The organism is Vibrio rhodolitus (assembly GCF_003350325.1).
GTDB classification, from domain to species: Bacteria; Pseudomonadota; Gammaproteobacteria; order Enterobacterales; family Vibrionaceae; genus Vibrio; species Vibrio rhodolitus.
Window position 1 is genome coordinate 57,672 of sequence record NZ_QLYZ01000009.1, and the last position, 57,671, is coordinate 115,342.

General features: G+C 46.2%; 46 protein-coding genes and 1 other annotated feature (1 of these 47 only partly in view). Of the genes, 30 read left to right on the plus strand and 16 right to left on the minus strand.

The genetic code is table 11. The features are described 5' to 3' along the window. Positions 1 to 84: 84 nt before the first annotated feature. The gene (gene glnE, locus DPF93_RS10480) at positions 85 to 2,925 is read left to right on the plus strand and encodes a bifunctional [glutamate--ammonia ligase]-adenylyl-L-tyrosine phosphorylase/[glutamate--ammonia-ligase] adenylyltransferase (protein WP_114766124.1); all 2,841 of its coding nucleotides are present in this window, start codon (positions 85 to 87) and stop codon (positions 2,923 to 2,925) included. A gap of 81 nt (positions 2,926 to 3,006) precedes the next feature. Then, positions 3,007 to 4,437, plus strand: coding sequence for a bifunctional D-glycero-beta-D-manno-heptose-7-phosphate kinase/D-glycero-beta-D-manno-heptose 1-phosphate adenylyltransferase HldE (hldE, locus tag DPF93_RS10485; protein ID WP_114766125.1), 1,431 nt, complete (start codon positions 3,007 to 3,009; stop codon positions 4,435 to 4,437). 127 nt (positions 4,438 to 4,564) lie between these two features. Here hldE and arcA read toward each other — a convergent pair whose 3' ends face one another. Next, positions 4,565 to 5,281, minus strand: coding sequence for a two-component system response regulator ArcA (gene arcA, locus DPF93_RS10490; protein WP_075651371.1), 717 nt, complete (start codon positions 5,279 to 5,281; stop codon positions 4,565 to 4,567). Positions 5,282 to 5,571: 290 nt separating this feature from the next. Between arcA and DPF93_RS10495 the strand changes: the two genes are divergently transcribed. Then, the gene (locus DPF93_RS10495; protein WP_244204708.1) at positions 5,572 to 5,994 is read left to right on the plus strand and encodes a DUF3293 domain-containing protein; all 423 of its coding nucleotides are present in this window, start codon (positions 5,572 to 5,574) and stop codon (positions 5,992 to 5,994) included. A 30-nt stretch (positions 5,995 to 6,024) separates the two neighbouring features. Continuing rightward, on the plus strand, positions 6,025 to 6,510 hold the full coding sequence (locus DPF93_RS10500; RefSeq protein WP_114766126.1) for a putative 4-hydroxy-4-methyl-2-oxoglutarate aldolase: 486 nt from the start codon (positions 6,025 to 6,027) through the stop codon (positions 6,508 to 6,510). 5 nt (positions 6,511 to 6,515) lie between these two features. Here the strand turns inward: DPF93_RS10500 and DPF93_RS10505 are convergent, their stop codons facing one another. Beyond that, the gene (locus DPF93_RS10505) at positions 6,516 to 6,968 is read right to left on the minus strand and encodes a ribonuclease regulator (protein ID WP_114766127.1); all 453 of its coding nucleotides are present in this window, start codon (positions 6,966 to 6,968) and stop codon (positions 6,516 to 6,518) included. 268 nt (positions 6,969 to 7,236) lie between these two features. Further along, positions 7,237 to 7,355 (plus strand) — a sequence feature (Thr leader region). Positions 7,356 to 7,385: 30 nt separating this feature from the next. On the opposite strand from DPF93_RS10505, the gene thrA reads away from it, so the two are divergent. From thrA to thrC, 3 genes are read left to right on the plus strand one after another with little or no spacing between them, the layout of a single operon-like run. Further along, the gene (gene thrA, locus DPF93_RS10510) at positions 7,386 to 9,845 is read left to right on the plus strand and encodes a bifunctional aspartate kinase/homoserine dehydrogenase I (RefSeq protein ID WP_114766128.1); all 2,460 of its coding nucleotides are present in this window, start codon (positions 7,386 to 7,388) and stop codon (positions 9,843 to 9,845) included. Between the two features lie 14 nt (positions 9,846 to 9,859). Continuing rightward, positions 9,860 to 10,816: a homoserine kinase gene (gene thrB, locus DPF93_RS10515; protein WP_114766202.1), complete on the plus strand. Its 957-nt coding sequence runs from the start codon at positions 9,860 to 9,862 to the stop codon at positions 10,814 to 10,816. After that, positions 10,813 to 12,096 (plus strand): threonine synthase, encoded by a 1,284-nt coding sequence (gene thrC, locus DPF93_RS10520; RefSeq protein WP_114766129.1) that lies wholly within the window; start codon positions 10,813 to 10,815, stop codon positions 12,094 to 12,096. Before thrB ends, thrC begins: the two co-directional genes overlap by 4 nt. A gap of 467 nt (positions 12,097 to 12,563) precedes the next feature. On the opposite strand, the gene DPF93_RS10525 is transcribed toward thrC, so the two are convergent. The 4 genes from DPF93_RS10525 to mtnN form a co-directional block, all read right to left on the minus strand. After that, positions 12,564 to 13,184: a TRIC cation channel family protein gene (locus DPF93_RS10525; protein WP_114766130.1), complete on the minus strand. Its 621-nt coding sequence runs from the start codon at positions 13,182 to 13,184 to the stop codon at positions 12,564 to 12,566. 100 nt (positions 13,185 to 13,284) lie between these two features. Further along, positions 13,285 to 14,103, minus strand: a complete 819-nt coding sequence (btuF, locus tag DPF93_RS10530) for a vitamin B12 ABC transporter substrate-binding protein BtuF (protein ID WP_114766131.1) — start codon at positions 14,101 to 14,103, stop codon at positions 13,285 to 13,287. Beyond that, entirely contained in the window at positions 14,103 to 15,056 is a 954-nt protein-coding gene (locus DPF93_RS10535; RefSeq protein WP_114766132.1) for a cobalamin biosynthesis family protein, read from the minus strand. The genes btuF and DPF93_RS10535 overlap by 1 nt, the downstream gene beginning before the upstream one ends. A gap of 13 nt (positions 15,057 to 15,069) precedes the next feature. Next, positions 15,070 to 15,768: a 5'-methylthioadenosine/S-adenosylhomocysteine nucleosidase gene (mtnN, locus tag DPF93_RS10540; RefSeq protein WP_114766133.1), complete on the minus strand. Its 699-nt coding sequence runs from the start codon at positions 15,766 to 15,768 to the stop codon at positions 15,070 to 15,072. 708 nt (positions 15,769 to 16,476) lie between these two features. Here mtnN and rpsO point away from each other — a divergent pair. The 5 genes from rpsO (at position 16,477) to DPF93_RS10565 (ending at position 22,198) form a co-directional block, all read left to right on the plus strand. Then, entirely contained in the window at positions 16,477 to 16,746 is a 270-nt protein-coding gene (gene rpsO, locus DPF93_RS10545) for a 30S ribosomal protein S15 (RefSeq protein ID WP_075651391.1), read from the plus strand. Positions 16,747 to 17,042: 296 nt separating this feature from the next. Beyond that, complete coding sequence (pnp, locus tag DPF93_RS10550; protein WP_114766134.1) at positions 17,043 to 19,172, plus strand: polyribonucleotide nucleotidyltransferase; 2,130 nt, start codon at positions 17,043 to 17,045, stop codon at positions 19,170 to 19,172. A 164-nt stretch (positions 19,173 to 19,336) separates the two neighbouring features. Then, a complete protein-coding gene (gene nlpI, locus DPF93_RS10555) occupies positions 19,337 to 20,260 on the plus strand; it encodes a lipoprotein NlpI (protein ID WP_114766135.1) in 924 nt (307 codons plus the stop codon). A gap of 114 nt (positions 20,261 to 20,374) precedes the next feature. Beyond that, on the plus strand, positions 20,375 to 20,788 hold the full coding sequence (locus DPF93_RS10560) for a MarR family winged helix-turn-helix transcriptional regulator (RefSeq protein ID WP_114766136.1): 414 nt from the start codon (positions 20,375 to 20,377) through the stop codon (positions 20,786 to 20,788). Between the two features lie 63 nt (positions 20,789 to 20,851). Further along, entirely contained in the window at positions 20,852 to 22,198 is a 1,347-nt protein-coding gene (locus DPF93_RS10565) for an MATE family efflux transporter (RefSeq protein WP_114766137.1), read from the plus strand. A gap of 79 nt (positions 22,199 to 22,277) precedes the next feature. Here the strand turns inward: DPF93_RS10565 and DPF93_RS10570 are convergent, their stop codons facing one another. From DPF93_RS10570 to DPF93_RS10580, 3 genes are all read right to left on the minus strand, one after another. Beyond that, positions 22,278 to 23,153: a U32 family peptidase gene (locus DPF93_RS10570; protein WP_114766138.1), complete on the minus strand. Its 876-nt coding sequence runs from the start codon at positions 23,151 to 23,153 to the stop codon at positions 22,278 to 22,280. Between the two features lie 18 nt (positions 23,154 to 23,171). Continuing rightward, on the minus strand, positions 23,172 to 24,185 hold the full coding sequence (gene ubiU / locus DPF93_RS10575; protein ID WP_114766139.1) for a ubiquinone anaerobic biosynthesis protein UbiU: 1,014 nt from the start codon (positions 24,183 to 24,185) through the stop codon (positions 23,172 to 23,174). 133 nt (positions 24,186 to 24,318) lie between these two features. Then, a complete protein-coding gene (locus DPF93_RS10580) occupies positions 24,319 to 26,358 on the minus strand; it encodes a sensor domain-containing protein (protein ID WP_114766140.1) in 2,040 nt (679 codons plus the stop codon). A 192-nt stretch (positions 26,359 to 26,550) separates the two neighbouring features. Between DPF93_RS10580 and ubiT the strand changes: the two genes are divergently transcribed. The 5 genes from ubiT (at position 26,551) to prfC (ending at position 30,206) form a co-directional block, all read left to right on the plus strand. Next, a complete protein-coding gene (gene ubiT, locus DPF93_RS10585) occupies positions 26,551 to 27,078 on the plus strand; it encodes a ubiquinone anaerobic biosynthesis accessory factor UbiT (protein WP_114766141.1) in 528 nt (175 codons plus the stop codon). Further along, a complete protein-coding gene (locus DPF93_RS10590) occupies positions 27,062 to 27,565 on the plus strand; it encodes a GNAT family N-acetyltransferase (RefSeq protein ID WP_114766142.1) in 504 nt (167 codons plus the stop codon). Before ubiT ends, DPF93_RS10590 begins: the two co-directional genes overlap by 17 nt. A 97-nt stretch (positions 27,566 to 27,662) precedes the next feature. Beyond that, entirely contained in the window at positions 27,663 to 28,055 is a 393-nt protein-coding gene (locus DPF93_RS10595; RefSeq protein WP_114766143.1) for a DNA polymerase III subunit psi, read from the plus strand. A gap of 6 nt (positions 28,056 to 28,061) precedes the next feature. Then, positions 28,062 to 28,511 carry a ribosomal protein S18-alanine N-acetyltransferase gene (gene rimI, locus DPF93_RS10600; protein ID WP_114766144.1) on the plus strand — a complete coding sequence of 150 codons (450 nt, stop codon included), beginning with the start codon at positions 28,062 to 28,064 and terminating at the stop codon, positions 28,509 to 28,511. A gap of 105 nt (positions 28,512 to 28,616) precedes the next feature. Next, positions 28,617 to 30,206 carry a peptide chain release factor 3 gene (prfC, locus tag DPF93_RS10605; RefSeq protein WP_075651419.1) on the plus strand — a complete coding sequence of 530 codons (1,590 nt, stop codon included), beginning with the start codon at positions 28,617 to 28,619 and terminating at the stop codon, positions 30,204 to 30,206. 504 nt (positions 30,207 to 30,710) lie between these two features. On the opposite strand, the gene srmB is transcribed toward prfC, so the two are convergent. After that, positions 30,711 to 31,946: an ATP-dependent RNA helicase SrmB gene (gene srmB / locus DPF93_RS10610; RefSeq protein ID WP_075711077.1), complete on the minus strand. Its 1,236-nt coding sequence runs from the start codon at positions 31,944 to 31,946 to the stop codon at positions 30,711 to 30,713. A 135-nt stretch (positions 31,947 to 32,081) separates the two neighbouring features. Beyond that, a complete protein-coding gene (locus tag DPF93_RS10615) occupies positions 32,082 to 32,801 on the minus strand; it encodes a tRNA1(Val) (adenine(37)-N6)-methyltransferase (RefSeq protein ID WP_114766145.1) in 720 nt (239 codons plus the stop codon). A gap of 308 nt (positions 32,802 to 33,109) precedes the next feature. On the opposite strand from DPF93_RS10615, the gene brnQ reads away from it, so the two are divergent. The 4 genes from brnQ (at position 33,110) to vpsR (ending at position 38,921) form a co-directional block, all read left to right on the plus strand. Then, positions 33,110 to 34,423: a branched-chain amino acid transport system II carrier protein gene (gene brnQ / locus DPF93_RS10620; RefSeq protein WP_114766146.1), complete on the plus strand. Its 1,314-nt coding sequence runs from the start codon at positions 33,110 to 33,112 to the stop codon at positions 34,421 to 34,423. A 162-nt stretch (positions 34,424 to 34,585) separates the two neighbouring features. Then, positions 34,586 to 35,684, plus strand: a protein-coding gene (gene prfB / locus DPF93_RS10625) for a peptide chain release factor 2 (RefSeq protein ID WP_114766147.1) whose coding sequence is annotated in 2 segments (ribosomal slippage) — positions 34,586 to 34,660 and positions 34,662 to 35,684 — 1,098 coding nt in all. Because the reading frame shifts where the segments join, the coding sequence is not laid out codon by codon here. A 33-nt stretch (positions 35,685 to 35,717) separates the two neighbouring features. Further along, positions 35,718 to 37,253, plus strand: coding sequence for a lysine--tRNA ligase (lysS, locus tag DPF93_RS10630; RefSeq protein WP_114766148.1), 1,536 nt, complete (start codon positions 35,718 to 35,720; stop codon positions 37,251 to 37,253). Positions 37,254 to 37,586: 333 nt separating this feature from the next. Beyond that, positions 37,587 to 38,921 (plus strand): cyclic-di-GMP-binding transcriptional regulator VpsR, encoded by a 1,335-nt coding sequence (gene vpsR, locus DPF93_RS10635; protein WP_114766149.1) that lies wholly within the window; start codon positions 37,587 to 37,589, stop codon positions 38,919 to 38,921. 56 nt (positions 38,922 to 38,977) lie between these two features. On the opposite strand, the gene DPF93_RS10640 is transcribed toward vpsR, so the two are convergent. The 3 genes from DPF93_RS10640 to gltB all read right to left on the minus strand — a co-directional run bounded on the left by DPF93_RS10640 (position 38,978) and on the right by gltB (position 45,616). Next, positions 38,978 to 39,409 (minus strand): DUF1499 domain-containing protein, encoded by a 432-nt coding sequence (locus DPF93_RS10640; protein ID WP_114766150.1) that lies wholly within the window; start codon positions 39,407 to 39,409, stop codon positions 38,978 to 38,980. A 199-nt stretch (positions 39,410 to 39,608) separates the two neighbouring features. Further along, positions 39,609 to 41,078 carry a glutamate synthase subunit beta gene (locus tag DPF93_RS10645; RefSeq protein ID WP_114766151.1) on the minus strand — a complete coding sequence of 490 codons (1,470 nt, stop codon included), beginning with the start codon at positions 41,076 to 41,078 and terminating at the stop codon, positions 39,609 to 39,611. Next, positions 41,078 to 45,616, minus strand: coding sequence for a glutamate synthase large subunit (gene gltB / locus DPF93_RS10650; protein ID WP_114766152.1), 4,539 nt, complete (start codon positions 45,614 to 45,616; stop codon positions 41,078 to 41,080). Before gltB ends, DPF93_RS10645 begins: the two co-directional genes overlap by 1 nt. Before the next feature lie 535 nt (positions 45,617 to 46,151). Between gltB and mnmL the strand changes: the two genes are divergently transcribed. The 6 genes from mnmL (at position 46,152) to DPF93_RS10675 (ending at position 52,592) form a co-directional block, all read left to right on the plus strand. Next, complete coding sequence (mnmL, locus tag DPF93_RS10655; protein ID WP_114766153.1) at positions 46,152 to 47,081, plus strand: tRNA modification radical SAM protein MnmL/YtqA; 930 nt, start codon at positions 46,152 to 46,154, stop codon at positions 47,079 to 47,081. 69 nt (positions 47,082 to 47,150) lie between these two features. Further along, entirely contained in the window at positions 47,151 to 48,902 is a 1,752-nt protein-coding gene (locus DPF93_RS10660) for a GGDEF domain-containing protein (protein WP_208638781.1), read from the plus strand. Positions 48,903 to 49,041: 139 nt separating this feature from the next. Further along, positions 49,042 to 51,387: an aerobic respiration two-component sensor histidine kinase ArcB gene (arcB, locus tag DPF93_RS10665; protein ID WP_114766154.1), complete on the plus strand. Its 2,346-nt coding sequence runs from the start codon at positions 49,042 to 49,044 to the stop codon at positions 51,385 to 51,387. 4 nt (positions 51,388 to 51,391) lie between these two features. After that, a complete protein-coding gene (locus tag DPF93_RS10670) occupies positions 51,392 to 51,838 on the plus strand; it encodes a hypothetical protein (protein ID WP_114766155.1) in 447 nt (148 codons plus the stop codon). Positions 51,839 to 52,096: 258 nt separating this feature from the next. Then, on the plus strand, positions 52,097 to 52,231 hold the full coding sequence (locus DPF93_RS21520; RefSeq protein ID WP_279628066.1) for a hypothetical protein: 135 nt from the start codon (positions 52,097 to 52,099) through the stop codon (positions 52,229 to 52,231). A gap of 109 nt (positions 52,232 to 52,340) precedes the next feature. Beyond that, the gene (locus tag DPF93_RS10675; protein WP_114766156.1) at positions 52,341 to 52,592 is read left to right on the plus strand and encodes a DUF1127 domain-containing protein; all 252 of its coding nucleotides are present in this window, start codon (positions 52,341 to 52,343) and stop codon (positions 52,590 to 52,592) included. Between the two features lie 38 nt (positions 52,593 to 52,630). Here the strand turns inward: DPF93_RS10675 and DPF93_RS10680 are convergent, their stop codons facing one another. Continuing rightward, the gene (locus DPF93_RS10680; RefSeq protein WP_114766157.1) at positions 52,631 to 53,413 is read right to left on the minus strand and encodes an aldo/keto reductase; all 783 of its coding nucleotides are present in this window, start codon (positions 53,411 to 53,413) and stop codon (positions 52,631 to 52,633) included. A 177-nt stretch (positions 53,414 to 53,590) separates the two neighbouring features. Here DPF93_RS10680 and DPF93_RS10685 point away from each other — a divergent pair, with 177 nt between their 5' ends. Beyond that, complete coding sequence (locus DPF93_RS10685) at positions 53,591 to 53,902, plus strand: DUF6482 family protein (RefSeq protein WP_114766158.1); 312 nt, start codon at positions 53,591 to 53,593, stop codon at positions 53,900 to 53,902. On the opposite strand, the gene mutH is transcribed toward DPF93_RS10685, so the two are convergent. Continuing rightward, the gene (mutH, locus tag DPF93_RS10690) at positions 53,899 to 54,564 is read right to left on the minus strand and encodes a DNA mismatch repair endonuclease MutH (RefSeq protein ID WP_114766159.1); all 666 of its coding nucleotides are present in this window, start codon (positions 54,562 to 54,564) and stop codon (positions 53,899 to 53,901) included. The genes DPF93_RS10685 and mutH overlap by 4 nt on opposite strands. 619 nt (positions 54,565 to 55,183) lie before the next feature. Here mutH and rppH point away from each other — a divergent pair. Continuing rightward, the gene (gene rppH / locus DPF93_RS10695) at positions 55,184 to 55,702 is read left to right on the plus strand and encodes an RNA pyrophosphohydrolase (RefSeq protein WP_114766160.1); all 519 of its coding nucleotides are present in this window, start codon (positions 55,184 to 55,186) and stop codon (positions 55,700 to 55,702) included. A 2-nt stretch (positions 55,703 to 55,704) separates the two neighbouring features. Continuing rightward, a protein-coding gene (ptsP, locus tag DPF93_RS10700; RefSeq protein WP_114766161.1) for a phosphoenolpyruvate--protein phosphotransferase crosses the window boundary here: on the plus strand, positions 55,705 to 57,671 show its 5' portion. It continues 280 nt past the right edge of the window; 1,967 of the gene's 2,247 nt are visible here — the first part of the coding sequence; the start codon lies at positions 55,705 to 55,707; the stop codon falls past the right edge of the window.

Here is a 57,671-nt window from a genome sequence, read left to right on the forward strand (position 1 = left end):
AGCGTTACTTTGCGGGTATTGTGTTGTTTTAAAATGATTTGCTTCTGCGGGCAAATTAATCGCTTGATTTAACAAGGACGAACCATGCCGCTGCCTTTACCTCTCTCCCCTGTTTTGCAATCCGCTCTGGCGAACTTAGAACCATTCCAGTTACAGCAACATTGGCCTGAAGATATTTATCAGCAACTTGAGCGTGTAGCTGGGCTGAGTCAATTTGTGGTTGAGGTGCTAGCAAAAGACGAGCGACTGCGTAACGAATTACCAGAAATGCTCGCGCAGCAGCAGCGTTATTCAGGCTATCGAGCGGAATTGGCAACTCAGTTAACGAAGTGCCTTGATGAGACGAGTGGTCAGCGAGTATTGAGACAGTTTCGTAACCGCGAAATGGCTTACATAGCTTGGCGCGATTTTTGTGGCAGTTGGACGCTGGAAGAAAGCTTAGAGCATGTTTCTCAGCTAGCCGAAGCGATGATTTTTGAAACTTATCAATGGCAATACAAAGCATGTTGTGAGCTGTGGGGCACACCTTGTAATGAACAAGGTGAAGCTCAGCCAATGCTGATCATCGGGATGGGCAAATTGGGCGGTGGTGAACTCAATTTCTCATCGGATATCGATCTTATATTTACCTACCCAGAGAACGGCGAAACACAAGGTGCACGCCGTAGCATTGCCAACGCGCAATTCTTTACTCGACTGGGACAGCGCATTATCAAAGCGCTCGATCAGCAAACCTTTGATGGTTTCTGTTATCGCGTCGATATGCGTATTCGTCCGTTTGGCGACAGTGGTCCGTTGGTAATGAGTTACGCGGCACTGGAAGATTACTACCAAGAGCAGGGGCGTGATTGGGAGCGCTACGCGATGATCAAAGCGCGCGTGATGGGGCGTGAGATGTACCCGGAATACCAAGAGCTACGCCAAATGCTGCGTCCATTTGTTTTCCGTCGTTATATCGATTTCAGTGCCATTCAATCACTGCGTCGTATGAAATCGATGATCAGTAGTGAAGTGCGTCGTCGTGGGTTGAGTAACAATATTAAGCTGGGTGCAGGCGGGATCCGTGAAGTTGAATTTATCGCGCAAGTGTTCCAGCTTATCCGTGGAGGACGCGAGCCAAGTCTGCGTCAACGTGGCTTGCTGGTCACTTTAGCGGCGATAGAAGAGCTTGAGTTATTAAGTTCGCAAGAAGTGACACATTTACGCGATGCATACAAGTTCTTACGCCGCCTAGAAAACTTATTGCAAGCCATGGCAGATAAACAAACCCAAACGTTACCTGATGGTGAAATAGAGCAATTACAACTTGCTGTGGCGATGGGTTACCAAGATTGGCCACAGTTGCTTGAGCAAGTGCAGTTCAATATGGCAAACGTGCATGCGGTGTTTACCAATTTGATTGGTGATGATGAAGAAGAGCAAAGCGAAGTAGCCAAACATTTTAACGAGCTCTGGGATATGGCGCAGCACAGTGATGTGATTGAGAGCATTTTAACCAATGATATCCAAGCGGCTGAACCGGAGAAGATGGCGCAAACCATCATCACCTTCAAACAAGATTTGGCAAAGAAAACGCTCGGACCACGCGGTCGAGAAGTGCTAAACCGTTTGATGCCGAAAATGTTCCAAGCCATTTTTGCTCATAAAGATGCTGAATTTGGTTTGCCGCGTGTACTGCATCTGCTGCATCGAATTGTGACTCGTACTACCTATTTAGAGCTTCTGGATGAGCACGGTGCCGCGTTGACTCAACTGGTACGCCTTTGTACGGCAAGCCCGATGATTTCTGAGCAGCTAGGTCGTTACCCAATTCTGCTTGATGAGCTGATTGACCCACAGCATCTGTACAACCCAATTCCGCTTGAGTCATATCGTACCGAGTTGCGTGATTATCTTGCTCGTATCCCAGAAGACGATATGGAGCAGCAGATGGAAGCGCTACGCCAATTTAAGCAAATCTGCATCTTGCGTATTGCCGCTGCGGATATCGCGGGCGTGTTGCCAGTGATGAAAGTGAGTGATCACTTAACTTATCTGTCTGAGGCGATTGTTGAGTGTGTCGTCAATCAAGCGTGGCTACAAATGGTGGCAAAATATGGTCAGCCTAATCACCTTAAAGATCGCGAAGGTAAAGGGTTTGCTGTCGTTGGCTACGGCAAAGTCGGTGGTTGGGAGCTTGGCTACAATTCCGATTTAGACATCGTATTTATGCATGACTGCCCAGTAAGTGCCTACACAGACGGTAAGAAAGATATTGATGGTCGCCAGTTCTACTTGCGACTTGCCCAGCGCATTATTCATATTTTCTCCACCCGCACCGCATCAGGGATTTTGTACGAAGTGGACACTCGCTTACGTCCATCGGGCGCATCAGGTTTATTGGTTAGCCCAACTGATGCATTTGATGAGTATCAACGTACCGAAGCGTGGACATGGGAGCATCAAGCCTTAGTTCGCGCGCGTATGATCTATGGCGATGAGCCGCTCCAGCGAGCCTTCCATGAGATCCGCCATGCGATCTTGTGTCTGCCGCGTGAAACTGCAGAATTGAAAAAACAAGTGGTTGATATGCGCATTAAAATGCGCGATCACTTAGGTGGCAAGAAAGCGGGACGCTTTATGCTCAAACAAGACCTCGGAGGCATTACTGATATTGAGTTTCTTGCCCAGTATTTGGTGCTGAACTATAGCCATGATAAACCGAAACTTACCCGCTGGTCTGACAATGTGCGAATCTTCGAATCTCTTATTGCACAAGGGATCATGGATGAGCAGCAAGCTTTGGCGGTGACCAATGCTTACACATCCATGCGCGATCAGATTCATCATCGTAATTTGTTGAACCTAGATGCCGATGTTGCTGACGATAAATTTACTCAGCAGCGAGAAATGGTGGTCGAGGTTTGGAATCAATGGCTAAGCTAGTGGTATAGAGTAAAGGTAAAGGTTTTGACGGCTGAAACGCTATGATAAACTTTGCCGAGAATTAAATAGTGGAGTTCAATGATGAAACCAATCCTACCTGACTACAGTCAAGCAGGTGTACTGATTATTGGTGACGTAATGCTAGACCGTTACTGGTCCGGTCCAACTGGTCGTATTTCGCCAGAAGCACCAGTACCAGTAGTGAAAGTAGAAAACAACGAAGAGCGTCCTGGCGGTGCGGCGAACGTAGCAATGAACATTGCTTCGCTAGGTGGACATGCGCATATCGTTGGTTTAACAGGGATTGATGAACCGGCTAAAGTGCTGAATGAGACACTATCAGCACTGAAAGTGAAATGTGATTTTGTTTCACTGCCTAACCTACCAACTATTACTAAGCTACGTGTGTTAAGCCGTGGTCAGCAACTGATTCGTTTGGATTTTGAAGAACCATTTGAAGGGGTTGATCCTGAACCGATTTTAGATCGCATGGACCAAGCGCTGCCAAAAGTGCAAGCTGTGGTGCTGTCTGATTACGCAAAAGGCGCGCTTGAACACGTACAGATGTTTATTCAAAAAGCACGTGCGGCAAATGTACCTGTGTTTATTGATCCAAAAGGCGCTGACTTTGAGCGTTACCGTGGTGCGACATTGCTAACTCCAAACATGGCTGAATTTGAACATGTGGTTGGTAAGGTTAAATCTGAACAAGATCTGATTGAGAAAGCGCTTGGCTTGATTGAGCAGTTCGACTTTGAAGCGCTACTTGTTACTCGCAGTGAAAACGGTATGACGCTGATTCGCCGTGGTCAGGAACCATTCCACCTACCAACGCAAGCGAAGGAAGTCTTCGATGTAACAGGTGCGGGTGATACGGTAATTTCTGTCTTGGCAGCATCGGTTTCAGCTGGTAAACCGCTTGACCAAGCTTGTGCGCTAGCCAACGCAGCTGCAGGTGTGGTTGTTGGTAAGCTGGGTACCTCAACGCTGTCTACCATTGAGTTGGCGGAAGCGATTCACGGCAGTCACGATACAGACTTTGGTGTGATTTCAGAAGCGGCTCTGATTGAAGCGGTGAAAAAAGCGCAATCACGTGGTGAGAAAGTTGTGATGACCAATGGCTGCTTTGATATTTTGCATGCCGGTCACGTGTCATATCTAAACCATGCTGCAGAGCTTGGCGATCGCCTTATTGTGGCGGTAAACACAGATGAGTCGGTTAAACGCCTTAAAGGTCCTGGTCGTCCAGTTAACCCAACTGATCGCCGTATGGCGGTGTTAGCGGGTCTTGGCGTGGTGGATTGGGTGGTGCCATTTGGTGAAGATACTCCACAACGCTTGATCGCAGAAGTGTTGCCAGACTTATTGGTTAAAGGTGGTGATTACAAACCAGAAGAGATTGCTGGTGGTAAAGAAGTGATTGCCAATGGCGGCGAAGTGAAAGTACTTAACTTTGAAGATGGCTGCTCAACCAGTGAGATCATCAACGCGATTAAAGGCGGCAAAGGTTAATTTGACCACGCCAAGCTAATCAGCAATATAAACGCTCATCTTTGATGGGCGTTTTTTTGTGCGCGATGCTTACAGAAAAAGAAAAAGGAGCCGATTGGCTCCTTTTACTATTTAATTGGCAGAAGAATTAGTCTTCTAGCTCACCACAGAAGCGGTAACCTTCACCGTGAATCGTTGCGATGATTTCAGGTGTACCAGACACTGACTCGAAGTGCTTACGGATGCGACGAATCGTTACGTCAACAGTACGGTCATGTGGCTTAAGCTCGCGACCTGTCATTTTCTTCAGAAGATCCGCACGAGTTTGGATCTTACCTGGGTTCTCACAGAAGTGCAGTAGGGCACGGAACTCTGAACGAGGTAGCTTGTAGCTATCACCATCAGGGCTCACTAGAGAGCGGCTGTTGATGTCTAGAACCCAACCGTTGAACTGGTATTTCTCAACGCTACGTTTTTCCTCTTGAACTGAGCTAGAGTTCATAGAGCGGTTTAGTAGGTTGCGTGCACGAATAGTCAGTTCACGTGGGTTAAATGGCTTAGTGATGTAGTCATCAGCGCCAATTTCCAGGCCAAGGATTTTATCGACTTCGTTGTCGCGACCTGTTAGGAACATAAGTGCCACGTTAGCTTGTTCACGTAGTTCACGAGCTAGCAATAAACCATTCTTGCCTGGTAGGTTGATATCCATGATCACCAAGTTGATTTGACTTTCAGTCAAAATCTGGTGCATCTCTTCACCGTCACTGGCTTCGAATACAGCGTATCCCTCTGCTTCAAAAATACTCTTTAGAGTGTTACGAGTTACTTGCTCATCTTCAACAATAAGAATCTGCGGGGTTTGCATTGGCGTTACCTAAACTTGTGAAAAAAATGTGCTAATAGAATAAATACTAGGCAAAAACATTACTTACAGGTAATTGATTTTGACAATAAACCAAAGACTATAAAAAAACTTTCTTTACATGCCCGCCATCCTTGGTGTTACTTTCTTTCAGAAGAGGTTCCTTATCCTCATTCATACTATTAGGCGTTTGATTCGGATTTTATAGAGTTAACAGCATGCTAACAATGCTCAAATGTTAATTCCATTCACTTTGTTGATTTATATCAAGAGATTCTTTGTAACAGATATTAATGGTAAATGACAGTTGTAAAATTATTGGTAATATGATGATTGATGCTCATTTTTGGCAAGCTTACTGTGATCCATACTTCAAATTTGAAAATACAATTCCAACTGGCGATTTTGTGATTGTTACGGCGAATAATCCGGCTAGCCAGAGGTTATCAGATCACGAAAACCTTTTAAGAAATAGTCGCTTGCAGTGTGATCTCGCGCTTTATAAATATTCTCAAGTGCTGGTTGGAAATGGCGATTTTTCATGGTCTGAAATCAGCTTTGCAAGTGTGATCTCCGTGACACTAGCTATTGAGCTTGGGCGAAAATATCAGCAGAATGCTATCTACTTTGTTCAAGATGAACAGATCAATTTGTTATCTTGCCTGCCGGATAGAACAAAAATCAACCTAGGGGAATGGCGTTATAGGATCAGATAAGGAATTCAATTTAAGTTCATGGAGGAAGACATGAGAGACATAACACCTGATATTTGTGACAAATTTGAACGTCACGTTAATTACGTAAATTTACCACTAAGTAACTTTGGTCAAAGAACGGCATTTTGGGGAGAAATTGTGACGGTACGCTGTTACCACGATAACTCTAAAGTGCGTGAAGTACTCGGACAAGATGGACGAGGCAAAGTGCTGTTTGTGGATGGTAATGGCTCGTGTCAACGAGCGCTGCTTGGTGATCAACTTGCAATTTTGGCGATCGAGAATCATTGGGAAGGGATCATTATTAATGGTGCCATTCGTGATGCTGCAATGATCGCGCAAATGGATATCGGTGTTCAAGCACTCGGGACTTGCCCTTTGAAAACGGAAAAGCGCGGGGTTGGAGAAGTGAATGTGATGCTGACCATTCACAATCAGATGATTCAACCGGGGCATTATGTTTACGCTGACTGGAATGGCGTGCTGACTTCGAGCGAACTTCTTAACTGGGATTAGATTGGCTAAAAGCGAAAGCCAATTCCAACTTCGAACCCTTGTTGCCACTCTTGATAATCGAGAGTGGCATGCAAATCGAGCTGTTCAGTCAGATGAACTCGGCTAGAGACTTCAGCGGCAATACCACTTTCTTGACCTTTAGGTGCGTCTTGATCGGTATATGAGTGCAACGAGCTTTTGACTGAGAGGCGCGGGGAAACCTGATAGCTTAGCCCACTTAGAAACCCACTTTCTTTTTTATCATCAAGGCGTGTCCCTACATAAACATCCACTTTATCAAATAAGTTGTAGGCGTATCCGCTATCGATGGTCCAAGAATCAAAGCTATGCTGATTACTGTCAGTCGAGAGAAATAATTTGTGTGGCGAGTCTTTTTCTGCGAATTGCAGTTTAGGCAGATCGGCAGCGGTCACCCCGCAACTTAGGAGGGTGAGAACTAGGCTAATTATTTTTTTCATAAGCCACCTCAATCCATTGGGTAAGATCAATCTTTCCACTGCATGGACAATTAAAGCATAAAACTCAATGCCTATCCGCGTTTTTTAACTAAATGAGATCAAAACTGCTATATGTGTATTGTTTTTATTCGCTCTCGGCTTGTTAAAGTCGCGAATGCGCCTGAATTGTCGCCTTAAAAAACAAACTTTTCGTTGACTAAATGTTGGGAAATAGGTTAAACGTAGAGGTAAGCAAACACATTGAAGTATTTATTGATGCAACTTAACAGCCAAAATGTAATGACCACCACCATTATTATTACCGACACTACGCGCGTTGGGGCAGGCTGCTAAGCGTAAAAAATTCAAAAAAAGGCCTGTATCCCAAACGGTACAGGCCTTTTTTTATACCAATTTATCGAGAATTCGGAGGAAGGGATGCGAGTTTTAAAATTTGGCGGATCGTCACTGGCAGATGCAGATCGCTTTTTAAGAGCGGCAGATATTATTGCCAACAATGCACAGCAAGAAGAAGTTGCGGTTGTACTATCAGCACCGGGTAAGACAACCAATAAACTGGTTGCAGTGATTGATGCGGCTTTAAAAGGCAGTGACGCCGAATTGCAAATTGCCGAAATCGAAGATCTATTTCGTGGTCTACTAGCGGAAGTTCAACAGTCAGTGCCGAACTTAGACGCGAGCGGCTACAACCATCAAGTGAAAAGCTCACTGACTCAGCTCCGTCAGTTCGTCAATGGCATCAGCTTGTTGGGTATGTGCCCAGATAACGTGAACGCACGCATTATCAGTAAGGGGGAGCGCGTGTCGATTCAATTAATGAAGGCAGTACTAGAAGCCAAAGGTCAGCCAGCAAGCTTGATTGACCCGGTTGAATACTTGCTTGCGCGCGGTGATCACCTTGAAGCTATGGTCGATGTTGAAATTTCGACAGACAACTTCCGCGCCAAGCCGCTACCACAAGGTCACGTTAATATCATGCCGGGCTTTACTGCCGGTAATGCAAAAGGTGAACTTGTAACCTTGGGTCGCAATGGCTCTGACTATTCAGCCGCTGTTCTGGCTGCGTGTCTGCGCGCTGAGTGCTGCGAAATTTGGACTGACGTAGATGGCGTCTACAACTGCGATCCACGTTTAGTGGATGATGCTCGTCTACTTAAATCACTAAGCTACCAAGAGGCGATGGAGCTGTCTTACTTCGGCGCTTCAGTATTGCATCCAAAAACCATCGCGCCGATTGCTCAATTTCATATCCCATGTCTGATCAAAAACAGCTTTAACCCACAGGGCGCGGGGACGTTGATCGGTCAAGATACTGGTGAAGATAAGCTGGCGATCAAAGGCATTACGACCTTAAGCGATCTCACTATGGTTAACGTTTCTGGTCCGGGCATGAAAGGCATGGTTGGCATGGCAAGCCGCGTATTTGGCGCGATGTCATCTGCAGGCGTTTCAATTGTTCTTATCACCCAATCGTCTTCTGAATACAGCATCAGTTTCTGTATCGAAGCGGCAGATAAAGCGCTGGCTGAGCAAGCTCTGAAAGATGCGTTTGAGCTAGAACTCAAAGACGGTCTACTTGAGCCGGTTGAGTACATTGATGATGTCGCTATCGTCACGCTGGTTGGTGATGGTATGCGCACTTCTCGCGGCGTTGCTTCTCAGTTCTTTGCTTCGTTGGCGGAAGTGAACGTCAATATTGTCGCTATCGCTCAGGGCTCATCAGAGCGTGCAATCTCAGCGGTTATTCCAGAAGATAAAATTTCAGAAGCTATCAAAGCATGTCACGAGAACTTGTTTAACTCTAAGCATTTTCTTGATGTGTTTGTAGTTGGTGTTGGTGGTGTTGGTGGCGAACTGGTTGATCAGATCCAACGTCAGCAGGCTAAGTTGGCTGAGAAAGGCATTGTGCTACGAGTATGTGGCTTAGCAAACAGTAAAGGTGTGCTGCTTGATGGACACGGCTTACCGTTAGAACATTGGCGCGATCGTCTAAACGGTGCGTCAGAAGCCTTTAGTTTGGCAAGCCTTAAGTCTTTGGTTCAGCGCAATCATATCATTAACCCTGTCTTGGTTGATTGTACGTCAAGTGAAGCTATTGCTGAGCAATATGCCGATTTTCTCGCGGCTGGTTTCCATGTTGTTACTCCAAACAAAAAAGCCAATACCGCGAGCATGGCTTACTACCATCAGTTACGTAACGTAGCTCGTAGCTCGCGTCGTAAATTGATGTATGAAACAACGGTAGGTGCGGGTCTGCCTGTGATTGAAAACCTGCAAAACCTTATCTCAGCCGGTGATGAACTTGAGCGTTTTACAGGTATTTTGTCAGGTTCACTTTCTTACATCTTTGGTAAGTTAGATGAAGGCATGACGCTTAGCCAAGCGACTAATATCGCCAAAGATAATGGCTTTACCGAGCCAGACCCTCGTGATGATCTATCGGGTATGGACGTGGCTCGTAAGCTGCTTATTCTTGCTCGTGAAGCAGGCATGTCGCTGGAATTAGAAGACGTTGTGGTCGATCAAGCATTGCCACCAGGTTTTGATGATTCAGGCAGCATTGATGAATTTATGCAGCGTCTCCCAGAAGCCGATGCTTATTTCCAAGAGCAAGTTGCTAAGGCGCGTGAGCAGGGTAAAGTGCTGCGCTATGTCGGTGAAATCGTCGATGGTCAATGCCGCGTAAGCATTGCTGCTGTCGATGAAAATGACCCAATGTTCAAGATCAAAGATGGCGAAAATGCGCTCGCATTCTACAGCCGTTACTACAATCCAATTCCATTGGTATTACGTGGTTACGGCGCGGGTACTGAAGTAACAGCAGCAGGTGTTTTTGCTGATGTGATGCGTACTCTTGGCTGGAAATTGGGGGTATAACCATGGCTCGTGGTATGGATGTAGTGGTTTATGCTCCGGCATCAATTGGTAACGTGAGTGTTGGTTTTGATGTGTTAGGTGCCGCGGTGTCTCCTATTGATGGCACCTTGCTCGGTGACCGCGTGTTAGTAAGCCAAGGTGATGACGCGTTTACGCTTAGCACTGCGGGCAATTTTGTTTCTAAACTGCCGACAGACCCGAAAGAGAACATTGTTTACGATTGTTGGAGAGTGTTTGCTCGTGAACTCGATCGTAAAGGAGAGGCGTTATTGCCGGTGGCAATGACGCTTGAGAAAAACATGCCGATTGGTTCCGGACTAGGTTCCAGTGCCTGTTCAATTGTTGCTGCGTTGGATGCGTTAAACCGGTTTCATGGTCAGCCGTTAAGTGAGATGGAATTGCTCGCGTTGATGGGTGAGATGGAAGGGCAGATCTCTGGTGGCATTCATTATGATAACGTTGCCCCGTGCTACCTAGGTGGTTTGCAATTAATGCTGGAAGAGCTCGGTATTATTAGCCAAGAAGTGCCATGTTTTGATGAGTGGTACTGGGTGATGGCTTATCCGGGTATTAAGGTCTCAACTGCTGAAGCACGCTCGATTTTGCCATCGCAATATCGCCGTCAAGATGTGATTGCCCATGGACGCAACTTAGCGGGCTTTGTTCATGCGTGTCATTCTAATCAACCTGAACTTGCTGCAAAAATGATCAAAGACGTGATCGCAGAACCATATCGTGAGAAACTACTGCCTGGTTTTGCTGATGCGCGCAAGTATGCGACGTCAGCTGGAGCACTGGCAACGGGTATTTCAGGTAGTGGTCCAACACTATTTAGTATCTGTAAAGAGAAAGACATAGCTGAGCGTGTAGCTCGATGGCTCGAACAAAACTACGTACAAAATGAAGAGGGATTCGTTCATGTTTGTCGTCTAGATAAACAAGGTTCGAAAGTGACAGGAAGTGAGCTATGAAGCTGTACAACATAAAAGAAAATGATGAACAAGTATCCTTTGGTCAAGCTGTTCGCCAAGGGTTAGGACGCAACCAAGGTCTGTTTTTTCCATCGCAGTTACCAAAATTTGATGATGTAGATGCGCTGTTAGATGAAGATTTCATCGCGCGTAGTACCAAGATCCTATCCGCCTTGATTGGTGATGAGTTGGCGGGTGAGCAAGTCAACGCTATGGTTGACGCGGCATTTCAATTTCCAGCACCGATAAAATCAGTTAAGCCGGGGGTTTATGCCCTAGAGCTGTTCCATGGTCCAACGCTTGCGTTTAAAGACTTTGGTGGTCGCTTTATGGCGCAATCTTTAGCTGCGGTATCTAATGGCGGCAAAATCACCATTCTAACTGCGACTTCCGGTGATACTGGCGCGGCCGTGGCGCATGCTTTTTATGGCATGGAAGACATCAACGTAGTGATCCTTTACCCGAAAGGTAAAATTAGTCCGCTGCAAGAAAAGCTGTTCTGTACCCTAGGCAAGAATATCCATACTGTGGCGATTGATGGCGATTTTGATGCTTGTCAGGCGTTGGTAAAACAAGCTTTTGATGATGCTGCACTGCGTGAAGAAATTGGTCTTAACTCGGCGAACTCAATCAACATCAGCCGTTTAATGGCGCAGATTTGTTACTACTTTGAAGCGGCATCGCAGTTGACTAAGCAGCAACGTGAAAACCTCGTCGTTTCTGTCCCAAGCGGTAACTTCGGTAATCTAACCGCGGGTCTACTGGCGAAAGCGATGGGCTTACCGATTAAGCGCTTTATTGCCGCAACCAATGCTAACGATACAGTGCCTCGTTACCTAGAAACTGGTCAATGGGATCCTAAACCGACGGTGGCAACCACGTCTAACGCGATGGATGTCAGCCAGCCAAATAACTGGCCACGTATTGAAGAGCTTTGCCAATTAAAAGGTTGGGGTTTAGATACCTTGGGCAAAGGTGCGGTCACTGACGAGCAAAGCGCAGCATCAGTGCAGGAACTGCATCAGTTAGGCTATCTATGTGAGCCACACGGCGCGATTGCTTACCGAGTGTTAGAAGATCAACTCGCAGAAGGTGAAACAGGACTATTCCTATGTACCGCTCACCCAGCGAAATTCAAAGAAGTGGTGGATGATATTCTTGGTAGTGATATTGAACTACCGGGACCACTGGCAAAACACGCGGTGATGGAGCTTCTATCAGAAGATCTCGCCAATGATTTTGAAGCCTTGAAGCAAGTGCTGAGAAAAGTGCAGAAATAGCAAAAAGGTCGCGAAAGCGACCTTTTTTAATGGATGCGGGAATTGGGAACGCCAATAAATGGCCTACGGAGTATTCCGTAGTGAAGTTTTGCTAAGCTTTCCCGTAACTCCGCTAGGCTGAGCATTCCCGAAACGAGGCATTAGCCGTGTGTTCCCGCATCTCGAAGCACTGCGTTTTACGTATTGAAGCTATATTGCAAAAGAACTCGGTCTGAATTAGCTCTCTCTCGAGGCTCAACTAGGCTGAGCTTTCCCGAAACGAATCATTAGCCGAGTTTTTCCACTTCCAGAAGCACTGCGTTTTACGTATTGAAGCTATATTGCAAAAGAACTCGGTCTGAATTAGCTCTTTCTCGAAGCTCAGCTAGGCTGAGCATTCTCGAAACGAGGCATTAGCCGAGTGTTCTCGCTTCCCGAAGCACTGCGTTTACGCAGTGCGTTCTCTTAATCTCTTCAAGATTCAAAGATTAACGATTCAAGGCAAAAATTGGCAGGGACAAATGCCAACGAATTGCGCCTAAACGGATGACTAAGGTAGAAATGACCCCAATCAAAAAGGCGGTGTCGTTACTGCATCCCATCGCCAGCGCACTGGTGTGGAATGCGCCGCCGATAATACATGCGGTAGCGTAAACTTCGCTTCTCAATACCATAGGGACTTCTCGGGCAAGGACATCACGGATAATACCGCCGCCACAGCCAGTGATGACGCCCATGATAATTGCCACTAACGCTGAGTCTTGAAACATCATCGCCTTTTCAACCCCGATGCCGACAAACACGGCTAACCCTACTGCGTCACAAACGGGCAAGATCCACCATGCGAGGCGTTTAGGTCTGCGAACAATCAGCATTGTTAGTAGACAAGTGACAAAGATAACCCAAAGATAGTTGGTGTCGGTTATCCAAAATACTGGTGTTGCACCAAGCGACATGTCACGAATCGTGCCGCCACCAATGGCGGTTACGCTGCCGAGTACGACAACCCCAAACGGGTCCATTTTCAGGCGCCCGGCCAGTAAAACCCCAGATATTGCAAAAATGGCAGTGCCAAAAAGGTCAATTATATAAATTAACAAGGAATCCATATTGTTCGGATCTCGATACTGATAAAAACTGTATTAGCTAGCAAATAAATATCACCGATAAAAATCGGCGCCGCATAGTACGAGATAACGGGCAAGACCGTTAACGCTTTTGTCTCACTGTTTCGAAGAGCTCACAAACTTGTTCAATCGCATGCAGCGTTCGTGGTGTTGGGCGATTTATCCAATCCGAATTTAGCGTCCAAACCTGCTCTTTTTGCAGTGCCTGAAGCTGCGCTTTCCATGGTTGCCACATGGTGGTGTTATCAATCGCATGGCGCGAGGTAAAAATCACTTCGGGATTAGCTAGGATTACCTGTTCGAGTCCAACTTGTGGGTAGGAGGCTGCACTATCAGCAAAGACATTTTCTCCCCCACAGAAGCTGAAGACTTCACTTGGCCAGTGTCCTTTGGCTACTGTGATGATCGGTTTTTCGCTAAGTTGATAGAAGTAACTGACCGGTTGCTCGGTTGCGTACTTCTGCTTCATATCCTTGAGCGCTTGACGAAAATCGCTGGCTGCTTGTTGACCTATGCTTGGGTCATCGGCGTATTGACTGAGTTCTTCAATATTGTTCGCGATATCTCGTAAGGAGGTTGCTTGGGAGTCGTAAAAAGTAAAGCCGAACTGGCGTAATTTGTCCAAGTCTTTGGCTGGATTACCAGATGGCCAAGCGATGATAAGGTCGGGCTGAAGAGTAATAATACGCTCTATGTTGATGCCCTGATAATTGGCGACTTTTTCCAGTTTTTGAGCAAACTCGGGGTAGTCACTGCGGTCGCTAACGGCTACAAGCTTGTCTCCTAAACCTGCCGCATAAGCAAGTTCGGTGGCTGATGGTGCAAGGCTAATGACTCGCTCAATCGTTTGCGCATATAGAGAAAAACTGGTGAAAGAAAGCAGTAAAGCTAATCGAAACATTACAATCCTTGGTAGATAGCACCCATGATGAGGCTTTGGAGGAAAACCCACAGCCATAAACGGCTAACCAGCAGTTTACGCAGTTGGGCAAAATGAAGTGCTGCTGGAGCGATACGACCGCCGAGTTTAGCGCGAACCGCTTTTTTACCGGCATAAATCGCTGGACCAACGAGAGAAAGCTCTAGTTTTGCACCACAGCAAATCAATAACCAAGCCGGGCCTGGTAGCGGATACGTTGCTGCTTGTTGTTTAAGCAGTGATAAAGCGGCACTGGCTCGGTTGCCCAACAAAATAAGCAAGGCAAAAAGGCGTAGCGGAACAACGTCGAGCACGGCGAGAATTTTAACTGCGGGTAAACCAAATGGCATAAATTGCTGGCGTGAAGGTGACCACGCGCGCGCCAGTTCCATTGCCATACGGTAGGTGAAGGCCGCTATGCCTCCGCCAATCGCATACCAAAACAGGACTGCCACCACGTTGCGTCCATATCCCATGATCAAAGTTTCACTTCCTGCTTTGCCAAGACCAAGCAAAGAGAGTGTCTCGGTTGAGCGGTTAACCAGTGGGGCGAGAAGCTTTTTGCCAGCAGTAGCGTTTTCATCGGCAAGTAACAGAGTAAACTGAGTTGCAAAAGTTTGGTTGTTGCGCCAATCCAGCGCGAGTAGCAAAAAAGCTAACTCATAGAGTTGTGGCTGCCAAACTAAGGTTTTTAGCGCCCAGAGGACGGCAAACATTGGCAGCATCATTAGTAGCCAAGCAAGCGTACCTGAGGTCAGACTTTGTGAGTAGTTACTTTGCGAGTTAACCTTGTTGGCTAACTGTTCTGCGAACTTGTGCCATAAGATGGCAGGATGGGCTTCGCGTGGGAAAGGAAGAACCCAATGACAAAGTAATGCGCCCCACATGACGAGGAGCGCACCGTTAGCAAATAGCTGATTAAAGAGTTCTTCCATGAGCGTTAAGCGATTATGCCTTTAGCAATTCAACCATTTTGATCACCATTTCTGATGAGCTTTGCGCAGCCAGTGGCAGGAACTCATCAAAGCTCATTGTTGCTTCTTTGTCTGCTACGTCAGAGATAGCGCGAACCACCACAAACGGCACTTTAAATTGGTGACAAGTTTGAGCAACTGCCGCTGCTTCCATTTCTACTGCAACAACAGAAGGGAAGTGCTTACGGATAAATGTTTGGCGCTCAGCGCTTGCTACGAATGCATCACCAGTACAAATTAGACCACGTACCGCGTGTTTGTCTGCCATTTGCGCTAGCGCTTGCTCTGCGATATCCATTAGTTTTGCATCTGCGATGAATGCCGCTGGCTGTTGTGCCATTTGACCGATTTCGTAGCCAAACGCGGTTACGTCAGCATCGTGGTGGCGAACTTCAGTCGAGATAACCACGTCACCTAGGTTTAGGCTTGAGTCAAAACCGCCAGCAGAACCTGTGTTGATCACCACGTCTGGTTGGTACTCATCTAGCAAAATAGTGGTACCTACTGCTGCCGAAACTTTACCGATACCTGATTGAAGTAGAACTACTTCAACGCCATTTAGTTGACCAGAGAAGAAAGTACAACCTGCTTTTGTCACTTCTTGGCAGTTGTCGATAGAGCCTTTAAGGATGGCAACTTCTTGTTCCATCGCACCGATGATACCGATTTTCATAGGGAATCCTGTTTATTCCAATAGCTAGCTTTTGATGGCGTAAGTGTACCAGAAACGGTGGGAATGGGAACGTTCAGCAAACGAAGCGAGCTGCGTTTGTGGAACGCACAGCAAGGCTGTGCTCACGGATGCGGGAATGCTCGGCTACGCCTCACTATGGGACGCTTGCTAAAGCTTCGCTTACGGAAATAGGGTGGGTGACGCTCACTGAGCTTTGATAATAGAGAATTGAGAAACAAGTGCGGCTAGTTGTCTTGTCGTATAAAAGCACAGCATTTACTTCCCGAAGTCCAGCGAGGCTGAGCGTTCTCGAAGCAAAGCTTTGTTTGTGGAACGCACAGCAAGGCTGTGCTCATGGATGCGGGAATGTTCGGCGGCGCCTCACTATGGGACGCTTGCTAAAGCTTCGCTTACGGAAATAGGGTAGGTGACGCTCACTGAGCTTTGATAATAGAGAATCGAGAAACAAGTGCGGCTAGTTGTCTTGTCGTATAAAAGTACAGCATTTACTTCCCAAAGCCCAGCGAGGCTGAGCGTTCTCGAAGCAAAGCTTGGCTTTGCGTTCCCACCTCTGTAGCGAAGCTCGCTTCGCGTTCTACAAAGCTGTTGCTTAACCTCTGTACATCCCCTATAATTCGCGCTCCTCGTACCGGCTGAATCAGAGATTGGCTGGTACAAATATTAACCTACTCTTATTAGGAGAGAATTATGTCTCTGAATGCAGAAACTAAAGCAGCAATCGTTGCAGATTACGCACGTGGCGAAGGCGACACTGGTTCACCAGAAGTACAAGTAGCACTACTAACTGCTTCTATCAACCACCTACAAGGTCACTTCAAAGCTCACAAAGGCGACCACCACAGCCGTCGTGGTCTACTACGCATGGTTTCTCGCCGTCGTAAGCTTCTAGACTACCTAAAAGGTAAAGATCTAGGTCGCTACCAAGACCTAATCGCTCGTCTAGGCCTACGTCGCTAATAGCGACTGCTTAGCAGTTTGTCAGAAAAGGGGCTTTATGCCCCTTTTTTGTTGCCCGTTACTTATTTTGGCTGCGATAGCTTAGCCAAATCCTACGAATGCCGTTATACTACGCACGGCTAAATCCCGTTTTGGGGTTTTCTCGATAGCTCACTGCATTACAGTCAACCACGTCGACCAAAAGGTCGCGACTATTAAAAGGGAACTCAAGCAAGTTTCTTTTCACTAGTCGCGATTCGTAATGCCTTGAGTATTAAACTACAAATCTGAGCTTTGCTTAGAAACAAGGATTAACAATGTTCGAAAAACCAGTTGTTAAAACGTTCCAGTACGGTAACCACACGGTTACTCTAGAAACTGGCGTTATCGCACGTCAAGCTACTGCAGCTGTTATGGTTACTATGGACGATACTGCGGTATTCGTTTCTGTAGTAGGTAAGAAAGAAGCGGTTGCAGGTCAAGACTTCTTCCCGCTAACAGTAAACTACCAAGAGCGTACATACGCAGCAGGTAAAATCCCTGGTGGTTTCTTCAAGCGTGAAGGTCGTCCTTCTGAAGGTGAAACGCTAACGGCTCGTCTAATCGACCGCCCAATTCGTCCTCTATTCCCAGAGGGTTTCACTAACGAAGTACAAGTTATCGCAACTGTAGTTTCTGTTAACCCAGACGTACAACCAGATATCCCAACAATGATTGGTACATCTGCAGCACTAGCAATCTCTGGTATTCCGTTCAACGGTCCTATCGGTGCAGCACGTGTTGGTCACATTGACGGTCAACTAGTACTAAACCCAAGCAACACTGAGCTAAACGCATCTCGTCTAGATCTAGTAGTTGCAGGTACTGAATCTGCAGTACTAATGGTTGAATCAGAAGCTGACAACCTAACTGAAGAAGAAATGCTATCTGCAGTTGTATTTGGTCACGACCAACAACAAGCTGTAATCAAAGCAATCAACGAATTCGCGGCAGAAGTTGCAACTCCTGCATGGAACTGGGTTGCTCCAGAAGCAAACACAGCTCTTAACGAAAAAGTAGCAGACCTAGCGGAAGCTAAACTAGTTGAAGCTTACCAAATCACTGAGAAAATGGCTCGTTACGACCGCATCCACGAGATTGCTGGTGAAGTAAACGCAGCAATTCTTGCTGAAGATCCAGAAGCAGATGCAAAAGAAATTCACACTATCTTCCACGATCTAGAGAAGACAGTTGTACGTCGCAGCATCATCGCTGGTAACCCACGTATCGATGGTCGTGAGAAAGACATGGTTCGTGCACTAGACGTACGTACTGGTGTTCTTCCACGTACTCACGGTTCTTCACTATTCACTCGTGGTGAAACTCAGGCGCTAGTAACAGCAACTCTAGGTACTCAACGTGATGCACAAATCATCGATGAGCTAACTGGTGAGAAGAAAGATTACTTCCTACTACACTACAACTTCCCTCCATACTGTGTAGGTGAAACTGGTTTTGTAGGTTCTCCTAAGCGTCGTGAAATCGGTCACGGTAAACTAGCGAAGCGTGGTATTGCTGCTGTAATGCCATCTATCGATGAGTTCCCATACACTGTACGTGTAGTATCAGAAATCACTGAATCTAACGGTTCATCTTCAATGGCTTCAGTATGTGGTACTTCTCTAGCGCTTATGGACGCTGGTGTGCCAATCAAGTCTTCTGTTGCGGGTATCGCAATGGGTCTTGTTAAAGAAGGCGATGACTTCGTAGTTCTTTCTGACATCCTTGGTGACGAAGACCACCTAGGTGACATGGACTTTAAAGTAGCAGGTACTCACACTGGTATCACTGCACTTCAAATGGACATCAAGATCGAAGGTATCACTAAAGAGATCATGCAAATTGCGCTTAACCAAGCTCAAGGCGCACGTAAGCACATCCTATCTGTAATGGATCAAGCTATCTCTGGTGCTCGTGACGATATCTCTGAATTCGCTCCTCGCATTCACACAATGAAGATCAGCGCAGAGAAGATCAAAGACGTTATCGGTAAAGGTGGTGCAGTTATCCGTGCTCTAACTGAAGAGACTGGTACTACTATCGAAATCGAAGATGACGGCACAATCAAGATCGCAGCAACTGAAGGTGCAGCGGCGAAAGAAGCTATCCGTCGTATCGAAGAGATCACTGCTGAAGTTGAAGTAGGTCGTATCTACACAGGTAAAGTTGCTCGTCTAGCTGACTTCGGTGCATTCGTAACTATCCTGCCAGGTAAAGACGGTCTAGTACACATTTCTCAAATCTCTGAGAAGCGTGTTGAGAAAGTGTCTGACTACCTAACTGAAGGTCAAGAAGTTCAAGTTAAAGTTCTTGAAATCGACCGTCAGGGCCGTGTACGTCTAAGCATGAAAGAAGCAGTTGAAAAGCCAGCAGAAGAAGCTGAAAAGCCAGCTGCTGACGCAGAGTAATTGCCCATCCTATTAGCCTAGTCGGCTAAAAGCATGCTATAAAGGGAGCTGTGAGCTCCCTTTTTTTATGCGTAATTCATATCCAGTCAAACGCGAGTTTGCTCAACTGGATGCGACATTTCTAGGGCTTAACTCATATAAGTAGGTAACAGGAGTATGTATTTGTGAAATGGTTTCAAACCGTAACGCTTGGCTTAAGCATGTTGATTGCCACTGGCTGCGCATCAACTGCGGACAAGCAACAGTGGTTCTATCCGCCGATGGCGGTACCTTTGCAAGCGAGTATGCAGCAAGAGGTACAAATTGCGCGTTTGTCTCAATTACTTCTACGTCCGAATCTTTCTGAAGAGTTGCGCGCTAAAATGCTCTACGAGCGTGGTAATTATTATGACAGTGTTGGTCTGCGTGATTTAGCACGCTTAGATTACACGCAATCTTTGCAGATCAACCCGGCACAGTCGGATCTCTTCAACTTACTTGGCGTCTATTACACCCAAGTGGGTGAGTTTGATGCCGCATACGAAGCATTTGATTCAACTATAGATCTTGATCCGGCTAACTCGTTTGCTGTGCGTAACCGAGCGATTGCACTCTATTATGGTGAGCGTTTTGACCTTGCGCTGGAAGATATTGAAGCGCATTACGCAGAAGACCCGAGTGACCCATTTAGAGCCCTGTGGCGTTATTTAATTAAGTTAGAACTAGAGCCACAAGCGGCAAGACAAGAGCTGCTTAAGCTTTACCAAGCTCGTGATAATCAATGGGGCTGGGTATTAGTGGCGCTGACGTTAGATGAAGTGTCTGAAGAGCAAACCTTTAAGGCGATCTTTGCAGGTACTCGTGACAATACCGTGCTTGCTCAGCGACTAACAGAAGCCTATTTCTACCTAGGTAAGCGCTACCAGCATCAAGGTGACTTCGCTAGCGCGATCTCAATGTATAAGTTGGCGATTTCGTTTAACGTCTTTGAATATGTTGAGCACCGCTACTCTTTCCTTGAGTTAACGCGCATCTTTAATGAAGTGAAAGCTGAGCAACTTGCCAAGGCGAAACTAGAACAAGCACAACAACCACAAGCACAGCAGTAATAGCTTAGCGTGTTTGCACCTCAGAATTTATAAACCACCTACGGGTGGTTTTTTATTGCACAGTTTTTGAAAATCACTAAAATAGTTAGCCTTGCTAACTAATGGGATCTTAGGATGCATTTGGAAGAGAGTTTGATGGACTTAGAACGCTTTTGTTCTAAAGCTTGGCGACAGCATGGTGATGATGATCCTATGTGTCAGCTGAGTTTTAATGAGTTCGACTACTTGAAGGTGATTGAGCAGTATCCACAAGGCGTGCGCATTACCGATTTGGCGCAAGAGTTATATGTGACGAAACCTTCTGCCTCAAATATGGTGACACGTTTGGCGAAGAAAAACTTAGTTCGCACTGTCGCCTGTAGTGAAGACGCACGTGCTAAGCGAGTGGTCCTGACTGATTGGGTGATCAAAAACATGTCATTTGAGCGAGTTGTTTACCAACAGATCGCGACCGATTTAAACGCTCAATTGAGCGCAGAAGAAGCTGAGCAATTAGTGCAATTGCTTAATAAAGCACTGAAAAAATAAAAATTTATCTATTTAGTTAGCCATGCTAACTAGTGTCTCCGGGCACACTTTCTTGGTGAGAAGATGCAAGTATCTATATATAAACAGTTTTGGCGTTATGCCATTCCAACTGTGGCAGCTATGTTGGTTAACGGTCTTTATCAGGTCGTTGACGGGATCTTTATTGGTCGCTATGTCGGGGCTGAAGGGCTGGCGGGGATCAACGTTGCTTGGCCTGTGATTGGCTCCATTCTTGGCATTGGTATGCTGGTGGGCGTGGGTACAGGTGCACTGGCATCAATCAAACAAGGCGAGGGTAATCAGACTGGCGCACGAGCAACTTTGGCGACTGGTTTACTGCTATTACTGGCTTTGGCGCCTGTGGTATCGTTTGTTTTGTATATGTTTGCCGATAGTTTCTTATTATGGCAAGGCGCTGAAGGGCGTGTACTTGAGCTTGGCTCGCAGTACCTGCATATTCTGATTTTTGCCTGTGTATTTTCACTCGGCTCCATTGCTGCCCCATTTTTACTGCGCAATGATGATAGCCCTAATCTAGCGACACTGTTAATGGTGGTTGGTGCTGTGGTAAACATCATTCTTGACTATGTGTTTATCGCGCACTTAGGTTGGGAGTTGCAAGGTGCGGCTATTGCGACTGCTATTGCGCAGATGGTAGTGACGATATTGGGTGTCGGTTACTTCTTCTCAAGCAAAGCGAAAATGCGTTTGAGTGTGGCTGACTTGCGAATTCAGTTCAGTGAAGTGCCACAAATTGCTGCTATCGGTGTTTCAAGCTTCTTTATGTACGCTTACGGCTCAATGATGGTGGCGCTGCATAACAGCTTGTTTGCCGAATACGGCAGCTCGGTCTTGATCGGAGCATACGCGATTTTGGGTTACATCGTGACGGTTTACTACCTAGTAGTGGAAGGCTTTGCTAACGGCATGCAGCCGCTAGTAAGTTATAACCATGGCGCGCGTAACCAAGACAATATCCGTAAACTACTGGGCGTGGCGATGGGCAGTGCGGTGTTTGGTGGTTTGGCGTTTGTTATTTTGCTCAACCTATTCCCGCGTGAATTTGTGTCAGTGTTTAACTCAAGTGATGCCAACTTGATGGACAATGCGGTGATTGGTATTCGCCTACATATGTTTGCCATGTTCTTAGATGGCTTCTTAGTGGTGGCTGGTGCTTATTACCAATCGATCAACAAGGGTAGCAAAGCGATGTTTGTCACTGTGGGTAACATGGTTATTCAATTGCCGTTCTTGTTTATTATGCCAAAACTAATGGGCGTACCGGGTATTTGGATTGCTTACCCATTATCGAATGTGGCATTGAGTTTGGTGGTGGCTTGGATGCTATGGCGCGACGTGAAGCGTATGATTTTGCCACCGACGCAACCAATGGCGCCTTTGGCGAGCTGATCTTTGGCTGAAAATAAATTAAGACAACCAATGAAAAAGCCAACCGTCAGGTTGGCTTTTATCTAATAAGAACAACGGATTAAGATTTAATTTCAAGACCCGCTAGACGATGCCAGTAGCCATTGCATTGGCGATCGGCAATCTTAATCGGGTTTTGACCTTGCTCGTTGGCACGGAAACGATCCAGCTCTGAGAAGGTATCTAAACCAAGTGGGCTGAGGCGAACGACATCAACCAAACCTTCCATGCTTGGGAGATCGTTGATCAGGTTGTAGCAGTAACCCGACTGAGTTTGGATGCCGTTAAGGTTAAACACTTCTTGACCTTCTTGGCTGCTTACTTGAATACCGGTTGGGTATTTAATACAGCAAGTTTCGCAGTCGTCCTTGGCTTTGTTTTCTGCGCGCGCAGTAAAGCAGCGTGCTGAGTAAGCCAATGGTAGGTAGCCATGGCTAAACACTTCCACTTCAAACTTATCGCGAATACCCAGAGTCTCACACTGCGTCATGACGTTACTTAGCCATTCACGAGAAAGCTCGACAGGCATACACCAACGCACCATGCCTTGTTTTAAAAACAGGTTTAGGGTGTGAGCGTTGTAAGTGTTGATCGCCGGACCAACCACGAAAGGTACTTTGTTTTCAAACGCAAGTTGCACGCCCGACACATCGTTAGCTTCAATGGTGAAGTCGCCATTGTCGATGTACTTTTTCATTATGTTGACTTCGCTTGGCGCTTCAAGCAGAGCCATGGTTGAAAGCACCACTTGTTTGCCTGAGTCTGCTAAGTCTTTCGCGATCTCAAACCAATGAGCTGGTTTCATTTCGCGGCGTTTTGAACAGACGGTTTCACCTAAATAGATAATATCGGCTGAGCTTTGTTTTGCTTGTTGGTAAAAGCTTTCTACATCTTGTTTTGGCCAAAAGTAGAGAAGTGGACCAAGTGCGTATTTCATCAATTTCTTCCTAAACTTTTATTGCCATTTACGATGGTAAGCACCAAGCGTGGTTTGTGTGCCTTCTGAAACGTTCGCCAGAGCAGCATCCCATGCGGCATCAACATGATAGGCTTCTGGGTTAGCTTGGTAACGATCAATTGCAGCACGCCAAGTACGCGTCACTTGCTCAACATAGGCTGGGCTGCGTTGGCGACCTTCAATCTTCACCGATGCCACATTGGCAGCAAATAATTCCGGCAGCAAAGAGAGGGTGTTTAGGCTAGTTGGCTCTTCAAGTGCATGGTAGCGTTTCGCTTCGCCTTCAATGTCTGCAATAAAGCGACCTTTACACAGAGTAGGGTAACCGGTGTTTTCCCCTTCACTGTAGCGGTCGATTAGGATGTCGTTGAGGCGCGTTTCAAGACCTTGCGGAGTCTCTTGCCAGCGTACGTATTTGGCTGGTGAACAAGCACCAACGGTGTTTGGCGACTCGCCTGTCATGTAAGACGATAGGTAGCAGCGACCTTCAGACATGATGCACAGGCTACCAAAGGCAAATACTTCCAACTCAACATCGCTAGTCATGTTACGTGACAGCTGTTTTACTTGGTGGATTGAAAGGACGCGCGGCAGTACTACACGTTTAACGTTGAAGTTGTTTTTGTAGAAATCAATCGCAGCAACGTTGGTCGCAGAAGCTTGCACAGAAAGGTGAAGCTCTAAATCTGGGTATTTGCGTGATGCATATTCCAATACCGCGATATCCGCGACGATTAGCGCATCTACGCCTACATCGGCAGCGCGGTCAACGGCGTTGGTCCAACGTTCAAAGCCATCAGGGTGCGCAAAAGTGTTTAGCGCAACGTGGATCTTTTTATTGTGGTCGTGCACATATTGCACCGCTTTATCCAGTTTTTTACCAGTAAAGTTCAGACCAGCAAAGTGGCGCGCATTGGTATCATCTTTGAAGCCGATGTACACCGCATCAGCACCGCAATCAATAGCGGTTTTTAACGCAGGTAAATTACCTGCAGGGCATAGGAGTTCCATTGCTTACAAAATTCTATTACTTCTGTGATTGCCCGCATTTTATGAAGAATTGTGAACGGCGAATTTGATGTAAGGCAGGTTTAGGTGAGTTAACCAGCAAAGGATGTTGAATTTTGCGCGATTGGGTGAGTGATCAGTTCTTGTGACGACGGTTTTGCACAAATAGCTCTTCGACTTCATGTTTAGGCTGCGGACGATGGAAGTGGAAGCCTTGGATCGAATTACAGTTCAGATTGGAAAGCAGAGTCGCTTGTTGCTGCGTTTCCACCCCTTCTGCAACCACGCTTAGGTTGAGCGATTTCCCCAGATTGATAATGTTTTCAATCACGGTGACTTGCTTTGGCAAAGTATCAATTTCGTTGATAAACGCACGGTCGATTTTTAGCTCGTCCAATGGGAAGCGAGCTAGATAAGCCAGCGAGGAATAGCCAGTACCAAAGTCATCAATTGACAAGGCAAAGCCAAGCCTTTTGATGGCATTGAGCATTTGCAAGGTGTGCTCACTGTCGCTCATTACCGCACTTTCGGTCAGCTCAAAGGTAATGCAACTAGGGTCCAAATCAGTGGTGCGCAGCAGTTTTTCCATGTAATCGATTAACTGCGGATTACCAAATTGCTCAGGCGAAAGGTTAATCGCCACGCGCCCTGGTAGGATACCTTGAACTTTCCAACGTTTTACCGTGCTAAAAACTTCGCGCATTACCACGCGACCGAGGTTTTCAATCAACCCCGCTTTTTCCGCAACAGGAATAAATGCCCCCGGGCTGATGTAGCCTTCAACCGGGTGTTTCCAGCGCACCAAGGCTTCCGCGCCATTGATACTAAAATCACGAGCATTGACCTTAGGTTGATACCACACTTCGAGACCATTTTGTTGCAGCGCTTTTTGTAACTCAATCTCGAGCCACAAACGCATGCGCGCTTCTTTGTTCATCTGATCGTTAAACTTGATCAAACGATTACGTCCACGCTCTTTGGCTTCATACATCGCAGTGTCGGCATTTTGCAGCAGGATACGCGCATCATTACCATCACCTGGGTAGTTAACGCTGCCGATAGAGCAGGCTAAGCGCTTGCTAAAGTGGTGTAAGTCAAAAGGTTGGTTGATCAGCGATATAATGCGTTCTGAGAGGTTTTCCGCCATACGCGCGTTATCTGGTTCTGGTAAAATCAAACCAAATTCATCACCGCCCAAATGACCGAGTACGGCTTGCTGTGGCAGCAGACGTTTAAGGCGCGATGAGACCTCTTTGATCACCTTGTCACCGATGTGATGCCCAAGCGAGTCATTGATGTTTTTGAAGTTATCAATGTCGAGATACAGCATCACCAGCGGGGTTTCATTTTTGATCAACTGCTCAAGTCGCTTGGTAAAGCCAAAGCGGTTGTATGCCCCTGTCAAAGAATCAATATGGCTGTCATCATGCTTGTTGTGGCTGATCTTTTTTGGTGCTTGGTCTGCATCTTGAATCAAGACAAGTTGAGACTCACTGCCAAGGTTGGTTGCTTTTGTTGCTTGTAGCAGCACTTTGCGTTCAAAGCCGCAACGGGGACCGGTTAGACAGTGGATAGGGGTATCGTGGAGCAGTTGGCACAATTTATTGTTGAAGACAGTTTTACTATTCTCATCAATAAACAGTCGGGTTAATTCCTCACCGAGTAGGTCATTGCTGCTGTCAAATCCCAATAGACGTACAGCCGATGGGTTAGCAGAAATAATGCAGTCGTTCTCGACTAACAATAGTCCATCAGGGAGCAGTTGAGCCAGTGAGGTAAATTTTCGCTCGGACTCTTCTAAAGAGCGTACCAGCAGTTGTTTTTCTGAGGTATCAACCGCGTGAAAAGCGACATAATGAACTTGGTTGTCGTATTGGACTGGAGAAAAGGTGCAAGAGAGGCTGGTTTCAATGTCGAGATGCAGCAGTGATACTTCGGTTTCTAGGTACTGACCTTCAAACGCCAGATCGTAGTATGGCTTAAGTTGCTGATACAACTGCTGTCCGAGAATGGCACTGTCATTCATGCCCGCTAGTTCTTCAACGCTCAGCCCAGAGATATCGCAATAGCGATCATTCACCATCACATAATTGTGTTGGCTATCGATAATGGCTGAGAAAAAAGGTCCCTTAGCCGTAATTTGTTGAAACCAATGCTGAAGTTGTTGCGGTGGCATTAAAAGGTTACCAATTCTCCAATGATAGAAACTAAGTGCGAGTGCATTAAGGCTTGGGTTCTAATATAACTTTGATCTCAAAGATATGAAAGAGTTACGACCATGTAGCCAATTTATTGATGCACAACAGATCTTGCAACTGCGTGTTCTATTATCATCCTTACATCATTTACAAAGTACCGGATAACCTGCGTGATTAACAAGATTCGCACTCAATTAGTTCAAAATGCAGCATCAATTTTGCGATCTCCAGTCCAACTCTTGCCGCAAACTGTTCAAAAAAAAGCCTTGCTTGACGGGCTTAAGTTGGTATTTAAAGAAGCTTTAGAAGATGGTGACTTTGAGTTCCTTGAGGACAAATGGCTAAAAGTTGAAATCAAAGATATGAAACTAGCTTGGTACATCAGCTATCAAGACGAAAAGCTGGTTGTTGCGGATAGCCCAGTCACTGAAGATGTTTCTTTTAGCGGTAATCTTAACGACTTAGTGTTAATTGCAGGACGTAAAGAAGATCCTGATACACTGTTTTTCCAACGTCGTCTGTCAATCGAAGGTGACACTGAGTTAGGCTTGGAAGTGAAAAACTTAATGGATAGCGTCGATCTCGAATTGCTACCAAAACCGATGCAAATTTTGCTTAATCAACTAGCTGACTTCGTGCATAAAGGCGTACAATCGCCGGTAATGCAAAAAGAGGTAGCACATGCTTATACGAACTGAAGCACCAGCAGATATTCTGGTTATTGATCGTTTGCTGAAAGAGACGTTTCCTACTGAAGCGGAAGCAAACTTAGTGATGTCACTGAGAGAAAACGGCAAGCTGACGTTGTCGCTGGTGGCATGCAATGATGATGGCGAAGTTGTCGGTCACGCGATGTTTAGCCCTGTCACCCTAGAAGGTGAAGATCTTAATTGGCAAGGCTTAGCACCTGTTGCTGTTCACAGTGATTATCGTAAGCAAGGCATCGCTGAAAGCATGGTTCGTGAAGGGCTAGAGTCACTGCGTGATTTTGGTTACCCAGCATGTGTGGTGCTAGGCGATCCTGCTTATTACTCGCGCTTTGGGTTTAGTGCGGCTGAGCAACATAATTTCCGTTGCCAATGGGATGTACCAGCGGGTGCATTTCAAGTGCTAACCATTGCCGACAATGAATTTGCTGAGCGCAGCGGCTTAATTGAATACAGCCCTGAATTTGCTAACGTGTAAACGCGCAAATTTGGCGATAGAAAGGGGCTTCGGTCCCTTTTTTGTTGTGTGAAGAATTGTGGTAGCATTAGCGCCCCATTTTTAGAGAACCGCACTTATGCAAACAGATCCGATGGCATACCTATCCGAGATGGGTATCGACCAGTATCAATTGATGCACGCGCAGCGTTTGTCTGGCTATCAAGCCGCGCCAATTCGCTTGCCGTCTGATTGTCGTTTATTGTTGGTTTCTCCTGCTCTGCCACATGGTAGCCAAGCTGAGTTTTTGCAGCGAGTACTGAAAAGCATGCAGTTAACGCTTGAGCAAGTTCGCCATATCTATCCGCAGCAATTAGCGCAACTCGAGCATAGTGCTGAGTGGGTATGGTTTGCAGGCTGTCCAAGTTCTCAACAAGCTGGCAAAGTGCTTACCTCCCCGCTGTTGAGTGATATTGATGGCAATAACGAGCAGCGCAAAGCGTTGTGGCAACAAATCTGTTCCTACTCCTAGATTATTATGACATTACAATTTCTTTCGCTGGCAACTGAGCATCTCGATGATGTTTGGGCAATCGAGCAGCAGGCGCACAGCCATCCTTGGGCAGAATCGATGATCCGTGACTTAAACAGTCGTGGTGCCGCGCACCATGTTTTGCTTGAGAGCAATCAGGTCGTTGGCTACTTCTATGCACAAAATATCGTTGGTGAGGTGACGTTGCTGAATATCGCTATTGCGCCGCAACACCAAAGTAAAGGTTACGGTAAAGCCTTGTTAGAGCACTTTATTGAAGTGTGTGAAAATGCCCAAGCAGAAAGTGCCTGGCTAGAAGTGCGTGAGAGCAACCACAAAGCGTTTTCTCTTTATGAATCCGCCGGTTTTAATGAAGTGGATCGCCGCAAAAACTATTATCCAACCGCCAGCGGTAACGAAGATGCGATTATCATGAGTTATTTATTCCTTTTCTGATTTGCCCCGCAAAGGAATATAAGCGAAAATACCGCGCAAAATTGAATCAAATCCCGTTTGTTTAGAGTTTAAACAAGCATCCAGACAGAAAAGAAGACCAGTTTCATGTCAACGACACCATTTATTGGCGAAGTTTCTAAACGTAGAACGTTCGCAATTATCTCGCACCCGGATGCGGGTAAAACCACCATTACCGAAAAAGTTTTGTTATTCGGAAACGCGATCCAGAAAGCGGGTACAGTTAAAGGTCGTGGCTCTAACCAGCACGCGAAATCTGACTGGATGGAGATGGAAAAAGAACGTGGTATCTCGGTTACTACGTCTGTGATGCAGTTCCCATACAATAACTGCCTAGTTAACCTGCTCGATACACCGGGACACGAAGACTTCTCGGAAGATACTTACCGTACTCTAACCGCAGTAGACTCATGTCTAATGGTTATCGACGCGGCGAAAGGTGTCGAGGATCGTACTCGTAAACTGATGGAAGTTACTCGTCTACGTGACACACCTATTGTTACCTTTATGAACAAACTTGACCGTGACGTTCGTGATCCAATGGAAGTATTGGATGAGGTAGAAAACGAACTAGGTATGATGTGTGCGCCAATCACATGGCCAATCGGCTGTGGTAAAGAGTTTAAAGGCGTTTACCACATCCACCGTGATGAAACGATTCTGTATGAATCAGGTCATGGTCACGAGATCCAAGAAGTACGTATCGTTAAAGGTCTTGATAACCCAGAACTTGATGAGAAAGTGGGTGCGGATCTAGCAGCAAGTGTACGTGAAGAACTTGAGCTAGTAATGGGCGCATGTCCTGAGTTCGATCTAGAGATGTTCTTAACTGGTGAACTAACGCCAGTTTACTTCGGTACCGCACTAGGTAACTTTGGTGTTGACCATATGCTAGACGGTCTGACTGAGTGGGCGCCAATGCCAAAAACTCGTCAAGCGGTTGAGCGTGATGTTGAAGCGACTGAAGACAAGTTCACTGGTTTCGTATTTAAGATCCAAGCGAACATGGATCCAAAACACCGTGACCGTATCGCATTTATGCGTATCGTATCGGGTACTTACACGCAAGGCATGAAGATGAACCACGTTCGTCTTGGCAAGCAAGTGAGTATCTCAGATGCGGTAACCTTTATGGCAGGTGACCGTTCTCGCGCAGAGCACGCGTACGCAGGTGATATTATCGGTCTACACAACCACGGAACAATTCAAATTGGTGATACTTTCACGCAAGGTGAAGCACTGAAGTTCTCAGGTATTCCAAACTTTGCACCAGAGCTGTTCCGTCGAATTCGCCTAAGAGATCCACTGAAGCAGAAGCAGCTACTAAAAGGTCTAGTACAGCTTTCTGAAGAAGGTGCAGTACAGGTATTCCGTCCGCTGCAAAACAACGATCTTATCGTTGGTGCGGTCGGTGTTCTACAGTTCGACGTAGTTGTGGCTCGCTTGAAGTCAGAATACAACGTAGAAGCTATCTACGAAGGTGTAAACGTAGCAACCGCTCGTTGGGTTGAGTGTGGCGACGGTAAGAAACTGGACGAGTTCCAACGTAAGAACCAAGCAAACCTAGCGCTAGATGGTGGTGATAACCTAACGTACATCGCGCCAACGATGGTGAACTTGAACTTAGCGCAAGAGCGTCATCCGGATGTTCAGTTCCGTGCGACTCGCGAACACTAATATTCGTCATATTTGAAGCTCTAGCTGCGTTAACGTCACAAATCCGCCCCAGTCACATAGTTTACTATGCTCCCGGGTGCGGATTTGCTTGTTGCCTTGCTACAGTTTCAACTATTTAGAATATTGTTATGTTCTACATGAAGCTGTTGATGCTGATGAATGAACTTGTCGTCTTGTTCTAACACCAACTACTTTGAATATGGATTGGTGGGAAAGTTAGCTGCCTAACCACAACGGCTAATATTTAGAATATTGATGGATACAAAAATACCGCCCTCGAGGCGGTATTTTTTTGCGAACGCATCGCGCTAGCGATGCTTATGGATGCGGGAACGCATTGTTTGACAATGCTACGGATCTGAGGAAAATCTTCCGTCTTCCGTCTTCCGTCTTCCGTAAGCGCAGCGTTCCATTTTCCGTAAGAAAAAGGCTGATGTTTTCACATCAGCCTCTCTATTATCTCAAAGCGTAGCGCTCTCAGTTCTAAAAGCGCAGCGTTCTCAATTACTTCTTCTTCGAAGTTTTCTTTTTCACTTTCGCTTTTGTTGCCGACTTTTTCTTGTCGTCTTTTTTCTTTTTCTTGAACACAGGTTTTTTGTGTGCAGGACGCATCTCTTTGATGAAACGCTCTTTGATGTCTTCTTTCACGTAGCGTGCTACGCGATCCATCATTTGTTGGTCGTGCGCTTCAACAATCGAGATCGCTGAGCCTTTTTTACCTGCGCGAGCAGTACGACCGATACGGTGTAGGTAGACATCGGCACTGCGTGGCATGTCGTAGTTAATCACGTGGCTGACGTCTGGTAAGTCGATACCACGCGCAGCAACGTCAGTTGCAAGTAGTACGTTTACTGTGCCATCGCGGAAACGCGCAATTGCGTTGTTACGGCGATCTTGTGGCATTTCACCTTGAATCCATGCACAAGGGATTTGCGCTTTTTCAAGCTCAGTGCGCAGTTCTGCAAGACGCTCACGAGTTTTCAAGAACACGATAGAGCGCTCTGCTTGTTCAGTGATGATCTTTTTCAATAGCGCCAGTTTGTGTTCTGCATTGTCAGCACGGTGGTACCACTGAGTGATCTTTTTACGTTCGCTACGAGATGGCTCTGCATCGATTTCTGCCGGATCTTTCAGTAGATCAGCGGTAAAACCTTCAACCCCTTTACCCTCAAGCGTTGCTGAGAATAGTAGAGTTTGTTTACGCCAGCGACACTCTTGCGATAGGCGGTCTACCGTAGGACCAAAGCCCATATCCAGCATGCGGTCTGCTTCATCGAGGATCAGCCATTCGATCGCGCGGCAGTCAAAACGTTCCGCTTGAATGTACTCCATTAGACGACCCGGAGTTGCCACCACGATGTCTTGTGTTGTTGCAAGAATATCGGCGTGTTCTTGGTACTGCACACCACCAGTGATAGTGAAAATGTTCAGCTTGGTGTTTTTCGCTAGTGCGCGCGCTTGGTCAGCAACTTGCATCGCTAGTTCACGTGTTGGAGTCAAGATAAGCACACGTGCAGGCCCTGGCTTACGGCGCGGGAAATCTTGCAGGTATTGCAGAGCTGGCAGAACAAATGCGGCTGTTTTACCAGTACCTGTTGGCGCAGAAGCTAGGATATCTCGACCATCAAGAGCTTGAGGGATCGCTTGCGCTTGTACTTGCGTTGGACGTTTAAAGCCCATTTCTTCGATAGCACTAAGCAGGTTTGGATCTAAATCGAGTTCTGCAAAATTTTTGATCACAGTGAGTTCTCCGCAAGCCTTTCGGCGAGATTAACAATAGATGAGAGGCAGACAAAATACTTAGTCTCAGCGGACTAAGTCAAAAATTAGACCGCATAGTATAGTTGTATTGGTGATTAGGATCACACCTTATTTCTACATCTTTAAATAAAAGTCTTTGGTTAAGGCAATAAAATCTTCGCTATAGCCCTGTGTATCTCGAATTGTCAGCTGTTGATATTCGGTTTGGCACGCTTGCAAGCTTAGCTCAATCAGCAGACGATTCTCCGCTTTTTGTTCGGTTGGTTTGACTCGGCACAGACGTGACAGCGACCAGCCTTGTTGTTGAGCAAGCTGAATAAATGCTTCGCCTTCTACTACGGGCAGAATAAAACTCGCGCGTCCCTGAGCTGAGATTAAAGCTTTACAACGTGTTAGCAGGGCTAAATGGCTCAGGCTATCGGTATGGCGAGCGGTAGCACGCTGCTGGGTTTTAGATTGTTCACCACTATTGAAATAGGGTGGATTACAAACAATGACATCCAATGGCACAGGGTAGGTGACGGCGTTGATATCACTGAGCTCTATATGGATACGTTCTGCCCAAGGCGAATTGGCGGCGTTAATTTGCGCGGTTACTGCTGCGCTTTCTTCAATATCAAGCGCCCAAATGGTGGCGTTGGCTTGACGCTGAGCGCACATCAGAGCCAGTAAGCCGGTCCCGGTACCAATATCCAATATATGAGCAGCATTACTGAGGTGGCACCACGCCCCTAGCAGCACGCCATCGGTGCTGACTGGCATGCCACATTCGCCACCTTCTATGCTGAATTGCTTGAAGCTAAAGCCTTTAGTTTTATGAATTTTATTGTTCATTAAATATCCGGTTAAACTTTATAAAGATAGTGATTATTACTGTTGTATCTAAATTGTATAAAACATTGCTCTAAATATGATTGCTATTGTTAATAATTTAATTGGTCTTAAGTTCTGATATTTTATTTAAAAGTAGTGTTATTAACTGGTTTTGATCTTGTGCGATAAATTTATATGGTGTTTTTCGCTTTGCTGTTGCGAATAGTTGAGTATTTGGTCATTATTCGGATCTAAATTAAATAGCTCAGAGAGTGATCTTGCTCATCTGAACAGACACAACATCAATCATCAGTACAAAGGGTAATTCTGTGAAGCAGTCGTTAAAATTAACAGATATCACAGCGTTAGGCTTCATGCTTTTCGCCTTCTTCTTAGGTGCCGGTAACATCATCTTCCCACCACTTGCAGGTCAGCTTGCTGGTGAGAACGTGCTGCCAGCTATGTTTGGTTTCTTATTAACAGCAGTAGGTCTTCCTCTTGTAACCATTATTGCTATTGCTGTTGCTGGTGGCTCATGGGAAAAGCTAACCAAAGATCTGCCAGTAAAAGCGGCAACCATCATGGCCGTTTTGATTTTCATCATCATCGGTCCTGCATTTGCCGCGCCTCGTACTGGCCTAGTGGCGTACGAGATGGCTGTGAAGCCTTTCTTTGCTCATGCTGAACAGATTCACCTGACTATTTTCTCAATTGCTTTCTTTGCTGTAGCAATGTTCTTTGCATGGTCACAAGGTAAATTGATCGACATCATCGGTAAGGTGTTAACGCCAGTACTATTTATTGGTCTGATTGTGCTTGCTGGTGCTGTATTCTTCTTCCCTCAAGGTGATATCGTGGCGGCACAAGGTGAGTACTTAACGCACCCACTACAAAAAGGTTTCCTTGAAGGTTACAACACCATGGATACGTTTGGTTCACTGATGTTTGGCGTACTGATTGTTGACGCACTACGTGGTAAAGGCATCACAGAGCATAAGCCAACGACTAAGTACCTGATTTGTGCCGGTCTTATCGCAGCAGCAGGTTTAGCATTTGTTTACGTATCACTGTTCTACTTAGGTGCGACAAGCTCAACTATCGCTGCAGGTGCAGATAACGGTGGTGTGATCCTAAGCCAGTATGTACAAGCGCTGTTTGGTTCTTACGGTCAAATCGTACTGACTATCATTGTATTGCTAGCGTGTTTGACTACGGCGATCGGTCTTATCTCGGCATGTTCTGACTACTTCAGCTCACTAACTAAACTATCATACAAGCAGTGGGTAGTGATTAACGGTGCAGCCTGTGCATTCGTTGCCAATGTCGGTCTAGCTCAGCTAATCGCGCTGTCTGTTCCAGTGCTATTTGCTCTATACCCAGTGGCGATTGCGCTAGTGGTACTAACTTTCCTACGCAACAAACTGCCTAACCCACGTATCGCTTACCGTGCGGTTATCTTAGTGTCTCTTGTGTTTGCATTGATTGATGCTGCGAAAGTGGCGGGCGTAGATGTTTCAGCGTTTAACTTCCTACCTCTGTTTGATGTAGGCATGGGTTGGCTACTACCGACTGCTGCAGCGATGGTTTGCGTATTTTTTGTTGGTAAGTCTAGCCAGCCAACTTTGGTTGAAGATGCTGCATAATGTAAGCTAACTGACTGATAACAATCCCTCGTGATGCTTAGCGTGACGGGGGATTTTTTTATTCGAGCCCTTCTCGTTTAGTGACAAAAAAATTCCTGTATCTCCGTCACACTTTTCAGTACAATTCTGCGGTTAAATTCTACTCATAAATATTGAGCAAGCATGTTTGAAATCAATCCAATTAAAAACCGTCTACAGGATGTGTCTTCGCGCACAACAGTCCTGAGGGGGTATCTTTGACTATGACGCTAAACAAGAGCGTCTAGAAGAAGTAAACGCAGAACTAGAACAACCTGATGTATGGAACGAACCTGAGCGTGCTCAAGCGCTAGGTAAAGAACGTGCATCTTTAGAAGCGGTTGTTGAAACGATCGATCAACTAGAGCAAGGCGTGGAAGACGTTGAAGGTCTTTTAGAGCTTGCAGTTGAAGAAGAAGATCAAGAAACGTTTGACGAAATTGAACCAGAGCTCGCAGAGCTAGAAGACAAGCTGGCTAAGCTTGAATTCCGCCGCATGTTTTCAGGTGATCACGATGCGTCTGATTGCTACATCGACTTGCAAGCAGGTTCAGGTGGTACAGAAGCGCAAGACTGGACCAATATGCTACTTCGTATGTACCTACGTTGGGCTGAAGCGAAAGGCTTTAAGACCGAGGTTATCGAAGTCTCTGAAGGTGAAGTTGCGGGTCTTAAAGGTGCAACGGTTAAGATCTCTGGCGAGTACGCTTATGGCTGGTTACGCACTGAGACTGGTGTTCACCGTCTAGTACGTAAATCACCATTTGACTCAAGTGGTCGTCGTCATACGTCATTCTCATCTGCGTTTGTTTACCCAGAGATTGATGACAATATTGCTATCGATATTAACCCAGCTGATCTTCGTATCGACGTTTACCGCGCTTCTGGTGCGGGTGGTCAGCACGTTAACACCACTGAATCTGCGGTTCGTATTACTCACGTACCAACCAATACAGTAGTACAGTGTCAGAACGACCGTTCTCAGCATAAAAACAAAGATCAAGCAATGAAGCAGCTACGTGCAAAACTGTTTGAACTGGAAATGCAAAAGCAAAACGCTGAGAAGCAAGCGAACGAAGATGCTAAGTCTGACATCGGTTGGGGTAGCCAGATCCGTTCTTACGTTCTGGATGACTCACGTATTAAAGATTTACGTACTGGTGTTGAGAACCGTAATACTCAAGCGGTTCTTGATGGCGATCTAGATAAATTTATTGAAGCTAGCCTGAAATCAGGTCTATAGCTTTTCACCGACAAAAAACAGGATACATCGAAAATGACTGATGCTGTTCAAAACGAAACTGTACAAGAAGCTTCTGCACAAGAAGAAAATAAGCTAATTGCTGAACGTCGCGCGAAACTGGATGCAATCCGTCAAAGCTGCAAAGCAAACGGACACCCAAATGACTTCCGTCGTGATGCGATTGCAGGCGACCTACAAGAAGAGTTCGGTGAAAAGACTAAGGAAGAATTAGAAGCGCTTAACCACGTAGTTGCAATTGCAGGTCGTGTAATGGCTAAGCGTGGTCCATTCCTACTACTGCAAGAAACTTCTGGCAGCATTCAAGCTTACGCAGACAAAGAAGTACAAAAAGTACTGAAAGACAAATACCACGGCCTAGATATCGGTGACATCATCGGTGTGAAAGGTACGCTGCATAAGTCTGGTAAAGGCGATCTATACGTAAACATGGACGAGTACGAGTTGCTAACTAAAGCGCTGCGTCCACTGCCTGAAAAATTCCACGGTCTAACTGACCAAGAGATGCGTTACCGCCAACGTTACGTTGACCTAATCGTTAACGAAGATTCTCGTAACGCGTTTAAAGTACGCTCTAAGCTAGTATCTGCGATTCGTCGTTTTATGGAGTCTAAGAGCTTCATGGAAGTTGAAACGCCAATGATGCAAGTGATCCCTGGTGGTGCATCTGCACGTCCATTCATCACTCACCACAACGCACTGGATCAACAAATGTTCCTACGTATCGCTCCTGAGCTATACCTGAAGCGTCTAGTGGTTGGTGGTTTTGAGCGTGTATTCGAAATCAACCGTAACTTCCGTAACGAAGGTCTATCTCCTCGTCACAACCCAGAATTCACAATGATTGAATTCTACATGGCTTACGCTGACTACAAAGATCTAATGGATCTAACTGAAGAGATGCTAAGCACTGTAGCTCTAGAGGTACTAGGTGCAACTTCAATGCCTTACGGTGACCAAATGGTTGAGTTTGGTGGTCAATACGCACGTATGACGATGCTTGAAGCGATCAAACACTACAACCCAGAGCACGAAGTTATCCAAGCGCTAACGGAAGAAGGCGTTCAAGATCGTGACCTAATGGTGTCTATCGCCAAATCTCTAGACATCTACGTAGAGAAATTCTGGACTTGTGGTCAGCTGCTTGAAGAGATCTTCGGTGAAACAGCTGAGCCAAAACTGATTCAGCCTACTTTCATCACTGGCTACCCAGCGGACATCTCTCCACTAGCTCGCCGTAGCGATGACAACCCGTTCTTTACTGACCGTTTCGAGTTCTTTATCGGTGGTCGTGAAGTGGCGAATGGCTTCTCTGAGCTTAACGATGCAGAAGACCAAGACAACCGCTTTAAAGCACAGGTTGACGCGAAAGATGCAGGTGATGACGAAGCAATGTTCTACGATGCAGACTACATCACTGCACTAGAGCACGGTCTACCGCCAACAGCGGGTCAAGGTATTGGTATCGACCGTCTAGCGATGCTATTTACTAACACGCACACGATTCGTGACGTGATCCTGTTCCCTGCAATGCGCCCTCAAGCGCAATAAGCGGTCAGAACATAATAGAAAGCCACCTTTGGGTGGCTTTTTAGTTTCTGTCCGTTACCATTCTCACTTCTCACTTCTCACTTCTCACTTCTCACTTCTCACTTCTCACTTCTCACTTCTCACTTCTCACTTCTTTCAATCACAAATAACTAGATGTGTATGGTCGATTCTTAGGCAATTCTTCTACTCATATCGCAGAAAAACTTTCCCCATTGCTCAAATAGTGTCTAGTCTTAAAAGTGAGACAGATTATTAAAGCAAGCTCTTATAGTGTAGCGCCTTTATTGATGCGTTTTCTTTGGCACAAATAAGTATAAATAAGGATATAGCTTAATGGGTAGTCAATTCCGTATGGACTCAGTCCCGGGTTCACTAGTCGTAGTCGGTGGTAGCTACGAGCCATGGCTTTCCGTACTTGAGCAGGTGGGGTGGCGTTGTACTCAGTGCGCAGACTTGCGTAAAGCAAACACGCTGTTTGCTGAGACGGGACCATGTATTGGCGTTGTGGATCTTAGCCATGACGAGTTTAGTTTAAATGGTATTGCGAACTTGGTAAGCACCCACAAACAAGTTCGCTGGATTGCCTTTATTCGCGAGTCACAGCTTAGCTCAGATACGATTTGCCAGTTTATCGTCAACTTCTGTATCGACTTTTTCACAGCACCAATTCCAGATGCACAACTGCTCAGCACCATTGGGCATCAGCTCGGTATGCTCAAATTGGAGAAAAAAGTTTGGCCGCACTATGGCAATAATAGTGATATGGGCTTGATGGGTGACTCGATTCCGATGAAGCGCCTACGTGACCAAATCAAGCGTATCGCACCGACCGATGTTAGCATTTTGATTTACGGTGAAAGTGGTTCAGGCAAAGAGACCGTCGCGCGTGCAGTACATAAAACCTCTTCCCGTGCCCATAAAGAATTTATCTCCGTCAATTGTCGTGCCCTTTCTGAGCGCCGGATTGAGAGTGAAGTATTTGGTATTAATCAAGAAAACGACGAATCGCCGTCACTGCTTGAATTGGCCGATGGTGGCACATTGTTACTTAACGATATTCTAACCTTACCAAAGTCTCAGCAGCTTAACCTATTGCGCTTTTTACAAGAAGGCACAGTCGATACCGCCAATGGCATCAAGGAAGTGGATGTACGTATCTTGGCGGCAAACTCCGCCGATATTGAGAAAGCTTTGATCGATGGGGACTTTAATGAAGATCTTTATCATTACATCAATGTTTTGCGCATCAAAGTGCCGAGCTTAAAAGAGCGCGCTGGTGATATTGGTATTTTGGCTCGCCATTTTCTGTTGGATTACTCGCGTGAGTTTAACGCGCAAGCGCGCAGTTTTACTGAAGAAGCGGTGCGAGCATTAACGCGCTACCATTGGCCGGGCAATGTTCGTGAGCTGATGAATCAGATCAAGCGCGTGGTGCTGATGTCTGACAGCGTGATGTTAGATGAAGCTGACCTCGATATTCCCAAGCACAGTGATGGTAAACGCAGCCTTAAGAGCATTCGTGAACGTAGTGAGCGTGATGCGTTGCTGTTGGTACTAGAGTCTCATTCTGGGCAAGTCTCGATGGCGGCGAAAGAGTTAGGTGTCTCGCGCGCAACCATGTATCGTTTGCTCAATAAGCATAATCTTATTACCGATTCTGCTATTTAAATTACTCTTAAAACTACGCCAAGCCATGACGGTGATCAGGGCTTGGCGTTTTCTATTTAATTGGCAAGCAAACCGGCTTGTTGTAGGGCGCTTCTTAACTGTTCTGCACGCTTGCGGTTAACGCCAAAATCAGAGTAACCCACGCGAGATTCAGAGCGAACAATTAACTGATCGCCTTGAATTTCCAGTTCTAGGTCATCGACAAAGCGCATGATCTTACTGGTACACTCAATGCGTAAGTAGTGACTTTCGGCTTCTGCAGTTTTTGCCCCAGGTAAAGTGAGTGCAACGGTTTCGATTTGTTCTAAGGTGACGCTATCTTTAAGGGTAAATGGCGCTAGTTGAAACTTTTCACGGTTATCTAGGGTTGAGACGCAATTCGGTTTATCGGCGCATGCCTGGTTAATTTTTTTGCTCATGGTTCTCTCTCCTTGGCTGCATCCGGAAAGCACGCCTGCGGCAATAATTAGGGCGAAAGTCGCTTTCATCTTACTCTTCCGTGTTATTGATGGGGTAGTGTGATTACTCTATACGCAACTATAGTCAAACTGATCATGATAACCAAGTAGATAAGTGGCTGTTGTGAGATGCCACCTAAGCTGACAGCCATAAAAAAGACCAGCACTAGGCTGGTCAAAGTTTATGGAAGGAAAATGGCGAGAAATGGTAGCTTCTCGCCAGATTTTATTAAGCAGAAAGCATCAATGAATTGGCTTTTGCTTCGAGATTGGTTCCACCCATTAGGTACTCATCAACGGCGCGAGCAGACTCACGACCTTCGTTGATACAACGTACTACCAATGACTGACCTGTGCGCATATCACCTGCAGCAAATACGCCCGGTTGGTTGGTGGCAAAGTCAGTGGTTGCTACGTTACCGCGCTCATCAAGTGCAATATCAAGCTGAGCAAGCACGCCATGCGGCTCTGGATGTAAGAAGCCCATTGCTAGGAACGCCATATCACAAGGGATCACACGCTCACTACCTTCAACTTCTTTAAAGCCTGGACGCTCACCTGGTTTTGGATCTTCCCAAACGATATCAGCGATACGCAGGCCGGTCACTTCACCTTGCTCGTTACCGATAAACTCTTTAGTTAAGATGTTCCAGTGACGATCAACGCCTTCTTCATGAGAGGTTGAAGTACGCATAATCATTGGGTATTGCGGCCAAGGCATATTGGCTGGGCGCTTCTCTGGCGGGATCGGCATGATTTCAACTTGAGTGATGCTCTTCGCGCCATGACGGTTTGAAGTACCCACACAGTCAGAACCGGTGTCACCACCACCAATTACCACAACATGTTTATCTTTGGCGTGAATTTCTTCCGTCTTCAGATCCATGTTGTTAGCGCGGCGGTTGTTTTGCGAAAGGAACTGCATCGCAAAGTAGACGCCATTTAGCTCGCGCCCTGGTACTGGTAGATCACGCGGAACTGTAGAGCCACCAGTGAGTAGCACCACATCAAACTCTTGACGCAGTTGCTGTGCGTTAACATCCACACCGATATGTTGGTTTACTTTGAACTCAACGCCAGCTTCAGCCATTAGGTTGATCTTACGATCAATAATGTCCATACCCAGTTTAAAGTCTGGAATACCAAAGCGCAGTAGACCACCCACTTTTTCATCCCGCTCAAACACTGTCACTGAGTGACCGGCACTGTTGAGCTGCTCAGCGGCAGATAAGCCTGCCGGACCTGAGCCGATGATTGCCACGGTTTTACCCGTGCGAGTACGTGGCGTTTTTGGTTTGGCGTAGCCTTCACGGTACGCGGTCTCAACAATGGTTTTCTCAATGTTACAGATAGTGATTGGATCTTGGTTAATACCAAGTACACACGCACTTTCACATGGAGCCGGACAAACACGACCAGTAAATTCAGGGAAGTTATTGGTCGAGCTTAGAATGTTCCAAGCTTCTTCCCAGCTGTCGCGGTAAACCGCATCGTTAAATTCTGGGATAATGTTGCCGATAGGGCAGCCGTTATGACAAAACGGCACGCCACAGTCCATACAGCGAGAAGCTTGCGTGTTGATCTTGTCACCAAACTCCTCGTTGAGAACGAACTCTTTGTTGTTCTTGATACGCTCTTGTGGGTCGATTTTCTGCGGGAGTTCACGACCATGCTCTAAAAATCCAGTAGGCTTACCCATTACACTGCCTCCGCTTCTTTTTGTTCTGCTTCAGCCTTACGCTTTTGAAGTACAGCTTTGTAATCGCGTGGCATCACTTTCACCATGCTCTCTAGGCTTACTTCAAAATTGTCTAGGAAAGACTGAGCCACTTCACTTCCTGTGAACTGAACATGCTTAGTTAACATGTCGAGTAGTAGGTCTTTGTCTTCTTGCTCGATTGGATCGAGGTCAACCAGTTCAGGGTTAAGCTTCGATTCAAAATCACCGGATTTATCCCAAACGTAGGCGACACCGCCACTCATACCAGCAGCAAAATTACGTCCAGTCGAACCAAGGATAATCGCAGCACCACCCGTCATGTATTCACAACCGTGGTCACCCACACCTTCTACTACGACTTTCGCGCCTGAGTTACGCACACAGAAACGCTCGCCTGCAAGACCGCGGATGAAAGACTCACCTGAGGTTGCACCATAGAAACATACGTTACCGACCACGATGTTATCTTCAGCAACGATGCTTGAGTTGGCATCTGGATAAAGTACTAGCGTACCGCCAGAGAGACCTTTACCCCAGTAATCGTTGGCATCACCTTCCACTTCGAACTTAACGCCCTTAGCTAGGAATGCACCGAACGATTGACCTGCTGAACCTTTGAACTTGACGTTCATTGGCTGAGGTAGACCGTTGTCTTTGTACACTTTCGAAATTTCGTTCGACAGCATCGTACCCGCAGAGCGGTCGGTGTTGACGATAGGGAACTCAGCTGTGACCGCTTCGCCTTTCTCTAGCGCAGGGATTGCTGCTTGAATAAGCTTGCGATCCAACACCGATTCAAGGTTATGGTTTTGCTGGGTTTGACAGAAGATACCGTCTTCCGCTCGCGCTTCTTCCACGTGAAGGACAGGCGTTAGATCTAGGTTCTTGTATTTCCAATGCGATACGTCTTGGCGAACTTTCAGTTTCTTACCTTGACCGACCATCTCATCGATAGTGCGGAAGCCAAGTTCTGCCATGATTTCACGTAGGCCTTCTGCCATGTATTGGAAGAAGGTTACAACATCTTCTACGCGACCATCAAAACGTTCACGTAGCGTCTTGTTCTGCGTTGCGATACCGACAGGACAGGTGTTCTTATGACACTTACGCATCATGATACAGCCTTCAACCACAAGTGCTGCGGTTGCCACGCCCCATTCTTCTGCACCGAGCAGTGTTGCAACGGCCAGGTCACGTGGTGTCTTCATCTGACCATCTGCTTGAACCACGATACGGTTACGTAGACCGTTTTTCAGTAGCGTCTGGTGAGTTTCCGCTAGACCCAATTCCCAAGGAAGACCGGTATGGCGGATTGACGACATTGGTGATGCACCTGTACCACCATCAAAACCAGCAATCAGTACCACGTCAGCTTTCGCTTTCGCTACACCTGAAGCGATGGTACCTACACCTGCTTCTGATACTAGTTTGACGTTAACGCGGCCTTTACGGTTAGCGTTCTTCAAGTCGTAGATGAGCTGCGCCAAATCTTCGATTGAGTAGATATCGTGGTGTGGCGGTGGAGAAATCAGACCCACTCCAGGGGTTGAGTGACGAGTCGCACCGATCCAGTCATCGACCTTATCGCCCGGTAGCTGACCACCTTCACCTGGTTTTGCGCCCTGAGCCATTTTGATTTGTAGCTCTTCCGCGTTGGTTAGATAGTAAGAGGTTACGCCGAAACGACCTGATGCTACCTGCTTGATTGCGGAGCGTTCCCAGTCTCCGTTTTCTTTTGGTTCAAAGCGGATTGGGTCTTCACCACCTTCACCTGAGTTCGACTTCGCGCCAAGGCGGTTCATCGCTACAGCAAGGGTTGAGTGCGCTTCGTAAGAGATCGAACCAAACGACATTGCACCCGTGGCAAAGCGTTTTACGATGCTCTCAATTGGTTCTACTTCAGCAAGTGGCACCGAACCGGCTGGGTTTTTAATAAACTCTAGCTGGCTACGTAGCGTAACGGCATTGTCACCTTGCTTATCAACGGCAGCAGCATATTGCTTGAACTGATCGTAGTTCTTATTACGCGTTGACTCTTGCAGCAAAGAAATGGTTTCTGGGTTAAATAGGTGTTTTTCACCGCGCTGTTTCCACTGATAAACGCCGCCCACATCCAGAACTTGGATAGGAATGTCACGTTGTGGGTAACCATAGCGGTGGCGGATCAGTACTTCTTTGGCGATATCATCCAGAGTGAGACCTTGGATACGTGAGACCGTACCTGTGAAGTATTTATCCACGACTGATTTGTGAATACCAAGCGCTTCGAAAATCTGTGCGCCATGGTAAGACTGCAGCGTAGAAATACCCATCTTCGAGAAGATCTTGAGTAGTCCGCCGTTTACTGCCTTACGGTAGTTGTCGAACAGATCGCGCGGGTTCGCCTGTGGATCCAGCTTCTTAGTGCGTTGCAGTTCAACGATGGTTTCGATAACCAAGTAAGGGTTAACTGCGTTCGCACCGTAGCCTAATAGTGTCGCGAAGTGATGTGTTTCACGCGCATCGCCAGTTTCAACGACGATATCACACTTAGCACGTAGACCTTTGCGGATCAGGTGATGATGCACGGCACCTACTGCCAGCATCGCTGGGATAGCTGCGTGGTTAGAGTTCACCGCACGGTCGGTCAACAAGATGATAGAGTAACCATCAATAACCGCGTCTTCTGCGTATTGGCAAATACGTTTTAGTGCGCGCTCAAGTTTGCCTTGATCTTCACTAGCTTGGAATACGATATCGAGCGTTTTTGCTTGTAAGTGCTCGTTATCAATTGCACGTAGTTTCTCTAGTTCAGAGTTTGCCAGTACTGGTGATTCAAGCTCAACTTTTTGACAGTGCAGCGGCGTTTCGGTTAACAGGTTCTGATCCTTACCTAGGTAAGTATTCAGTGACATAACCATACGCTCACGGATTGGGTCAATAGGTGGGTTGGTTACCTGGGCAAACAACTGCTTGAAGTAGTTTGATAGGTGCTGTGATTGATGCGATAGAACCGCTAGTGGCCAGTCGGCACCCATTGCAGAAAGTGGCTCTTTACCATCGTTCGCCATTGGCACGATGATTTCGTTCACTTCTTCTGAGCTTACACCAAACGCTTGTTGGCGGTGCATTAGGCGCTCAGGAGATGGTTGGCTGAACTGGTTGCTCGCATCTGGCAGTTTTTTCAGGCTAAGCAGATTCTCTTCAACCCATTTCTCGTAAGGCTGCGCCGTAGCGATAGAATCTTTAACTTCTTCGTCAGAGATAATACGACCTTGCTCAAGGTCGGCAACGAAGATACGACCTGGTTGTAGACGACCACGGAACTCAACGTTTTCCGGTGCGATATCCACTACACCAGATTCTGATGCCATTACGAGGAAATCATCTTTGGTCACTGTGTAGCGTGACGGACGCAGACCGTTACGGTCAAGCGTAGCACCTACTTGTACGCCGTCAGTAAAACATACTGATGCAGGACCATCCCATGGTTCCATAATGTTCGCGTGGTACTGATAGAACGCGCGACGCGTTGGATCCATGTTTTTGTTTTCTTGCCATGCTTCAGGGATCATCATCATCAATGCATGAGGCAAGCTACGACCGGAAAGAACAAGCAGTTCTAGTGCCATGTCGAAGTTAGATGAGTCTGAGCTGCCTTCTTGACAGATAGGCAGTAGCATGTCGATTTCAGCTTGAGTGAACAATTCTGATTCTAGAATTGCTTCACGCGCTTTCATCCAGTTTAAGTTACCGCGAACCGTGTTGATTTCACCGTTGTGGGCAATGTAACGGAAAGGCTGCGCTAGGCGCCATTTCGGGAATGTATTGGTTGAGAAGCGTGAGTGCACGAGTGCAAGCGCAGTCACCATGGTTGGGTTCTGCAGATCTAAGAAGTACTGTGGTACTTGCTCAGTGGTTAGCTGACCTTTGTAAACCAGCGTTTTGTATGACATTGAGTTGATGTAAAAATCATCGCCAATGTTCGATACGCTTTCTAAGCACACGCGTACGGTGTAGTTACGTAGCACGTATAGTTTGCGCTCTAGCTCTTCTGGTGTCGTGCCAGGACCGCCGGTAATAAATACATGCTCAAATTGTGGTTCTGTGCTTAGCGGATCTGCGCCGATCATTGAATTGTCGGTTGGCAACACACGGTAGCCAATCACTTCAAGATCTAATCGCTTAGCGTTACGCTCGAGAATATCACGACATTGCTCGCGTTTGTGTTGGTCTTTCGGGAAAAGCACCACACCAACGCCATACTTTTCAAAAGAAGGTAGCTTAATCCCAAGCTTAACCGCTTCTTCTAAAAGAAACTCATGAGGTTTTTGCAGCAAGATACCTGCGCCGTCGCCGCTGCATGGATCGCAACCTTGACCACCGCGGTGTTCCATTCGCGCAAGCATGTCCAGAGCCTGAGTCACTACTGCGTGTGATTTACGGTTTTTTAGGTGAGCAACAAAACCGATACCACAAGCGTCGTGTTCCAATTCAGGAGTGTACAGACCTTGGGTGCTCTGCTCTCTATCTACCATAGATACATCCTTCCAATCTAATTCGGACGCACTGTCGTCAAACGAACTGAATCGCGCGTCACTTCCTTTTAATAGTTTTAATTCGCACCTAACCGAGGTTGATCAGGTTTGATTCCCTTCTTTTCTCACAGGAAAAATGTTGCGAGAAAGACAATCCTTGGTGACATCCATTTTACAGCATCACTTTAGTAGTGATTTTTATAGGTGGGGTTGGTCTATCACCGGTCTCCTTGTCGATTGTTTTGATTCTGGCGATTCCGCCTAACAAGTGAGATCTGTAAGTATCCTACAATTTCTTCGGGCTAAAATGCAATCAAAACGCAGCATTGTTGCGCAATTTTTTCGCGCGAGAATTAGGTTTTATGTTTGTATTTTGCCTAAAATTCAGTTTGAAGCACGTTTATTTGCATGTTTATTGATTTGTGATAGGGATCAAATTGCTTGTTTTGGTTAGTTTGCACTCATTTTTAAAGCTCGATTTGTGTAATTCGATTACATGAATTTTAATGGTTATTATTCTCATTAGTGGTCCGAGATGCAATTACACGAATTGGTTAACACCGTTGGTCAAGATTTACACCGCCGTTATGGCGAGAAAGTCCATAAACTCACGCTTCACGGTGGCTTTAGCTGTCCTAACCGCGATGGCACGATTGGGCGTGGTGGCTGTACTTTTTGTAATGTTGCATCGTTTGCTGATGAAGAAACGCAAGTTAAAAGTATCCAAGAGCAATTGACCGATCGAGCTGGCGAAATTGCCCGCGCGAAAAAATACCTCGCTTACTTTCAAGCCTACACCAGTACTTATGCTGAAGTGCAGGTTTTGAAAAACATGTATGAAGAAGCTCTTAAAGCGGCAGATATCGTCGGCTTATGTGTAGGCACTCGTCCTGACTGCGTGCCTGATGCCGTACTTGAACTTCTTTCCGAGTATGTTGAGCAAGGTTATGAAATTTGGCTCGAGCTTGGTCTACAAACCGCTAATAACGACACCTTAAAGCGCATCAATCGTGGTCATGACTTTGAGTGCTATGCAGAGATCACTCAACGTGCTCGCGCGTTAGGCATTAAAGTATGTACCCACTTAATTGTCGGCTTGCCACGCGAAACGCGTGAAGACAACGTTAAAACCATGCAACAAGTGCTTGAAGTCGGTACTGACGGGATTAAGTTGCATGGCTTGCATATTGTCGAGGGCAGCACCATGGCGAAAGCTTGGCGTGCCGGCAAGCTTGAAGCGCCTGAATTAGAAGAGTATGTCGCTATCGCCAGTGAACTGATTCGCATGACGCCAGCGGACGTGGTTTACCATCGCGTATCTTCCGCGGCGCGTCGTCCAACCTTGCTCTCTCCTTTATGGTGTGAAAACCGCTGGTTAGCAATGACTGAGATTGGCAGAGCACTAAACCGAGACGGAGCTCAAGGTTCGCTCATTGGACAGCCGTTTCATTACATTAAGCCTTGATTAAATAAGAAAAATCTCATAGAAACTGCTATCTTTCAGCCCAACCCAAGCTAAAGATAGAAAGTCTATATGATAGAGATGTCGGACAGGTGGATATTTGAGTTTATCCATCTTCATGGAATTGAAATGCTACTTGCAATGGTGCTGCTGGCATTGATTGCTCAGTTGTATATTCGCTTTCACCGACAAGTAAAGCGGCTGATTGAAGACTCTCCGATCTCCATGATGTTGGTAGAGAGTAAATCAGGCAAAGTTTTGATTTCCAATCCGGTCGCAACGCGAGTGCTGGGGATCCGCCGAGTCGGTCGCTACTATCTACTGCCAGGTACGCTGAGCCAATCTTTTATCTTTGAATTGATGGGCTATTTCTCTACTCATAGTTCATCTGGTTACAAAATCGATTGGCCGTTAACGGCTAATCAATCTGTGCGCGTTGAAGTCTACGGTCGACCGACCAAATATCGCGGTAAAGCCTGCTGGCTATTTTATCTTTCTCCTTATCAACCGGGTGTCGATGAGGTGATGGAGCAAGTCCATTCTTTATCTGTGATTAAAAGCGCTTTTGAAAACCTTTCTGAACTTATCTTTGTCAAAGGACCGAGCGGGGAAAAGCTATTTACCAACCGAGCATTTGACCGTTTCTGGGGAGATCGCTTTGATGAAGGTATGCATGAAATAAAAGGCGTCGCTCGAGGGCGCGCCTCGCATCGTCATTGGACGGTAGATAAATTCGGTCGCAGTTGCCTGTTAGAAACTCACCAAAGCCTGCTTATGTCGCCACAAGGTGAGCCGCTTGGCATGTTGGGGATCAGCCATGATGTTACGGACTGGCATGATATTCAGCGCAATCTTCGTGATGAAATGGAAAAGCGTCGCGATACTGAAGTGGCACTGGCGCAGCGTGACACTATTTTACAAAACATTTTGGAAGCCAGTCCGGACTCGATTGGTATCTTTAATGAGAACATGGTTTACCAAGCGTGCAATAAGCCGTTTGTTAAAGCGTTAGGCATTTCAGATGTGCAAGACTTGATTGGTCATCGTCTGCAAGATGTGATTGCCGATGATGCCTATAAAAAGCTGGCTGAGAGCGATCATCAAGTGCTGCATGATGGTATTTCGTTACGTTACATCGATCAGATCATCCACAGTAATGGTGAGATGACTTGGTATGATGTGGTGAAATCACCATTTCGTGACCCAGGTTCGGGCACTAATGGCGTGCTAGTGATGGCGCGTGATGTGTCTGAGCGTTATCTCGCGGAACAGAAATTGGCAGAGGCGAATCAAGAGCTTGAAAGACTGAGCTTTATTGACGGTTTGACGCAAATTGCCAACCGTCGCCGCTTCGATGAGCAGTTGGATTTATTGTGGCATATTCACCTGCGTGAGCAGAAGCCGCTAACCATCATGTTATGTGATATTGACTACTTCAAAGGGTTTAATGATCTCTATGGGCACCAAAAAGGTGATGAAGCTTTGATTGGTGTCGCGCAAGCTTTCAAGCAAGTTATTACCCGCTCGAGCGATTGTGTGGCTCGATATGGCGGCGAAGAATTCGCGTTTATATTGCCCAACACCACCACAGAGGGTGCGAAAGTCTTGGCAGAGCGTATTCATACTGAGGTAGCAAAACTAGCCATTGCTCATCAAGCCTCGGATGTGAGTGAGCTTGTTACCGTCAGTATTGGTTTGGTGGCGTTTGTTCCTCACCAACCACAAACGGTTGAGGCAATGGTGGCTTTAGCAGACAGTGCTCTGTACCAAGCCAAAGCCAATGGTCGCAACCAAACCTGCATACATCACACATCCAGTAATTAAGCCTACTTGGCTTGGGGATTTCTTAGCTGTGCATGCTGAAAGCAGGTAAGATATCCCCATATGTCGCCACTTCATTATTCTAAATCCAGCAGCGGAACTTTGTGGCGATAGCTGCTGCCTTTTGTCGCTCGGAGCGCTAATGAAAACCATCAAGAACCTTGCGCAATACTATGTTGATTTGCTCGTCAAACTCGGTATTTTGCGTTTCTCCATTCTTCTGGCTCTTGCTTTAATCTCTCTTGCCGTGGTTGTCCAAGTTGGCATCACACTATTCCTTAGTGGGCATGTTGATAATATCGATATCGTGCGCTCGGTTTTCTTTGGCTTAGTGATCACCCCATGGGCTGTCTATTTTCTCTCAGTGGTTGTCGATCAACTCGAAGAGTCGCGTCAAAGACTATCAAAACTGGTTTCTAAGCTAAAAGTGATGCGCTCACGAGATTTGGAGTTGAACCAGCAACTGCAACTGAATATTGAAAAGCTCAACCAAGAAATCGAAGATCGTATTAAAGCAGAGGAAGGGCGCGAAGAAGCGATGAAAGACCTTGAAAACGAGGTTTACCAGCGTGAACGCACCCAGATGGAACTAGCGGAGCGCACCGCGTTGCTGCGCTCTTTTATTGATGCTTCACCAGATTTGATCTACTACCGCAACGCTGAAGGCGTGTTCTCCGGCTGTAACAAAGCGATGGAAGAGCTGACGGGTAAAAAAGAGTCGCAATTGGTTGGTTTGACGCCGTGGGATGTCTACAGCAAAGAAGTGGCTCAGCAAATTGTTGAAACGGATGATGCGGTTTTTGCTGACAATCAGGCCATCACCTACGAGCAGTGGCTCGAATACCCAGATGGTCGCAAAATCTATTTTGAGCTGCGCAAAGTACCTTTCTACAGCAAAGATGGTCGCCATCTTGGTCTGGTTGGTTTTGGGCGTGATATTACTGAGCGTAAGCGCCACGAAGAGTCGCTGGAAAAAGCGAGTAGAGACAAAACCACCTTTATCTCCACCATTAGTCATGAATTACGCACCCCACTGAACGGTATTGTTGGCTTGAGTCGTATGTTGCTTGATACGCCAATGACCGATGAGCAGCGTAAACATATGCAGACCATCAATGTTAGTGCGATTACCTTAGGTAATATTTTTAATGACATTATTGATATGGATAAGTTTGATCGCCGCAAGTTAGAGCTCTACCCAGCGCCGTTAAACTTTGAAGATTTTGTAGTTGAGATTGAAAGTATTGCTGCGCTGATGGCTGAGCAAAAAGGGCTGCGTTTTGATCTTGAGCGCCTAAATGATTTGCCAACGGCTATCAGTGCCGATGCGACGCGACTACGTCAGGTGCTGTGGAATCTGATCAGTAACGCGATGAAGTTTACGAAAGAGGGCGGCGTAGTCTTGTCCGTCAGTTCAATGATCGAAGACGGCAATGCGCATATTACGCTGGAGGTGGAAGATACCGGCGTGGGTATTCCTGAATCCGAACTCGATAATATCTTTGCTATGTATTACCAAGTGAAGTCTGAAAAAGATAACTTACACGCGGTAGGCACAGGCATTGGTTTGGCGGTCTCTAAGCAGCTGATAGAGATGATGCATGGCGATATCATTGTCAGCAGTGAAGAGGGCTTTGGTAGCACGTTTACTGTGACCATCTGCGTGCCTGTGGCAGAAGAAGCTGAAATCACTAAAGTTGAAGTGACCCATGCTCAGCATGAGTTAAATATCTTTATGGTAGAAGATATCGAGCTCAATATTACGGTAGCGCGTTCTCTGTTAGAAAGTATGGGACATGAAGTGACGGTGGCGATGACAGGTCAAGAAGCGTTGGAAATGTTTGATCCTGAGCTATATGACTTGGTCTTCCTCGATATTCAGTTGCCAGATATGACCGGCTTTGATGTCGCAAAACACTTCCGTGAACTATATTCAAACTTGCCTCCGCTGGTGGCGTTAACCGCCAATGTCGTAAAGAACAAACAAGAGTATTACGAACAAGGTATGGACGAGGCATTAAGCAAACCGTTATCCGTTATTGCGGTACAAGAGGTCATTGCCCTATTTGGTGATCATCAACCGCAAGAGCCGATGCCACACTTACCGGAGCCAGAACCGATGCACGATAGTGAAGAGATTTACCAAACCATTCTTGATTTAGATATGCTGGAGTCGTACGTCGGTATTGTCGGGGATAAGCCAGTACTGGAAAGTATCAAGATGTTTGAAGATATGATGCCAGGCTATATCGAGCTACTCGATTCCAATATGGTGGCAAAAGATCAAGAAGGTATCGTATCAGAAGCCCATAAAATTAAAGGGGCGGCGGGCTCGATTGGTTTGAAACACATTCAAAGTGTCGCGCAGAAAGCTCAATCGCCGGACTTACCGGCTTGGTGGGAAAATATTGATGATTGGGTTGACGAAATTAAGAAAGAATATCAGTCTGATATTCAGATTTTAAAAGAGTGGTTAGCACAGAGGTAGCAATATGAAAAAAATCGCGGCGATGTCATTAGCATTGGCTTTACTGGCAGGGTGCTCGGTGCCTCAGGTTGGTTGGGATCAAGATGCGGTGATGGTCGTAGAAAATGCCGAAGTTAAGTTAACCAGCAATTTGTGGCTAAATAAGATGCCGACTATTGGTGAGTTGCAAGAGCAGAATTTGCACGGCGCGCTTTATTTAGAGTCCGCTAAGCCTTTACCGGCGGATCTTGATATTGTCAGCGTATCATTGCGTCAAGGGGACGATGTGTGGCAACTAGAGGGTGACGATCTTGAAATCCGCACCCACAGTGAGCAGCAGTGGGAAATCGTATTTGCTTGGCAATTTGAATTGCAACCAAACCAAGCGGTTGATGTGGCAGTTCAACTGGATCACCAGCAACAGCGCAATTGGTTAGTAGAAAAGCAGGTTGTGATTGATACAGTTTATTAGACTATCTTATTGAAATTTAAGCCAGCCTAAAGAGGCTGGCTTTTTTATGTTCAAAAATTATCTAAACAAAGTGATATATTCTAAAGAGGAATATCTTATGTTTTAACAGTGGGTGAAGTTATTTTTAGGTTAAAAATTTGTTTTCATTTAATTTGTTAAAATTTGGTTGAATTATAACCGCATTTGCTTAGAATTTAACCATGAGCTCAAGCTCATAACCCCATCTCAACGGATTAACGACTTGCTAGGAGGCGCACAATGAAACAGTTCACTGTCATTCAAACCATTTGCGCTTCTATCGATCCCGCGATTATTCCAGCCATGCCGAAAGGCGCTATTGCTGGCATTTTTACCTTTATCGCCGATCGTAACTCTAAACACGCAATCATTTAATCCGTAAGCAAATTATTTAATTGGCTGCGGAAAAGGCAGCCAATTCAAACTCCTTGATACCTTTTGATTTGTTGCCTTTTTCTCAGCGTCACTCTGACTGGAGAAAATCATGAATCAATCAATATATCTAAAACTAGCCACCTTACTTGTTAAAGCAGACTTACGTCGAGAAGAGCGCGCATGGAAACGCAAGGTCCGCCGAAGTGCACATGAAATCCCATGGCAAAATGAGCACTTGTTGCGAGATATTGGTTTAGATCGCGAAGGTCGTCCAATTGGTGAGAGTTTAGCGCCACAAGTAAAAGCCGAGCGTCGTATTCGTCATCTACGTCGGGTACTGACTTCTCGAATACCAACGTAAATCTGAGGGAGAGAAGAGTCTCTTCTCTCCCTTAACAGTTATGGACAAGGGTTGGAGTAAGTGGTCCCAACGGCTTGAATATCTTTTAATAATTCATCACTTAACTCGATAGCAATGCTATCGATATTTGCTTTAAGTTGCTCCATCGTTGTCGCGCCGATGATATTTGCGGCAACGAATGGGCGCTGATTAACAAATGCCAGTGCCATTTGTGCTGGATCCAAACCGTGCTTTTGTGCGACTTCCACATAGGCTTGTGTGGCCGCGATACCTTGCGGTGTAAAGTAACGCACAAAGCGTTCAAACAACGAACAGCGCGCGCCAACTGGTCTTTGACCATTGAGATATTTACCGCTTAAGCAACCAAACGCCAGCGGGGAATAAGCCAGTAGTTCCACCCCTTCAAAGTGACTAATTTCGGATAAGCCTACTTCAAAGCTGCGATTGAGCAAATTATAAGGATTTTGGATCGACACAATACGTGGGAGATCGTGCTTATCCGCCAGCTTTAGCAGGCTCATGACGCCCCACGGGGTTTCGTTAGACACGCCGATATAGCGGATTTTGCCAGCTTTGATCAGTTCCGCCATTGCCTCGAGGGTCTCAATCAGTGTGACTTCCTGCTGTGCATCTGGATAAGGATAGTTAAGTTGACCAAAAGTATTGGTTTCACGTTGAGGCCAATGGATCTGATACAGGTCGATGGCGTAGTCGAGCTGATTGAATGCCTCCGCTTGGCTATTCTGTTCACCAAAGGTCATGGTGCCTAAACAGATTTTACTCACTTCCAAGCTGGAGTGGGGGAGTTTGTGGTATTTCATGCTGCTTCCTTGACTCGAACTTTGAACTATTTCATCGGCATAAGACGAAGAAATAGCACTAGGTAAATTCAATATAAGCGAGCTTCTATCAGGATTAAAAGTGCTGAGCGCGCAAAATTGAGCGAACTCTACCTATAATTGTATTAGTTGCGTTATGGCAAGAATGTAGGAGGGCTTATGCATAGAAAGCAATTAGATAGGTGGATACATGGCTTCCATAAGAAGAGTTATCAGCCGCCAAAAGTATTTGTGATCAGTTGCTCTGACTTGTCGCAATATTTACTGGCAGTGGAATACAAACATAAACTTGAGCCAGTGTGTGAAGATGGTGATCCGATTCATTTTGCTTCGCTTGAGCAAGTGAAAGAAGAGCTTAATCGTTTGGATGTTGAGCGCGCTTATCTGCGTCTACACAACAGCTATGATGAATTTGGCAGCGAAGAAGTGCCTCGCTACCATGACATAGAATTAACGGTGACTCGCCATTAAGCAAAGTTGTTCGCCAGTATGCGGGCAGTAAATTGCGTTCGCAGATAGAACCCGCGCGGCAAAGTTTTGATCAGTTTTCCGCTGGCGCCATAGGCTTCAGTTAAGACCCGGCTGTTAGCGGCTTTAGGGCGTAATTGCAGAACTTCACCGTGTCTTGCCGTGATGCGTTCAACTTGCCCCAATACAATCAGCTCCATTAGCTCTTCCCAATCTGCCTGTAATTGCTGCTCTTCTTCTGCGCTCGGTGACCAAATCAGTGGAGAACCTACTCGGCGCTCCGCCAAGGGGATTTCTCGCTCGCCCTCGACAGGTACCCAGAGAACTCGGGAAAGTTTATTGCGTACATGGCTTTGCTGCCAAGTGAGACCATGGACACCAGTCAGTGGCGCGACGCAAACAAACGTGGTTTCAAGCGGTTTTCCATTATAGCCAATAGGGATGGTTTTAAGCTCAATGCCAAGTTTTTCGAAGTCTTGCTGTGGCTTGCTGCCTGCGGTTGCGCCTAAGTGCCACTCTAATAATTGTCCAACCCAACCCTTATCACGACGCAGATCGGCAGGCACATCAATATTTGCCTCTGCAGCCAACTCTTGAAAAGTCAGACCTGCGATCTCAAAGGCTCGTGCCAATAGTTCTTGTTCTGATTGCGGTTCGGGTTTCATTTTTTGCTCTAATCACGGATTGAGCCAATATTTTACTCGAATTTACTGAAATTACGACCTGAGCAAAGATCATACAGAGTGGTGAAAAGATCTTCATTCATAGGTTATCCACAGGTGTAAGAAGAAAAATAGCTCATTCTGTCTCTTATGTATGAATTAACAGTGTTTTTCGGCACTCTTATCACTTGAAATTTCTGATGTTAGCGTTTTTTGTCTTGTGTAATGTGGATAAATAAAGTGCTGGTTGATCTTTGAACAGTTGCTTATGGTTTGTTTATTCGTCGTGTCTTTCTTTAGGTTGGATATCGATATTTTAATTTAAGTTATTGTATATAAATAACTTAATGCTATTTTTGTTAGGCGGTGTGATTTGCGCAACAGAGCGGTGTTGAATAAATGATCTCTTGCTTGGTGCTTTTTCACATGGTTATGCACAGAAAAGGTGAATAAATGTGGTATGTGTCTCATCTGCTTGTGAATAATGGCTGAATTGGCGATAAGTTATCCAGAAAGGCAAGATTCGGTAATAATTTCTGTGTTAGTCACACTAGTAAGTTTGCTCCGCTTGGGGATATGTGGAAAAATCACCGTAATTGAAGATTTTTTTAGAGGTTGGCCAGTGATAGATGGCGATGGTTACCGCTTAAATGTGGGAATTGTAATCTGTAACAACCATGGTCAGGTCTTCTGGGCTAAACGATACGGACAACATTCATGGCAATTTCCGCAAGGAGGCATCGATGAAGGTGAAACTCCGGAACAAGCTATGTATCGTGAATTGTATGAAGAGGTGGGTCTTACTAAGAAAGACGTGAAAATCATCGCGACAAGTCGTCATTGGTTAAGATACAAATTACCCAAACGACTGGTGCGTTGGGATTCAAAACCTGTCTGTATCGGTCAAAAACAGAAATGGTTTTTACTGCGCTTAGATTGTGAAGAGTCAAAGATCAATATGCAGCGTGGTAAGTCCCCTGAGTTTGATGGTTGGCGTTGGGTGAGTTATTGGTATCCAGTGCGTCAAGTGGTCTCATTTAAGCGTGACGTTTATCGTCGTGCGATGAAAGAGTTCGCATCCATGGCAATGCCATTTAAAGAGCGTCGAGTTAAAGGCAAACGTAAATCACGAAGAGGGTAGAGATGCTTTCTCAACTAAGGGACATAGTTGAACAAGTTTCAAGAGTCGAAAACGTTCATGCGGCGTTGCAGCTTTTGGTGAAACAGACTTGTCTCGCTATGCACACGGAGTGCTGTACGATTTACCTTGCCAACGAGGAGATGCAGCGTCTTGAGTTAATGGCGACTCAAGGCTTGCGCTTTAAAGGCAATAAAATTCATATCAACTTCAGTGAAGGCTTGGTGGGTTTGGTCAAACGCAGTGCCGAACCGCTCAACCTTGCTGAAGCTTCCAAACATCCTAACTTTAAATATTTCTCTCAGCTCGGTGAAGAGGTTTATCAAAGCTTCTTAGGTACGCCGATCATTCACCGTAAACAGGTGCTTGGTGTGCTGGTGGTGCAGCAAAAACAGCCCCGCCAATTTGATGAGATGGAAGAGTCCTTTTTAGTCACATTAGCTGCCCAGCTTGCTGTGATTATTGCCCATGCGCAAACGCAAGGTCAGTGGCGTCTAGAGAAAACCCAGCAGGCGATTCGTGGTATTCCCGCGTCTTCCGGTGTCGCGATTGGACAATTTTGGTGGGATGACAGTCAACCACTGCTCTCTGATGTCAGCCCTGCGTCGACATTAGATACTGAACGTGAGCAGGAATGGCTATTGCTCGCGATAGAAGCTGCACTGAATGATTTTCGTCGCATGCGTAAAAAGCTCGACAGTGAAATCAACAAAGATACCTTGGCGATATTCGACCTCTTTACTCACTTGCTCAATGATCCTATGTTGCGTAAGGATCTGAAAGCTCAGATCCAAAAAGGCGATCGTGCTGATTGGGCCGTGCGCCAAGTGGTGGAAACCTACTCCAACCGTTTTGCTCGTATGTCAGACAGTTACCTGCGCGAGCGGGCACAAGATGTGCGCGAGTTAGGGCAGCGACTCCTCTATTTCCTCAATAATACCGAGCAAGAGCAGCAAACTTTTGATCAGCCAGTTATTTTGGTGGTGCGTGAGTTAACGGCATCGCTGCTAGCGTCGATTCCGAAAGATCAGCTTCTCGCGGTGATTTCATTAGAAGGCGCGGCGAACTCGCATGCGGCAATTTTGTCGCGGGCTCTTGGTATTCCTGCGGTGATGGGCGTCAACCTTAATCTGAGTACCATCAATGGTAAGCAGGGCATAGTCGATGGCTACAGCGGTAAGATCTTAGTTTCACCGAGTCGTCAGTTGCTCAAAGAATACCGAGCACTAGCCAATGAAGAGCGCGAGTTAGCCAATATGGTTAATCAACGCATTGAGGAGCCTGCGCAAACCAGTGACGGTGAGCGTATTGAAGTATTTCTCAATGCTGGGTTAAGTGCTGATGCGAATATTGCGGTTAACCAAGGAGTCGATGGGGTTGGTCTTTATCGCACCGAAATTAGCTTTTTATTGCAGCATCGTTTTCCCTCGGAAGATGAGCAGACCCAGCAATACCACTCGGTGCTAACCACGTATCCGGACAAACGGGTGGTGATGCGCACGTTAGATATTGGTGGTGACAAACCACTGCCATATTTGCCAATCGAGGAAGACAACCCGTTTCTCGGCTGGCGAGGAATTCGTTTCACACTCGATCATCCTGATATTTTCCTAATGCAGATCCGCGCCATGATGCGCGCTAGTGCCGATACGCAAAACTTAAGCATTCTTCTGCCTATGGTGTCAGGAGCGCAAGAGTTAGACGATGCACTGGTTTTGATTGAACAGGCTTACAGTGAAGTGCTGGCACTTAATCCTAACCTAGCAAGACCGCAAGTCGGCATTATGATCGAAGTGCCTTCCATGCTCTACTTGCTGCCACTTTTGGCCGATAAAATTGACTTTGTCTCGGTCGGTACCAACGATTTAACCCAATATTTGCTTGCTGTAGACCGTAATAATTCACGCGTATCGGACGTGTATGAGAGTATGCATCCTGCGGTGATTATGGCACTCAACCATATTTATCACAC

Coding starts and splice junctions, on each gene's coding strand:
- prfC (WP_075651419.1), top strand. CDS start 28,617: ATGTCAACGACACCATTTATTGGCGAAGTTTCTAAACGTAGAACGTTC.
- DPF93_RS10525 (WP_114766130.1), bottom strand. CDS start 13,184: ATGGATTCCTTGTTAATTTATATAATTGACCTTTTTGGCACTGCCATT.
- DPF93_RS10670 (WP_114766155.1), top strand. CDS start 51,392: ATGAAAAAAATCGCGGCGATGTCATTAGCATTGGCTTTACTGGCAGGG.
- glnE (WP_114766124.1), top strand. CDS start 85: ATGCCGCTGCCTTTACCTCTCTCCCCTGTTTTGCAATCCGCTCTGGCG.
- pnp (WP_114766134.1), top strand. CDS start 17,043: ATGTTCGAAAAACCAGTTGTTAAAACGTTCCAGTACGGTAACCACACG.
- DPF93_RS10680 (WP_114766157.1), bottom strand. CDS start 53,413: ATGAAATACCACAAACTCCCCCACTCCAGCTTGGAAGTGAGTAAAATC.
- DPF93_RS10675 (WP_114766156.1), top strand. CDS start 52,341: ATGAATCAATCAATATATCTAAAACTAGCCACCTTACTTGTTAAAGCA.
- DPF93_RS10645 (WP_114766151.1), bottom strand. CDS start 41,078: ATGGGTAAGCCTACTGGATTTTTAGAGCATGGTCGTGAACTCCCGCAG.
- mnmL (WP_114766153.1), top strand. CDS start 46,152: ATGCAATTACACGAATTGGTTAACACCGTTGGTCAAGATTTACACCGC.
- DPF93_RS10565 (WP_114766137.1), top strand. CDS start 20,852: ATGCAAGTATCTATATATAAACAGTTTTGGCGTTATGCCATTCCAACT.
- DPF93_RS10505 (WP_114766127.1), bottom strand. CDS start 6,968: ATGAAAAAAATAATTAGCCTAGTTCTCACCCTCCTAAGTTGCGGGGTG.
- mtnN (WP_114766133.1), bottom strand. CDS start 15,768: ATGAAAATCGGTATCATCGGTGCGATGGAACAAGAAGTTGCCATCCTT.
- DPF93_RS10590 (WP_114766142.1), top strand. CDS start 27,062: ATGCTTATACGAACTGAAGCACCAGCAGATATTCTGGTTATTGATCGT.
- mutH (WP_114766159.1), bottom strand. CDS start 54,564: ATGAAACCCGAACCGCAATCAGAACAAGAACTATTGGCACGAGCCTTT.
- DPF93_RS10685 (WP_114766158.1), top strand. CDS start 53,591: ATGCATAGAAAGCAATTAGATAGGTGGATACATGGCTTCCATAAGAAG.
- btuF (WP_114766131.1), bottom strand. CDS start 14,103: ATGTTTCGATTAGCTTTACTGCTTTCTTTCACCAGTTTTTCTCTATAT.
- DPF93_RS10580 (WP_114766140.1), bottom strand. CDS start 26,358: ATGCCACCGCAACAACTTCAGCATTGGTTTCAACAAATTACGGCTAAG.
- DPF93_RS10640 (WP_114766150.1), bottom strand. CDS start 39,409: ATGAAAGCGACTTTCGCCCTAATTATTGCCGCAGGCGTGCTTTCCGGA.
- lysS (WP_114766148.1), top strand. CDS start 35,718: ATGACTGATGCTGTTCAAAACGAAACTGTACAAGAAGCTTCTGCACAA.
- DPF93_RS10535 (WP_114766132.1), bottom strand. CDS start 15,056: ATGGAAGAACTCTTTAATCAGCTATTTGCTAACGGTGCGCTCCTCGTC.
- vpsR (WP_114766149.1), top strand. CDS start 37,587: ATGGGTAGTCAATTCCGTATGGACTCAGTCCCGGGTTCACTAGTCGTA.
- ubiU (WP_114766139.1), bottom strand. CDS start 24,185: ATGGAACTCCTATGCCCTGCAGGTAATTTACCTGCGTTAAAAACCGCT.
- DPF93_RS10595 (WP_114766143.1), top strand. CDS start 27,663: ATGCAAACAGATCCGATGGCATACCTATCCGAGATGGGTATCGACCAG.
- hldE (WP_114766125.1), top strand. CDS start 3,007: ATGAAACCAATCCTACCTGACTACAGTCAAGCAGGTGTACTGATTATT.
- DPF93_RS21520 (WP_279628066.1), top strand. CDS start 52,097: ATGAAACAGTTCACTGTCATTCAAACCATTTGCGCTTCTATCGATCCC.
- rpsO (WP_075651391.1), top strand. CDS start 16,477: ATGTCTCTGAATGCAGAAACTAAAGCAGCAATCGTTGCAGATTACGCA.
- DPF93_RS10495 (WP_244204708.1), top strand. CDS start 5,572: ATGGTAAATGACAGTTGTAAAATTATTGGTAATATGATGATTGATGCT.
- thrC (WP_114766129.1), top strand. CDS start 10,813: ATGAAGCTGTACAACATAAAAGAAAATGATGAACAAGTATCCTTTGGT.
- thrB (WP_114766202.1), top strand. CDS start 9,860: ATGGATGTAGTGGTTTATGCTCCGGCATCAATTGGTAACGTGAGTGTT.
- DPF93_RS10570 (WP_114766138.1), bottom strand. CDS start 23,153: ATGAAATACGCACTTGGTCCACTTCTCTACTTTTGGCCAAAACAAGAT.
- DPF93_RS10500 (WP_114766126.1), top strand. CDS start 6,025: ATGAGAGACATAACACCTGATATTTGTGACAAATTTGAACGTCACGTT.
- gltB (WP_114766152.1), bottom strand. CDS start 45,616: ATGGTAGATAGAGAGCAGAGCACCCAAGGTCTGTACACTCCTGAATTG.
- rimI (WP_114766144.1), top strand. CDS start 28,062: ATGACATTACAATTTCTTTCGCTGGCAACTGAGCATCTCGATGATGTT.
- DPF93_RS10560 (WP_114766136.1), top strand. CDS start 20,375: ATGCATTTGGAAGAGAGTTTGATGGACTTAGAACGCTTTTGTTCTAAA.
- thrA (WP_114766128.1), top strand. CDS start 7,386: ATGCGAGTTTTAAAATTTGGCGGATCGTCACTGGCAGATGCAGATCGC.
- arcA (WP_075651371.1), bottom strand. CDS start 5,281: ATGCAAACCCCGCAGATTCTTATTGTTGAAGATGAGCAAGTAACTCGT.
- arcB (WP_114766154.1), top strand. CDS start 49,042: ATGAAAACCATCAAGAACCTTGCGCAATACTATGTTGATTTGCTCGTC.
- DPF93_RS10660 (WP_208638781.1), top strand. CDS start 47,151: ATGATAGAGATGTCGGACAGGTGGATATTTGAGTTTATCCATCTTCAT.
- DPF93_RS10615 (WP_114766145.1), bottom strand. CDS start 32,801: ATGAACAATAAAATTCATAAAACTAAAGGCTTTAGCTTCAAGCAATTC.